Annotated in this window: 61 protein-coding genes (2 of these 61 only partly in view); 12 read left to right on the top strand and 49 right to left on the bottom strand. The window is 44.8% G+C overall.

The features are described from left to right. Both CXF70_RS12865 and CXF70_RS12860 read right to left on the bottom strand, forming a co-directional pair. Positions 1 to 320 carry the 5' portion of a YjjG family noncanonical pyrimidine nucleotidase gene (locus CXF70_RS12865; protein ID WP_101802980.1) on the bottom strand. 406 nt of this gene lie to the left of the window's left edge, so the window shows 320 of its 726 coding nt (coding positions 1–320); its start codon is at positions 318 to 320; its stop codon lies beyond the left edge, outside the window. 33 nt (positions 321 to 353) lie between these two features. Further along, entirely contained in the window at positions 354 to 1532 is a 1179-nt protein-coding gene (locus CXF70_RS12860; protein ID WP_101802979.1) for an MFS transporter, read from the bottom strand. Positions 1533 to 1619: 87 nt separating this feature from the next. Between CXF70_RS12860 and CXF70_RS12855 the strand changes: the two genes are divergently transcribed. Next, positions 1620 to 1856: a hypothetical protein gene (locus CXF70_RS12855; protein ID WP_084245705.1), complete on the top strand. Its 237-nt coding sequence runs from the start codon at positions 1620 to 1622 to the stop codon at positions 1854 to 1856. A 425-nt stretch (positions 1857 to 2281) separates the two neighbouring features. Beyond that, positions 2282 to 3889 carry an ABC-F family ATP-binding cassette domain-containing protein gene (locus tag CXF70_RS12850; protein WP_084245703.1) on the top strand — a complete coding sequence of 536 codons (1608 nt, stop codon included), beginning with the start codon at positions 2282 to 2284 and terminating at the stop codon, positions 3887 to 3889. Between the two features lie 555 nt (positions 3890 to 4444). On the opposite strand, the gene CXF70_RS12845 is transcribed toward CXF70_RS12850, so the two are convergent. From CXF70_RS12845 to CXF70_RS12830, 4 genes are all read right to left on the bottom strand, one after another. After that, entirely contained in the window at positions 4445 to 4921 is a 477-nt protein-coding gene (locus CXF70_RS12845) for a YkvA family protein (RefSeq protein WP_101802978.1), read from the bottom strand. Positions 4922 to 4999: 78 nt separating this feature from the next. Continuing rightward, positions 5000 to 5224 carry a cold shock domain-containing protein gene (locus CXF70_RS12840; protein ID WP_084245699.1) on the bottom strand — a complete coding sequence of 75 codons (225 nt, stop codon included), beginning with the start codon at positions 5222 to 5224 and terminating at the stop codon, positions 5000 to 5002. Positions 5225 to 5385: 161 nt separating this feature from the next. Continuing rightward, on the bottom strand, positions 5386 to 7047 hold the full coding sequence (locus tag CXF70_RS12835; protein WP_101802977.1) for a M4 family metallopeptidase: 1662 nt from the start codon (positions 7045 to 7047) through the stop codon (positions 5386 to 5388). A 302-nt stretch (positions 7048 to 7349) separates the two neighbouring features. Beyond that, on the bottom strand, positions 7350 to 7550 hold the full coding sequence (locus CXF70_RS12830; RefSeq protein WP_033541967.1) for a cold-shock protein: 201 nt from the start codon (positions 7548 to 7550) through the stop codon (positions 7350 to 7352). Between the two features lie 428 nt (positions 7551 to 7978). Here CXF70_RS12830 and CXF70_RS12825 point away from each other — a divergent pair, with 428 nt between their 5' ends. After that, complete coding sequence (locus CXF70_RS12825; RefSeq protein WP_101802976.1) at positions 7979 to 8677, top strand: 5-bromo-4-chloroindolyl phosphate hydrolysis family protein; 699 nt, start codon at positions 7979 to 7981, stop codon at positions 8675 to 8677. Continuing rightward, the gene (locus tag CXF70_RS12820; RefSeq protein WP_101802975.1) at positions 8649 to 9827 is read left to right on the top strand and encodes a toxic anion resistance protein; all 1179 of its coding nucleotides are present in this window, start codon (positions 8649 to 8651) and stop codon (positions 9825 to 9827) included. The genes CXF70_RS12825 and CXF70_RS12820 overlap by 29 nt, the downstream gene beginning before the upstream one ends. Positions 9828 to 10293: 466 nt before the next feature. Here the strand turns inward: CXF70_RS12820 and CXF70_RS12815 are convergent, their stop codons facing one another. From CXF70_RS12815 to CXF70_RS12775, 9 genes are all read right to left on the bottom strand, one after another. Next, positions 10294 to 12147, bottom strand: coding sequence for a vWA domain-containing protein (locus tag CXF70_RS12815; RefSeq protein ID WP_101802974.1), 1854 nt, complete (start codon positions 12145 to 12147; stop codon positions 10294 to 10296). A 9-nt stretch (positions 12148 to 12156) separates the two neighbouring features. Beyond that, complete coding sequence (locus CXF70_RS12810) at positions 12157 to 13014, bottom strand: AAA family ATPase (RefSeq protein WP_101802973.1); 858 nt, start codon at positions 13012 to 13014, stop codon at positions 12157 to 12159. A gap of 62 nt (positions 13015 to 13076) precedes the next feature. Further along, on the bottom strand, positions 13077 to 13283 hold the full coding sequence (locus CXF70_RS12805; RefSeq protein ID WP_369916945.1) for a DUF6501 family protein: 207 nt from the start codon (positions 13281 to 13283) through the stop codon (positions 13077 to 13079). Positions 13284 to 13350: 67 nt separating this feature from the next. Next, the gene (locus CXF70_RS12800; RefSeq protein WP_084245684.1) at positions 13351 to 13947 is read right to left on the bottom strand and encodes a DedA family protein; all 597 of its coding nucleotides are present in this window, start codon (positions 13945 to 13947) and stop codon (positions 13351 to 13353) included. A 542-nt stretch (positions 13948 to 14489) separates the two neighbouring features. Next, positions 14490 to 15767 carry a 2-oxoglutarate dehydrogenase complex dihydrolipoyllysine-residue succinyltransferase gene (gene odhB, locus CXF70_RS12795; protein ID WP_084245682.1) on the bottom strand — a complete coding sequence of 426 codons (1278 nt, stop codon included), beginning with the start codon at positions 15765 to 15767 and terminating at the stop codon, positions 14490 to 14492. 24 nt (positions 15768 to 15791) lie between these two features. Continuing rightward, the gene (locus tag CXF70_RS12790; protein WP_101802971.1) at positions 15792 to 18602 is read right to left on the bottom strand and encodes a 2-oxoglutarate dehydrogenase E1 component; all 2811 of its coding nucleotides are present in this window, start codon (positions 18600 to 18602) and stop codon (positions 15792 to 15794) included. Positions 18603 to 18834: 232 nt separating this feature from the next. Then, positions 18835 to 20496: a diguanylate cyclase domain-containing protein gene (locus CXF70_RS12785; protein WP_101802970.1), complete on the bottom strand. Its 1662-nt coding sequence runs from the start codon at positions 20494 to 20496 to the stop codon at positions 18835 to 18837. A 16-nt stretch (positions 20497 to 20512) separates the two neighbouring features. Further along, complete coding sequence (dapF, locus tag CXF70_RS12780) at positions 20513 to 21466, bottom strand: diaminopimelate epimerase (RefSeq protein WP_101802969.1); 954 nt, start codon at positions 21464 to 21466, stop codon at positions 20513 to 20515. A 16-nt stretch (positions 21467 to 21482) separates the two neighbouring features. Continuing rightward, the gene (locus tag CXF70_RS12775) at positions 21483 to 22565 is read right to left on the bottom strand and encodes an undecaprenyldiphospho-muramoylpentapeptide beta-N-acetylglucosaminyltransferase (RefSeq protein ID WP_101802968.1); all 1083 of its coding nucleotides are present in this window, start codon (positions 22563 to 22565) and stop codon (positions 21483 to 21485) included. A gap of 128 nt (positions 22566 to 22693) precedes the next feature. Between CXF70_RS12775 and CXF70_RS12770 the strand changes: the two genes are divergently transcribed. Then, positions 22694 to 24052 (top strand): MATE family efflux transporter, encoded by a 1359-nt coding sequence (locus CXF70_RS12770; RefSeq protein WP_101802967.1) that lies wholly within the window; start codon positions 22694 to 22696, stop codon positions 24050 to 24052. Positions 24053 to 24123: 71 nt separating this feature from the next. Here the strand turns inward: CXF70_RS12770 and CXF70_RS12765 are convergent, their stop codons facing one another. The 20 genes from CXF70_RS12765 to CXF70_RS12670 form a co-directional block, all read right to left on the bottom strand. Further along, positions 24124 to 24375, bottom strand: a complete 252-nt coding sequence (locus tag CXF70_RS12765; protein WP_233208631.1) for a hypothetical protein — start codon at positions 24373 to 24375, stop codon at positions 24124 to 24126. After that, a complete protein-coding gene (locus CXF70_RS12760) occupies positions 24372 to 25253 on the bottom strand; it encodes a CobW family GTP-binding protein (protein WP_101802966.1) in 882 nt (293 codons plus the stop codon). Before CXF70_RS12760 ends, CXF70_RS12765 begins: the two co-directional genes overlap by 4 nt. Before the next feature lie 77 nt (positions 25254 to 25330). Continuing rightward, positions 25331 to 26875: a lmo1851 family serine protease gene (locus CXF70_RS12755; protein WP_101802965.1), complete on the bottom strand. Its 1545-nt coding sequence runs from the start codon at positions 26873 to 26875 to the stop codon at positions 25331 to 25333. 110 nt (positions 26876 to 26985) lie between these two features. Further along, a complete protein-coding gene (deoD, locus tag CXF70_RS12750) occupies positions 26986 to 27690 on the bottom strand; it encodes a purine-nucleoside phosphorylase (RefSeq protein ID WP_084245666.1) in 705 nt (234 codons plus the stop codon). A gap of 69 nt (positions 27691 to 27759) precedes the next feature. Next, positions 27760 to 27975 carry a YozE family protein gene (locus CXF70_RS12745; RefSeq protein WP_101802964.1) on the bottom strand — a complete coding sequence of 72 codons (216 nt, stop codon included), beginning with the start codon at positions 27973 to 27975 and terminating at the stop codon, positions 27760 to 27762. A gap of 115 nt (positions 27976 to 28090) precedes the next feature. After that, entirely contained in the window at positions 28091 to 28522 is a 432-nt protein-coding gene (gene msrB, locus CXF70_RS12740; protein ID WP_101802963.1) for a peptide-methionine (R)-S-oxide reductase MsrB, read from the bottom strand. Then, entirely contained in the window at positions 28519 to 29049 is a 531-nt protein-coding gene (msrA, locus tag CXF70_RS12735) for a peptide-methionine (S)-S-oxide reductase MsrA (protein ID WP_084245660.1), read from the bottom strand. The genes msrB and msrA overlap by 4 nt, the downstream gene beginning before the upstream one ends. A gap of 16 nt (positions 29050 to 29065) precedes the next feature. After that, entirely contained in the window at positions 29066 to 29641 is a 576-nt protein-coding gene (locus tag CXF70_RS12730; protein ID WP_101802962.1) for a YpmS family protein, read from the bottom strand. 7 nt (positions 29642 to 29648) lie between these two features. Then, positions 29649 to 30452, bottom strand: a complete 804-nt coding sequence (locus CXF70_RS12725) for a GDSL-type esterase/lipase family protein (RefSeq protein ID WP_084245656.1) — start codon at positions 30450 to 30452, stop codon at positions 29649 to 29651. Between the two features lie 43 nt (positions 30453 to 30495). Then, on the bottom strand, positions 30496 to 31335 hold the full coding sequence (locus CXF70_RS12720; RefSeq protein WP_101802961.1) for a DegV family protein: 840 nt from the start codon (positions 31333 to 31335) through the stop codon (positions 30496 to 30498). Between the two features lie 109 nt (positions 31336 to 31444). Next, a complete protein-coding gene (locus CXF70_RS12715; protein ID WP_101802960.1) occupies positions 31445 to 32179 on the bottom strand; it encodes a lysophospholipid acyltransferase family protein in 735 nt (244 codons plus the stop codon). Further along, on the bottom strand, positions 32172 to 32669 hold the full coding sequence (locus tag CXF70_RS12710; protein ID WP_101802959.1) for a dihydrofolate reductase: 498 nt from the start codon (positions 32667 to 32669) through the stop codon (positions 32172 to 32174). The genes CXF70_RS12715 and CXF70_RS12710 overlap by 8 nt, the downstream gene beginning before the upstream one ends. Positions 32670 to 32681: 12 nt before the next feature. After that, positions 32682 to 33626: a thymidylate synthase gene (locus tag CXF70_RS12705; protein WP_084245648.1), complete on the bottom strand. Its 945-nt coding sequence runs from the start codon at positions 33624 to 33626 to the stop codon at positions 32682 to 32684. Positions 33627 to 33911: 285 nt separating this feature from the next. Then, positions 33912 to 34505: a YpjP family protein gene (locus CXF70_RS12700; RefSeq protein ID WP_101802958.1), complete on the bottom strand. Its 594-nt coding sequence runs from the start codon at positions 34503 to 34505 to the stop codon at positions 33912 to 33914. Positions 34506 to 34779: 274 nt separating this feature from the next. Next, positions 34780 to 35553 carry a class I SAM-dependent methyltransferase gene (locus CXF70_RS12695; RefSeq protein WP_101802957.1) on the bottom strand — a complete coding sequence of 258 codons (774 nt, stop codon included), beginning with the start codon at positions 35551 to 35553 and terminating at the stop codon, positions 34780 to 34782. Then, the gene (locus CXF70_RS12690) at positions 35553 to 35987 is read right to left on the bottom strand and encodes a BrxA/BrxB family bacilliredoxin (protein WP_101802956.1); all 435 of its coding nucleotides are present in this window, start codon (positions 35985 to 35987) and stop codon (positions 35553 to 35555) included. The genes CXF70_RS12695 and CXF70_RS12690 overlap by 1 nt, the downstream gene beginning before the upstream one ends. Before the next feature lie 96 nt (positions 35988 to 36083). Then, on the bottom strand, positions 36084 to 36383 hold the full coding sequence (locus CXF70_RS12685; RefSeq protein ID WP_101802955.1) for a hypothetical protein: 300 nt from the start codon (positions 36381 to 36383) through the stop codon (positions 36084 to 36086). Between the two features lie 159 nt (positions 36384 to 36542). Next, on the bottom strand, positions 36543 to 37679 hold the full coding sequence (locus CXF70_RS12680) for a conserved virulence factor C family protein (RefSeq protein ID WP_101802954.1): 1137 nt from the start codon (positions 37677 to 37679) through the stop codon (positions 36543 to 36545). A gap of 25 nt (positions 37680 to 37704) precedes the next feature. After that, on the bottom strand, positions 37705 to 39588 hold the full coding sequence (locus tag CXF70_RS12675) for an ABC-F family ATP-binding cassette domain-containing protein (RefSeq protein WP_101802953.1): 1884 nt from the start codon (positions 39586 to 39588) through the stop codon (positions 37705 to 37707). Further along, complete coding sequence (locus CXF70_RS12670; protein WP_084245632.1) at positions 39585 to 40220, bottom strand: HD domain-containing protein; 636 nt, start codon at positions 40218 to 40220, stop codon at positions 39585 to 39587. Before CXF70_RS12670 ends, CXF70_RS12675 begins: the two co-directional genes overlap by 4 nt. Positions 40221 to 40366: 146 nt before the next feature. Here CXF70_RS12670 and CXF70_RS12665 point away from each other — a divergent pair, with 146 nt between their 5' ends. Beyond that, positions 40367 to 40576 carry a cold shock domain-containing protein gene (locus CXF70_RS12665; protein ID WP_084245630.1) on the top strand — a complete coding sequence of 70 codons (210 nt, stop codon included), beginning with the start codon at positions 40367 to 40369 and terminating at the stop codon, positions 40574 to 40576. 58 nt (positions 40577 to 40634) lie between these two features. Here CXF70_RS12665 and CXF70_RS12660 read toward each other — a convergent pair whose 3' ends face one another. After that, positions 40635 to 40829 carry a zinc-finger domain-containing protein gene (locus CXF70_RS12660; RefSeq protein WP_101802952.1) on the bottom strand — a complete coding sequence of 65 codons (195 nt, stop codon included), beginning with the start codon at positions 40827 to 40829 and terminating at the stop codon, positions 40635 to 40637. Between the two features lie 144 nt (positions 40830 to 40973). Between CXF70_RS12660 and CXF70_RS12655 the strand changes: the two genes are divergently transcribed. The 4 genes from CXF70_RS12655 (at position 40974) to CXF70_RS12640 (ending at position 42694) form a co-directional block, all read left to right on the top strand. Continuing rightward, a complete protein-coding gene (locus tag CXF70_RS12655) occupies positions 40974 to 41663 on the top strand; it encodes a queuosine precursor transporter (protein ID WP_101802951.1) in 690 nt (229 codons plus the stop codon). A gap of 3 nt (positions 41664 to 41666) precedes the next feature. Beyond that, entirely contained in the window at positions 41667 to 42062 is a 396-nt protein-coding gene (locus CXF70_RS12650) for a ribonuclease HI family protein (protein ID WP_101802950.1), read from the top strand. An 87-nt stretch (positions 42063 to 42149) separates the two neighbouring features. Further along, positions 42150 to 42359 (top strand): hypothetical protein, encoded by a 210-nt coding sequence (locus CXF70_RS12645; protein WP_084245622.1) that lies wholly within the window; start codon positions 42150 to 42152, stop codon positions 42357 to 42359. Positions 42360 to 42376: 17 nt separating this feature from the next. Continuing rightward, complete coding sequence (locus CXF70_RS12640; RefSeq protein ID WP_101802949.1) at positions 42377 to 42694, top strand: hypothetical protein; 318 nt, start codon at positions 42377 to 42379, stop codon at positions 42692 to 42694. Positions 42695 to 42784: 90 nt separating this feature from the next. Here the strand turns inward: CXF70_RS12640 and CXF70_RS12635 are convergent, their stop codons facing one another. From CXF70_RS12635 to CXF70_RS12615, 5 genes are all read right to left on the bottom strand, one after another. Beyond that, complete coding sequence (locus CXF70_RS12635; protein WP_101802948.1) at positions 42785 to 42985, bottom strand: hypothetical protein; 201 nt, start codon at positions 42983 to 42985, stop codon at positions 42785 to 42787. A 37-nt stretch (positions 42986 to 43022) separates the two neighbouring features. Beyond that, positions 43023 to 43523 (bottom strand): GNAT family N-acetyltransferase, encoded by a 501-nt coding sequence (locus CXF70_RS12630; protein ID WP_101802947.1) that lies wholly within the window; start codon positions 43521 to 43523, stop codon positions 43023 to 43025. Positions 43524 to 43540: 17 nt separating this feature from the next. Next, on the bottom strand, positions 43541 to 44551 hold the full coding sequence (locus tag CXF70_RS12625; RefSeq protein WP_101802946.1) for a S66 family peptidase: 1011 nt from the start codon (positions 44549 to 44551) through the stop codon (positions 43541 to 43543). Between the two features lie 34 nt (positions 44552 to 44585). Then, complete coding sequence (locus tag CXF70_RS12620; protein WP_084245614.1) at positions 44586 to 44795, bottom strand: hypothetical protein; 210 nt, start codon at positions 44793 to 44795, stop codon at positions 44586 to 44588. A 190-nt stretch (positions 44796 to 44985) separates the two neighbouring features. Next, the gene (locus CXF70_RS12615; RefSeq protein WP_084245612.1) at positions 44986 to 45243 is read right to left on the bottom strand and encodes a hypothetical protein; all 258 of its coding nucleotides are present in this window, start codon (positions 45241 to 45243) and stop codon (positions 44986 to 44988) included. Between the two features lie 202 nt (positions 45244 to 45445). On the opposite strand from CXF70_RS12615, the gene CXF70_RS12610 reads away from it, so the two are divergent. Further along, entirely contained in the window at positions 45446 to 46246 is an 801-nt protein-coding gene (locus CXF70_RS12610) for a TIGR00266 family protein (RefSeq protein WP_101802945.1), read from the top strand. Positions 46247 to 46296: 50 nt separating this feature from the next. Here the strand turns inward: CXF70_RS12610 and CXF70_RS12605 are convergent, their stop codons facing one another. Genes CXF70_RS12605 through CXF70_RS12595 form a run of 3 tightly spaced genes read right to left on the bottom strand, consistent with a single transcriptional unit; the run spans position 46297 to position 48839 of the window. Continuing rightward, positions 46297 to 46506, bottom strand: coding sequence for a hypothetical protein (locus CXF70_RS12605; RefSeq protein ID WP_101802944.1), 210 nt, complete (start codon positions 46504 to 46506; stop codon positions 46297 to 46299). Between the two features lie 39 nt (positions 46507 to 46545). After that, on the bottom strand, positions 46546 to 47265 hold the full coding sequence (locus CXF70_RS12600; protein WP_233208630.1) for an SDR family NAD(P)-dependent oxidoreductase: 720 nt from the start codon (positions 47263 to 47265) through the stop codon (positions 46546 to 46548). A gap of 2 nt (positions 47266 to 47267) precedes the next feature. Continuing rightward, a complete protein-coding gene (locus CXF70_RS12595) occupies positions 47268 to 48839 on the bottom strand; it encodes an amidohydrolase (protein WP_101802942.1) in 1572 nt (523 codons plus the stop codon). Between the two features lie 178 nt (positions 48840 to 49017). Here CXF70_RS12595 and CXF70_RS12590 point away from each other — a divergent pair, with 178 nt between their 5' ends. Further along, entirely contained in the window at positions 49018 to 50316 is a 1299-nt protein-coding gene (locus CXF70_RS12590) for a hemolysin family protein (RefSeq protein WP_101802941.1), read from the top strand. Between the two features lie 81 nt (positions 50317 to 50397). On the opposite strand, the gene CXF70_RS12585 is transcribed toward CXF70_RS12590, so the two are convergent. From CXF70_RS12585 to CXF70_RS12565, 5 genes are all read right to left on the bottom strand, one after another. Continuing rightward, positions 50398 to 51330: a sulfurtransferase gene (locus tag CXF70_RS12585; protein WP_101802940.1), complete on the bottom strand. Its 933-nt coding sequence runs from the start codon at positions 51328 to 51330 to the stop codon at positions 50398 to 50400. 3 nt (positions 51331 to 51333) lie between these two features. Continuing rightward, positions 51334 to 54918 carry a dynamin family protein gene (locus CXF70_RS12580; protein ID WP_101802939.1) on the bottom strand — a complete coding sequence of 1195 codons (3585 nt, stop codon included), beginning with the start codon at positions 54916 to 54918 and terminating at the stop codon, positions 51334 to 51336. Between the two features lie 906 nt (positions 54919 to 55824). After that, entirely contained in the window at positions 55825 to 56583 is a 759-nt protein-coding gene (locus CXF70_RS12575; RefSeq protein WP_101802938.1) for an SDR family NAD(P)-dependent oxidoreductase, read from the bottom strand. Positions 56584 to 56692: 109 nt separating this feature from the next. Further along, on the bottom strand, positions 56693 to 57268 hold the full coding sequence (locus tag CXF70_RS12570) for a lipoprotein BA_5634 family protein (protein WP_101802937.1): 576 nt from the start codon (positions 57266 to 57268) through the stop codon (positions 56693 to 56695). Positions 57269 to 57454: 186 nt separating this feature from the next. After that, positions 57455 to 57671: the 3' portion of a carboxypeptidase M32 gene (locus CXF70_RS12565; RefSeq protein WP_101802936.1), read on the bottom strand. Its footprint extends 1286 nt past the window's final position; the window shows 217 of its 1503 coding nt (coding positions 1287–1503); its start codon lies beyond the right edge, outside the window; its stop codon occupies positions 57455 to 57457.

Below are 57671 nucleotides of genomic sequence, written 5' to 3'. Positions count from 1 at the left end.
CCCGCCATCAAATGCGCCTCCTTGCCCAGATAGCTTAAATAAGCGCTGCTGAAAGCGATTGGGTCTTTGTCTGAGCGATGTTCAAGAAACAGTCTGCGGAATCGTTCGATGCCAAGTTCCCGCAAAGCAATATTGCCCTGCTCGAGATCCTGCCAAAGAACTTTGCTGATGGCTCTGTAACTGGCATGCATATCCATGAAACCATTCGGCAGATCAAATTCCATGAACGTGTTATGTAATGCCGCTTGTTCGGATAATGCAAAATCCATTAATGTATCGTCGATGTCAAAAATAATCGTAGTGTAAATCTGCTCTTTCATAATTGGTCTTCCCCTTTTTGATTCGTATTAATTTTACTCAGCTGCAGGTTTTTCTTTCAATAAAAAAGCGAACACCATGAGAATCGCGATGAAACCCAGGAACAGGCTAAGAGATATCATATGGTTTTGAAACCGGTCATAAAATAAGCCGATTGCAAAAGGCGTAAGCGCGGAAATGATATACCCTCCCGATTGGATCATCGCAGTCCAGCTGTTGACGTCATCCGGCGTAGCGTTTTCATCCAACGGCATCATTAATGCCAATGGGAACAGACCTCCGAGTGTGATGCCCAGGCAAATCGCTGCAGGCCAGATAAAGGCACCGCCCGCAAACATCAGCAATATAACACCAACCGCTCCGAACCCAAGACTGACCATGATCCATAAATGCCGGCTTGGCCATTTTTCAAGAAGCAGCGGAATCGATAGATTGCAGGCGATCTGTACAGTCGACATGACCGTCAAAACTGCACCGGCAACGATTATTGACATGCCTTTTTCGATTGCAATCGGCGCTAGCCAGGTAATGATGGAAAAGAACAAAGCCGACTGGAAACCGAAAAACAGCAGCATATACCAGGCACGCCTGTTTTTCCAAGGCGAAACGACTGCTGCACCTTCCATCGGAATTTCAGCAACTTCAGCTGCCGGCTCCTTTACGCGAAGCCATAAGATGATCGCCGCAATCGACAGCAGCCCCCAGCTTGCCAAGGCAGTTGGCCATCCCGAAAATGAATAGAAAACACCCGTCAAACCCGCCGCCAATGTTGCCCCGAGCCCCATGCCGAATGAATAGACACCGATCAATGAAGCTGTCCGGGTCGGAAAATTCCGCTTGATCATCGCAGACAGCAACGGGCTGATGATCGCAATTGATAAACCGATAAAAAATGCGCTGGTCAGGAGAACAGGATATGTCGGCAGGAATCCGCGGAGCAAGGTGAATGCCCCGATCGAAGTCAACAGAACCGCGATGGATTTTTTCAGTCCGAGCTTTTTATTAAACACAACCGCAAGCGGAGCAAACAGCCCCATGCAGAAAACGGGAACCGAAGTCAGCAGACTCACTTTGCTGCTTGTCAGCGACAACTCTTCCCGCATCGTATCCAGCAACGGCCCGATCGATGAAATGGCCGGCCGGAGATTTACGGATACAAAAAGGATCGCCAGCACCATGATGCCGAGCGCGGATTTTTTTTGCTTGTCTGTCAAAATGGAAACACCTCTTCCTGCGCCAATCAAACTTGTGTTCGCCGCAAAATTTTATTAAAATAAGGGCAGTGAAAGGCGGTTACTTTTATGAAACTTGTAAATTGGAGTTACGCGAAACGTTATAATATAAAAGCTATATTTGATGAATTTCCTCACGTCGTTGTATGGTTCCGCCAAATCGGCGGCTATTATTTCATCTTTACCATGAAAGGCCTGACGCCCGAGCATATTCCGAACCGGCGCGATTACGTAAAAATGGAGTATTTACTCAATAAGGACCTCGGCCTCCTTGAAGCCTATAAGGCACGAAAATATAAGGTTTAGCAACATTTTTAAAAATATAATAAAGAAAATTATATAACCGATGTTTCGCAAAACAGCTTACCTTGCCAAAAACCTCGTGCTCCTGCATCGCTGCGCTAGCTTCGTCGCAAAGCGCCGGTCGAAGAGCCTTCGACCACGCTTGACTCGCGCTGAACTTATTTCCCAAGTCATCTTCGCTGTTGTGATCCACATCACTAGAGAAAATTCTAGCGACGGCGCGCTCCAGGACTGGGCGGAACAATAAGACGAGTGATCTTCTCGGCTTATTGTGTGAGCCTTGTCCAAAGCGCCGAAGCGTTATGGAAAGAATATCTCTTATCGAAACACACTCTTTTAGTTTATCGAACACTGCATTCAGATGCTATCTGTTTTTGTCCATTTCATGGTATACTAATTGCATTGTGAAATTTAGGAGGTACGTATTAATGATAGCAGTAAATGATGTAAGTTTACGTTTCGGTGACCGTAAATTATTCGAAGACGTGAACATCCAATTCAACCCGGGAAATTGCTACGGACTGATCGGAGCCAATGGTGCCGGTAAATCCACGTTCATCAAAATCCTTTCCGGAGAACTTGAAGCACAATCCGGCAATGTCTATATGGGTTCAGGTGAGCGCCTTGCCGTATTGAAGCAGGACCACTTCGAATACGAAGAAAAGCAAGTTCTTGATACAGTAATGATGGGCTATAAGAAATTATATGATGTCATGACTGAGAAAAATGCCATTTATATGAAGGAAGATTTTTCTGATGAAGATGGCATGCGTGCAGCTGAACTCGAAGGCGAGTTTGCAGAATTGAATGGCTGGGAAGCTGAATCTGAAGCCGCAATCCTTTTGCAGGGGCTTGGTATTTCGGATGATCTGCACGACAAGAAAATGGCTGAACTATCCGGTTCCGATAAAGTAAAAGTGCTTTTGGCACAGGCCCTTTTCGGCAAACCTGACGTTCTTCTTCTCGATGAGCCTACCAACCATTTGGATCTTAAAGCGATCCAATGGCTGGAAGACTTCCTCATGAACTTTGAAAACACCGTCATCGTCGTATCGCATGACCGTCACTTCTTGAATAAAGTCTGTACGCACATTGCGGATTTGGATTTCGGTAAAATCCAGCTGTATGTAGGCAACTACGACTTCTGGTATGAGTCAAGCCAATTGGCGACTCGCCTGGCTTCTGACCAAAACGCGAAAAAAGAAGAAAAAATCAAAGAATTGCAAGCCTTTATTGCCCGCTTCTCAGCTAATGCTTCCAAATCGAAGCAAGCCACGTCGCGTAAAAAAATGCTTGATAAGATTGAATTGGACGATATCCGTCCTTCATCGAGAAAATACCCATTCGTCAACTTTACGATCGGCCGCGAAATCGGCAACGACGTTTTGACGGTTAAAGACTTGAGCCAGACAGTGGACGGCAATAAACTATTGAGCGGCATCAACTTCAATATGAATAAAGATGATAAGATCGTATTGATCGGAGATCCATTAGCGAAATCCGCTTTGCTCCGCATACTTGCCGAAGAAGATGAGCCGGAAGAAGGCTTTGCGCGCTGGGGCGTTACAACGTCACGCGCATACCTTCCGATTGATAACACAGCTTACTTTGAAGGCAGCGAGCTGTCGCTCGTCGACTGGCTTCGTCAATATTCACCTGAAGATGAAAGCGAAACCTTTCTTCGCGGCTTCCTCGGAAGAATGCTGTTCTCCGGCGAAGAAGTGAAAAAGAAACCATCTGTATTGTCAGGTGGCGAAAAAGTACGCTGCATGCTTTCTAAAATGATGCTGTCACATGCCAACGTCCTATTGTTGGATGAACCTACCAACCACTTGGACCTGGAGTCAATACAGGCATTGAACAACGGCATGATCGCTTTCAAAGGCGCGATGGTCTTCACATCGCATGACCATCAGTTCATCCAGACAGTTGCCAACCGTGTGATTGAAATCCGCGAAGACGGATCCATCCTCGACAAGCAATTGACTTATGATGAATTCCTTGAATGGAAAGAATCGCAAGGCATTACTAACTAACCTAAAAAATCCCGCCACACTTTGAATGTGTGGCGGGATTTTTATTCTTGTTAAACAAAATAACCGATATTGCGCAAAACCGCTTCGAAGGCATTAGCCGTGTCTTGCACGGTGAATGCCTTTGCGACGAAGTGCGCAGCACTGCAGGAGCACGGTTTTTAAGGCTGCTCCTGCATCGCTGCGCTAGCTTCGTCGCAAAGCGCCGGCCGAAAGGTCTTCGGCCACGCTTGGCTTGCACTGAGCTAACTCGGACTCGGTCCCCTTCGTCCGAGTGGATCTCAGCACTTCGCACGAAACGGAGTTGAAAAGCCAACTCCGTTTCTAATCCCCTGGGAGTCTCGCTGGTTTGCTCCATATCTCAGAATTGCTTTCTGCAAAGAATACGTTTATTCATGTCTCGAATCCAGCGCTCCGATGCAGAGACAGTAGCATCGTTTTCGCAAGCTATCGAGGAGGCTCACGCAGCAGTGAAATGATTCAAAAAGCTAATTTTTCTCGTAGAACTGAAAATCCCGCCATACACTCCGAAGGAATGTGTGGCGGGATTTTCATATATCATTTCAGGAAACGCTTCACCATTTTGCCTGCCGGCAAACGTGATGCCCATTTATTTCCTGTGCTGGCCAGGCGGCTGACTACCATAAGCAGATCTTCATCGCCGGCCCAATGTGACGCCACGATTTCTTTCGGGTATTTATTCAATAATGAATTCACAATATAAACTGCCACCACTACGTCATCGGCAAAACCGGCAGGTCCAACCAGAACTTCCGGCAACAGATCGACCGGTGCAAAGAAATAAAGGATACCTGCCCCGATCATCGATTTGCTCTTGCTGTTGATGCGGCTGTCCAGCATCATTTTCATCAAGAGATGGAAAAAGTCTGGCGCAAATAATACATACTTCAGGAATTTGCTTCCTTTGCCGTCCTTGCTTTCCACCCAATTATGAATCTTATAACGAAGTTTCTGATAAAAGTCCCGCTGCTCTTCTTCATTTGGCAGTGGTTTCTTTAACGTATCGTTTGTCATTGGCTCTCCCCCTCTATACTTATTTATAATTACTATAACCTGAATCGAACGATCATCAAACTCACGATCAAAAATAATTTAAAATTTCATCGTCACGTTTGTAGCGATTCGCTCCCGTTCCGGGTTTCCTTCAACGATATTGAATTTAACTTCCTGTCCAGGCACCAAAACGCCAAGATCCATATTGATGGAAATCGTTTCGACGAAAAACTCTTCTCCGTCAGGAGCTGTGATATAGCCATATCCTTTATCCCCATCGAACCATTTCACTTTACCTTCACCTGACAATACTTCGTCCGACATAATAAAACCTCCTATTATCAATTCCTCTACCATTATTTTATACCCTCCAAAAGCAATGGCTTAAACTTTCTTCTATAATAAGAAGAAAGATCATACTAAAAAAGAGGCCCACATTCGTGGACCTCCAACTTGCGTCTTCTATTAGCTTTGCTTTCGCCTGTTTAATTGACTCCAACGGCAGAGAATGCGGCTTTCACACTTGCAACTTCCGCACTGGAAGCTCCATAAAGGTCAGTGGCTGCCTGAATTGTTGAAGCGCGGAAATGGCTGTAGTTCGAGTTTGGCGTCAAATACTGCGTCAATGTACGGAAGTAGATGTCCCCTGCTTTATCATTGCCGATAGCATTTACACTGACACTGTAATGCGTTCCACCATTAGCAAGCAGGTATGCGGCTTTATTGCTTATGCCTGAATTTATATGCACACCGCCGTAGTCACCCGTGCCGGTATAGCGTTTCGAATAATGGTCAGGATCCCCGCTCAAAGTCGGATCTTCCATGGAGCGAAGTGCATCACCCGCAACATTCGGGGTATAAATATCTTCGCCCACCTGCCAGTCCGGATTATTATTGAAGTGGTATTCAACTAGAGTCCCGAAAATATCGGACATGGATTCGTTGATCGCACCCGACTCGTTCTGATAGATCAGGTCTGCCGTCGTATCTGTTACGGCGTGCGTAAGCTCATGGGCGATTACATCAAGTGCACCTGACAACGGGATGAATTGGCTGCCGTCCCCGTCCCCGTAAACCATCTGCGAGCCGCTCCAGAATGCATTATTATAGCTGCGGCCATAATGGACAGTCGAAACCAATTGCGCTCCGTTGCCATCGTAGCTGTTGCGGTTATGCACATTCTGGAAATAATCGTAGGTTTGTCCTGCATATGCATGGGCATCAACAGCGGCACCGTCATAAGCGGCATTGTATACATTATCGCTGTCGAGCCATAGCGTGCCCGGTGTTCGTGTGCGATTTTTAGCATCATAAGTGAAGATTCCGTCGCCGCGTGTGCGGTCCACTAAATAGGATCCGTTATTATTGAGAAGCGTATTGAATGTTTTCGTATCGCCAAGAACGCCTTTACCGGTAGCCGTCGAATCGTTTCCTGTCAGCGTTCCACCGCCGGCAGAAGGCTTAGCTTCATGGATCTGATTATAGGAATCCAAAACTTCACCCGTTTTAGCATCGATGAAATATTGATAATTCCCCGGTTCCGGATACAGGAATTCGAATTCTGCAGTGTAGGCAAAATTAGCTTTGCCGTCTTTCACATAGACAACCAGTTCAGCGGCTGCTTCATGCTCCAGTTCCGGTGATTCCCCGATTTTTTTCGCCAGGTCAGCTGCCGCAGTTTTGAGAGCCGCATCAGCTTTTACTGTCGCTCCTTTCTTCAATGATTGCTTATCATACAGTTCTGGCGCAAGATTTCCGGAAACTGAAGTCAGAACTCCATTCTCATCTACATGCGCATTGATGACAGAACCGAATACCGGAACACCTTTGAAGACTTGCTGCAATTTCAATTTAGTAAAGCCGAGATCATCTTTTTTCTGGCTGACAATCTTGAAATTGGAAACACCGTTTTTGCCGATCTTATAAGCTTCCTCTTTTTGCTCCAAATATGTAAACACGATTTCCTTCACAGATTTATTGGATGGAGCAGTCAGTTTACCGGAAATAAAATCCGGTGTCTGAGTGTCCTTATTCACATGCACTTTTTCAGAGGCATTCTGCCCCGGTGCATTATTTGCGGAAACCGCAGTTGCTGATAACGCCAGTGATGCTGCTAAACTTAAAGTCAGTAATTTTTTCTTGTTCATCAAATCCACTCCTTCTCGTCTTACCGGCATCTTAGCTCGGTGTTAACAGCATAACTGTTTAATTATTCTGAATATATAGGCTGGATTATGTGTTTTTATTTTACTCTAAAGGAGATTATTGAACTTGGTAAAATAAAAGTTTTCAGATATTTCATAAAAATTATAGGTATATTTACATTATGTGTCTTTACACCATAGATTAAAGCAGTAGATTTCCATTACCCCTCTTAATTTAACAGAATATTATGTATTCAAAATACATAAAAAAAAAAGAGCCGCTCGCAATGAGCAGCTCTTGGAGATTACAATTTAGTTACGTTTGTAGCTTGAGGTCCGCGGTTGCCTTCCTCTACTTCAAATTCAACTCTTTGACCTTCGTCAAGCGTTTTAAAGCCTTCGCCTTGAATCGCTGAGAAGTGTACAAATACGTCATCTCCGCCTTCAACTTCGATGAAGCCGAATCCTTTTTCTGAGTTAAACCATTTTACTGTACCTTCTTGCATGTAAAAAACCTCCTGGTAATAAAAAAATTTTCAATATGTGAATTTCCATAAAAAAATTCACATATTCCAAAAAGTACCATCACGTGCTGATCACTTTTTGGAATATGTGAATAGCTGTAGCTGGTGAAGATAGTATTTATTTCCTCTATAATACCTAAATTGAGCGTAAGTGTCAAACAAATCTAAATATTTATAATTATTTTTTTGGAAATCCTCTTATGAAACACAGAATTACAAATTCTATACTTGCATTTTGCCAAATAAAACGCTGTCTGTCCAGTGATATGCATCTGCACCAGCATATGATTCCGAAGTTTGTATTGGCTATGCCTTTCCCGTAAAATGGGGATAAAGAAAGCCTGCATGAAACCTTTCACGCATTCAATCGTATGTATATTATGGAAATGCAATTAAGGAGTGACTTCCGCATGAACCGAGTCCAAAATTTTATAAGAAGACAATCGGTCAGCCTCCCGATCACAGGAGTGATGTTTCCAATCCTTTATTTGGGGGCGGAAATTGGATTGCTCGCATCTGGAGCAATTGCTGCCGGAACCTATCTTGCCAGCAATTCGACAATAAAACAAGTTCAATTCTCTTCTACTTCCAAAGAACTGGGGATGACGAGGAATGAATATAAACATGTACTGAAACAGGTACAGGAAGCTAAACTGAAAACCAAACGTCTGCAAGGCCAATATTACCGGGTGCGATCCATTTCTTCGTTCAGGCAATTGATGGAAATGACCAAGCTCTCCAATAAAATCATTGCAGTCGTGCAGCAGCATCCAAGAAAATTTTATCTCGCTGAACCCTTTTTTTATTCACATCTCGATTCTGCTTTGGAACTGACCGAAAAATATACCCTGCTTGTCGGTCAGCCCGTTAAGGACCGTGACATCAAAATCGCATTGCAGGACACACGTGAAACCCTGCAATCGATGAACCGGGTCATGCAGAATGATTTGAAGAAAGTGCTGTCGTCCGATGTGGAACAGCTTCGGATGGAACTTGATTATGCGCGATTGGCTGTCGACAAACAGCAAAATCAGAAACTATTGGTTCAATCCTTGACCGATGATGAAGGAGACGTGGAAAATGAACGAAAATCAATCGACACGAAGTGAATTGGATGATTTATTGGAGTCGCCATTCGGCATCCAGATGGAAAAAGAGCAATCCCCTGCCGAACAGCAGAGCGGACGCCCGGTATTGCTGATGGATAAGCTATCAAATGAAGACAAGAAAAAAGCCCAGGAGCTGGCGAAACAGATTCCAGCCGGCAACCATGAAGCGATTTTGACTTACGGCGCGAATGCCCAAAGCCAGCTCGGTAATTTCTCGCATAAGATGCTGGATCATGTACAGCAGAAAGATATCGGCCCTGTTGGCGACGTCCTGCATGATCTGATGAAAAAATTGCAGGAACTGAACCCCGAAGAATTGACCGAAACGAAAAAATCAGGCATCCGTAAATTATTTGCCAAAGCTAAATACTCCGTTCAGGAGATCATGACCAAATATCAGAAATTGAGCACCCAGGTTGACCGCATCAGCATCCAATTGGACCATTCCAAACGCGGACTGCTTGAAGACGTGCAAATGCTCGAAGAATTGTATGATCAGAACAAGATGTATTTCCAGGCACTGAACGTCTACATTGCAGCTGCTGAATTGAAGCGAGATGAAATCCTGAATGAAACCATCCCTGCCTTGCGTAAAAAGGCTGAGGCTTCGGATGATCAGATGGCATATCAGGAAGTAAACGATATGGTGCAATTCGTCGACCGTCTGGATAAACGTCTTTATGACCTCCAGCTGTCACGCCAGATCACGATTCAAAGCGCGCCGCAGATCCGCATGATCCAGCAGACAAACCAGACGTTAGCAGAAAAAATCCAATCATCCATCATGACGTCCATCCCACTCTGGAAAAATCAGATTGCCATCGCTTTGACGCTCAATAAACAGATGAAAGCCGTGGAAGCCCAGAAACAGGTCACTTCCACTACAAATGACCTGTTGCTGAAAAACTCGGAAATGCTGAAAATGAACTCGATTGAAACCGCAAAGGAAAATGAACGCGGCATCATCGAAATCGAGACATTGAAGAAAACACAGGAAAACCTGCTTACCACTATCGAGGAAACTTTGCAGATCCAAAGTGAAGGACGCAAGAACCGCCGCGCCGCTGAAATGGAAATCGGCAAAATGGAAGTAGAGCTTAAGCAACGCCTGCTCGCTATCCACGAAGGCGAAAACTCCAGAAATCAATAAAAAAAATCCCGTGAAGCTAAAATGCTTCGCGGGATTTTTATGTTCTAGAGATAATTTCATCATCTTCAATCATTATGCATTAGGCGGACGCTTTCCGCGGTGAGCTGCCTGAGCCTCCTCGGTCGCTATGAAAACCGATGCTCCTGTCTCTGCATCGCTACGCTAGCTTCGAGACACGAAAAACCGTTGCAGCGCAGCGATGCAGGAACACATCTTGGCCCTTCGCCGCCTGCTGCTTCATTCTGGTTCTGTTTACCGTTACAGTACCACTTCACATTATGAATTGAGAATTTAAATCCTCCCCCATTATAGAAATTGATCTGAGATATGGAGCAAAACAGCGAAGACTCCCAGGTGAGTAAGCGAAGTGCTGAGATCCAGTCGGGCGAAGTGAAACGAGCCCGAGTTAGCTCAGCGCGAGCCACCAGGAAAGCGGAGCTGTTTTGCGGAATATCGATTTTTATTTTTATCCCGACTGAATCACCAGATGCAAGGTCCTTTTCAACAAACGCAACGTCTGGTCAACGAAATTCTCCAGCGAATCAGCGCTCACCGATTTATTGCCATACATCATGCGGTAGAAAGCGGCCTGTTCTTCTGTGATCGGTTCACTGGTGAGAAATAGATGGAGCAGTTCGACCCCTTCTTTCTTCGCTTCACTTACAGCATTCGCCGTATCCACGACTCCGTTTTCTGCGTAATTATACGCCGACGGTTCACCGTCTGAGAAAACCAGAAGAAAGCGGTGTTTCTCCTTCCGGCGCTTGATCCGATCAGTCATCCAGCGGATCGCAAAACCATCCCGGTTATCTTCATGAGCCTCAAACGATACGATTTCCTGTGCATGGTCTCGCATGCCATCTTCAAATTTATGCATCCACTCAAAATAATTGGGCTGTTCACTGTCGCTTGCCTCAAATGCGTCTTCGTAAAACAGCACTATTTCATGTGCGATGCCGAGACCGCGAAGCACATCATGGAACAACAGAACGGCTTGCTTGGTTTCATCCAGCTTATCAACCATCGACGCGGACCCGTCAATCAGGAGACAGAATACGGCATCCAATTCCTTGGAAGGCGCAGATTTCCGGTAAAAAGGCTTCGGACGCTCTTCAAGTGCCAGCGGCAGCAAATTTTTGGAAAGCCTTCCCGCATTTAAATTGGTGCGGTAATCCTGATGGCGCTGAGTAATGCGTTTCTTCAATTCCTTCAGCAGGGACCGAACATAAGGAGCTTGTTGCCGGCGCCAGTCAGCAATCAGCCTGCTGTGGTCAATATGCGCCAGCAGCCGCTGTTCATGATAAACCACCTGTTCATTGGCGCGGCCGAATTTGCCGCCTGAACGTTTCGGGCCGCTTTCCATATCCCTGTCGTCTTCATCGTTATCTTCCAGATGCTCACCGCTTGAATCTCCCTTTCCGGTCTGCTGCACCTCATCCGCACCTGCTTCTTCCCTGCCGCCCGTAGCCAATTGTGAATCACCCTTTTCGAGTTCGAATTCCATGGCGGGCGAATCCGTCAATTCTGTTTCGCGGTGCCACGAATTGAACCATTCCTCGATTGTTTCAATTTCTTCCTGTTCGTCTGGTTTTCCCGCTTCAATTCCTTCATGGTAATGAAACGGAGGAGCTTTATCCGCCGCGTCACCGAAAGTGTAATAAGTATGGACCATATCGCTGCTCAGCAAAAACTCGAGCCGACCTGTCATCCGCTCCACAATTGCACTTGAATCAGCCGTCGATTTTGCGTCGAACATGCCTTTCCAAATCAGCAGCACAGGTCCCCACTGATCATCCATTTCAGTTTCAACATCCCGCAGGCTCAAGTATGCCGCATTCAGAAAAGCATCCGCCAGAAAGCCTCTTTTCAGATTTTGATTGAATTGATCCTGATGAAATTCCCGGTAAACCTCTTCGCGCACATCAAATGAAACCGCTGTTCCCGGCCGCTCTTTGACGATCTTTTCTGATAGCCTGAATTCTTCTGCACACAGCAGCAGCTGTCGCCGCAATGAAGACACAGGGGATTGTTCAGCTATAACATCCTTCCATGCCGACAAACTGAAATTCCGCCAAAAACCTGCGCTCAGCAAATAGATATCCGACAGGTATCCATGCTGTTCCACACGCTTCGATCGATGCCGCCAGAACACACTGACAGAGACGGACGATTCCGTTGGCCGAAATTCGATCAATTTACGGGTCGTGACTTTCAGATAAGGCGCATCGGCCAATGCGCCTCCCAGCATTTCCAGCCGGTGGAGCATTTTTGTATCGATCGTTTCATTATTAAATTGGATAAAGCGATTGACTGACGCCATTCCACTCACCTACTTTTTCCAGGTATTGGCCAAGTCCATGAACAGTTCCCGTTCACTTTCATCTTCCAGCTTTTGCGCAATGGCATAATCGACTGCCCGGATCGGATCCATATATCCGGCCAGCGCCGTCGCATCCAATAAACTGCGGATTGAGGCCGCTTCTTCTGACAGCAACCCATTTTCGACCTGCTTCATCAAATCCTCAGCGAGATTCAGCATAAATTTCTTCAATTTGAGTTCAGCATCCGGAAATTCCCGATTCCATAACTCTGAAAGCTGCTGACCGGAAAGGTAAGGAATCGGATAAGCAATAAAGCGGTTTTTCAAGGCTTCGTTCATCGGGGCCGTTCCAATATAGCCTTCATTGATTGCTGCGATTACGCCAAAGTCGGGATGTGCTTCGATCACTTCGCCCGTAAACGGATTTGTCATCATGCGGCGGTGGTCAAGCGCTGAATGCAGGATTGGCAAAGTTTCCGCTTTGGCCATATTGATTTCATCTATATAAAGGAGATGTCCTTTTTTCATGGCTGTCACTACTGGCCCTTCAATAAACTCAATCTGGCTCTGGCCGTCCCGCTGCACCAGCGTTTTAAAACCCAATAACGCTTCAGCGTCAAGGTCCACTGAACTGTTGATGCTTTGCATCGGCTGTCCAAATACTGCAGAAATCGATTCAGCCAAACGTGTCTTCCCTGCCCCTGTCGGCCCTTTTAAAAGAACCGGTTTTCGCAAGACGACAGCCGCTATTACATCCTGCCAAAGATTAGCATCCGGTGAGATATAGCCACCCGTACCGATCAATTTTTCATAGCCTTCATGTTTCCTGTTTTTTCGTCCGTTTATTTCCTTCTCGATAAAATCCATAAACAACCCTCTCTCCATAGAAAAAACCGATGTGCATGCATCGGCTTTTGTCATTTTTATCTTTATTCGAAATAAGTTTTATAGAAACCGCCGATTTTTCCGGTGTTGTCCACAACAAAGATAAATTCTTCGGTCTCATTTTTCACTTCATATGTCTTACCGGCTGTCAGCACATTCGATACCAAAAATTTAGCGGCATCTGTATGCTTGCAAGTCACCGTGCGAATCGTTTCTTTCTCAAGCCAATCGGTGTGAATCACAGTCCTCATCCTTTTCTGTACGTCTATGTATTCAGTATAAGGATTAAAGCGTCATATTTCAAATCAATATGTACTATCAATATCTTTTGCGGTCTTTCCGCTCCTTATATAGATAACGCGCCACCAACACTGCGATAACAGCAACGGACAAGGATATTAAAAATCCCTGCAAGTGATTCAGGATGGAATTGTAGGCATAAGGAAAAGTACGCCCCAGATTAAAATAAACCATCATCCAGACAAATCCAGCTGTATACGCATAAAAAACATATTTTAAAAACGGATACTTATTTGCTCCCACAACATATGGCATAGCCCATCGAATGCCCGGCAGGAAAAAACTGAAGGATATAGCGATTTCGCCATGTTTTTGCAAAAAGCCGGAAAACTTTTCAATCGGTTTTTCCAGCCACGTTCTGCTTAAGCGATCCAACAGCTTTTGGCCAAAGAATCGACCGATGAAATAAGCGAAAGTATTACTGGTGATCAGCCCCAGATATGCAGAAATAAAAGCATAAACCGGCTTGAAATAGCTGATTTCAGTAAGAACTCCGGAAAAAGCGGCAGCCACTTCGTTGGGAATCGGCATGCCGAATAATAACAGCCAATTGAAGATGAACATGCTGATATAGCCATACTCTTTCACTAGTTCCATAAAAAATGATAAGTCCATCACAATCGACCGCCTTTTGGCTCTTCTAACTTCATCATGACAAAATTACCGACACCCTGCAACGCAGAACTCCCATAAGCCTAAATTTACCAAAGCCTGGACAGGAAATTGTTAAGGTTTAAGTAACAGTGAGTTTAACTATCAAATTCTAAAACATAACATGAAGATGAATGAAGTATATTGTTGCTAAATGAGAACTAAGAATTTTTATAAATAATCTTTCTTATAAATTGATATCGCTTGAGAAAACCTCTAAAGATATGGAGCAAAACAGCGAAGACTCCCAGGGGATTAGAACCGGAGTTGGAAAGCCAACTCCGGTTCGAGCGAAGTGCAACGAGCTCGAGTTAGCTCAGCGCAAGCCAAGCGCGGTCGAATCTTCTTCGACCGGCGCTTTGCGACGAAGCTAGCGAAGCGATGCAGGAGCACGGGGTTTGGAAAGCGAGCTGTTTTGCGAAATATCGATTACCTGAATTATCTCGATTACCAATATTAAAAACCGCACACCAGCATCAAGCCGGTGGGCGGTTGAATTGATTTTATCAGCCTTGAAGCAATAGATCTTCCGGATTTTCGATAAGGTCTTTGACCATTTTCAGGAAGCCTACAGAATCGCTTCCGTCGATTACGCGGTGGTCATAAGAAAGTGCCACGTACATCATCGGACGGATTTCGATATTGTCTCCAACAGCAATCGGACGTTTTTGGATTGTGTGCATTCCAAGGATACCAACTTGGGTACCGTTCAGGATTGGTGTCGACATCAATGAGCCGAACACTCCACCGTTTGTGATAGTGAACGAGCCGCCTGTCATGTCAGCGATTGAAAGTTTCTTATCGCGTGCTTTTGTTGCAAGCTCGCCGATTGAAGCTTCGATTTCTGCGAAGTTTTTCTTGTCAGTATCGCGGACGATCGGAACAACAAGTCCTTCTTCTGTAGAAACGGCAATCCCTACATCATAGAATTGCTTCAGCAATACATCAGTGCCATCAAGTTCAGCATTCACGTAAGGATATTTTTTCAAAGCAGCAGTTACCGCTTTTGTGAAGAATGACATAAAGCCAAGTTTCACGTCATTGTTTTTAAGGAAATCATCTTTTTTACGGCTGCGCAGAGCCATAACATTCGTCATATCGATTTCATTGAAAGTAGTCAGCATCGCTGTAGACTGCTTAACTTCAAGCAGACGCTTAGCGATTGTCTGACGGCGTCTTGACATTTTTTCACGGACGATGCGGCCGTTTTCTTCATCAGAAGATGCTCCAGATGCCGCCGCTTTCGGCGCTTCTGTTTTAGCCGGTGCGCTTTCAGCCGGTTTAGACGAATGTGCTTCAACGTCCTGAACACGTACACGGCCCATTGGGTCTACTGGTGAAATCGATGCAAGGTCGATGCCTTTTTCGCGTGCAAGTTTGCGCGCAGCAGGGCTTGCGATTGTACGGTCAGAAGAAGATTGCTCTTCAGCAGCCGGTGCTTCTTCAACTGCTTCCTGCGTTGCCGGAGCAGATGTTTCAGCAGGTACGCCAGTCGATTTGGTTTCTTCCTCTTTTTGTTCAGCTGGCTCAGATGCCGCAGCTTCGCCGGAACCTTCTCCAACGATTGCAATAACCTGGCCGACTTCAACTGTGTCGCCTTCAGCAGCCATAAGCTCCTGAACAACGCCAGCTTCTTCGGAAATGACTTCAACGTTTACTTTATCCGTTTCAAGTTCAACGATGAATTCCCCTTTTTCAACTGTATCGCCTGGCTGTTTCAGCCACTGCGCGATCGTTCCTTCTGTAATCGATTCTGCTAATTCTGGTACTTTGATTTCTGCCACAAAAAATTCCTCCTTAGATTATGCTCAAGATTTAGCTAATGCTTCATCAATGATGCGTGCCTGTTCCACTTTATGCATTTCTCCGTCGCCTTCAGCCGGGCTTGAACGGACGACGCGGCCATAATAATTTATATCAATGCCATCTGCGATTTCACGTAGCTTCGGTTCCGCAAATGACCATGATCCCATATTTTTCGGTTCTTCCTGAACCCATGCCAATTCCTTAAGCTTCGGATAACGCTTAATGATTGCCTGGATTTTTTCGGATGGGAATGGATACAGCTGCTCGACGCGGACAATGTGCGTATCCGGATATTCAGCTCCATCTTTTACGCGGTCAGCCAGATCGATTGCCATCTTGCCGCTGGCGAATAAAAGACGCTCCACTTTTTTCGTATTTTCTCCCATACCCGGCTGCTCGATGATGGTCTGGAAGTTGCCTTCTGTCAGATCTTCAACATCCGCTCCAACCAATGGATGGCGCAACAGGGATTTAGGTGTAACGATGATCAACGGACGAATTGACTCTTCTCCAAGCATCTTCGCCTGTCTGCGAAGGATATGGAAGTAGTTTGCCGCACTTGAAAGATTGGCTACTGTCCAGTTGTTTTCACCGGCATTTTGAAGGAAGCGTTCCAGTCGCGCACTCGAATGCTCAGGTCCTTGTCCTTCATAAGCATGTGGAAGCAGCATAACCAAGCCGGATTTCTGGCCCCATTTAGCGCGGGCTGCAGAAATGAACTGATCGAACATCATTTGTGCCATATTGGCGAAGTCGCCGTATTGAGCTTCCCAAATGACAAGGGCTTTATCGTTTTCTACATTATAGCCATATTCAAAGCCGACAACCGAAGCCTCGCTCAACGGGCTGTTGTATACAACGAATGACGCTTTCGCATCGGAAATATGATGAAGCGGCACAAGCTCATTGCCGTTCTTTTCATCATGCAGCACCAGGTGGCGGTGAGCGAATGTGCCTCGCTGCGCATCCTGGCCGGAAAGGCGAATCGGATTGCCTTCCTGGAGGATCGAACCGAATGCCAGTGTTTCAGCATGTGCCCAGTCGATTTTGCCTTTGCCATTGAATGGATCTTCACGGCGTTTCAGAATTCGGGCAAGTTTGCCGAAAGCGGAAAAATCACTTGGCCATGACAAAAGGTCTTCATTCATTTTGGTTAAGACATCTTTATCGACGCCTGTCGGAACTTCAGGGAATCCTTGCATGACAGCTTCCGGAATGACAACTTCATGAGCATCGTCCGATTTGTTCTCTTTGATATGATCATAAGCTTTTTGCATTTCTGCAAGAATATCGCTGTCCAGTTTTTTCACATCTTCTTCAGAAAGGACTTTATCAGAAGACAGTTTTTCACCATAGATTTCACGCACTGTACCGTGTTCATGGATACCGTGGTACATCGTAGGGTTGGTAACGAGCGGCTCATCCATTTCGTTATGGCCGTAGCGGCGATATCCGATCAAGTCGATCAAAATATCCTTCCCGAATTTTTGGCGATATTCAAATGCCAAACGTGCTACCGCAATCACTGCTTCCGGTTCATCCGCATTGACATGGATGACGGGTACTTCAAAACCTTTTGCAGGATCAGAAGAATAATGAGTGGATCTGGAATCGTATTGTTCGGTTGTAAAACCGATCAGGTTATTAGCGATGATGTGGATTGAACCGCCAGTCTGGTATCCGCGGATCCGGCTGAAGTTCAATGTTTCCGTAACGACTCCCTGACCCGGGAACGCTGCATCACCGTGCACCATGATGGCATAGGCTTTATTGGCATCGATCGGCGCAAGGCCGCTCTGTTCTGTCAGTTCCTGTGCTGCGCGGGTCTGTCCGGCAACCACTGGGCTGACAATTTCAAGATGTGATGGATTATACGCCAATTTGATGTTAGTTCCTTGAGGCGATTTATAAGACGCGCCCATGTGATACTTCACATCGCCAAACCAGCCTTTAGTGATCTGCAATGAACCGTCTTCAGGAAGGAATGCTTCATCGCCGATGTGGGCAAATCCGGCAAACATCATTTCATACGGTTTATGCAGGATATGTGTAAGCACATTTAAACGACCGCGATGCGCCATCCCGATCATGATTTTTTCAGTGCCTGCTGTTTCGGAAAGACGGACAAGTTCATCCATCAATACAACCAATGTATCGACACCTTCTATTGAGAAACGCTTTTGGCCGACGAACGTGCGATGGACGAATTTTTCAAATCCTTCAACACGAGTCAATAGTTCAAGAACTTCTTTTTTCTTGTCTGCATCAAGCGATTTTTTCACTTCGCCTGATTCGATTTTGGACTGCAGCCAGCTGCGCTCCTGCGGCTGAACGACATGTGAGAATTCAAATGCCACTTTGTCCGTATAAAGCGATTTCAGGTATTCAATGGCGGCCAGACCATCTTTAACTTCCGAAGGTGCATTTTCCAGCAACAATGAAACTGGGACTTCTTTCAAATCCTGTTCCGTAAGTCCGTATGTCGAAGGTTCCAAGCGTTCCGTTTCGCGGGGCTGATCTTTCAACGGATAAATATCCGATGCCAGATGTCCGTGTGCACGGATCGATTCAGCCAATTGGATAGCACCGAGGACTTTACCGAATTTATCGGATTTCACTTCAGCTGATGCTGCCGGCTGCTGTTCAGCACTTGGCTCAACCGGAGGTCCGTATTGCTTGAATAGCTCAGCGAATTCCGGATCAATCGATTCCGGGGATTCCTGATAAATGTCATACATTTCCATAACATACCCAAGGTTTGGACCTGTAATGGAACTCCATGGGGATTTCGAATCTGAATAATTGCTAGACATAAAAAAACCTCCAACTATTTTGCCTTTAAGGCAGTCCTATAAATACATATGTCTTCCATATTTTATCACGCAAACCGCTATACACAAAGCAGAAGGCGTTAAACCCATTGAAGAACAATTTTCCATATCAATCTTACTACTTCCGTTAGAAAATACAATCCTTTTGAGTGAATTTATTCACATAACAAAATGTTAAGCGCTTACAAACATAATATAATGTGAAAAATGGAAATTAATGTGTGTGTTCACTATTTTTTTCATAAAACCTGACCTGATTTCTGCCTGATTTTTTTGACTCGTAAAGAGCGGAGTCCGCCATCTTGACAAGGTCCTCGAAATTATCCGCATCTTTGGGATAGAATGCTATTCCGATTGAAGCGGTCGGAGCAAAATGATGACCGTCGATATCCCAGCCCTCAGCCAGTTTTTGATGGATCCTGTTAATCAGGTTCTTAATTTGCATTCCCGCTTTTTCAGAATTTATGCCTGCCGCTGCGATAACAAACTCATCTCCGCCGATTCTGGCTGCCATATCCCCTGATCTGATGCTCTGTGTCAATGCCTGACCGAAACAAGCGATAAATTCATCCCCGATATTATGGCCGAAATTATCATTGACCGATTTGAAATCGTCGCCATCGATATAAAGCAATGCAATCAATCTGTCATCCTGATCAGCATCACTTTCGAGCAGTTCGAATTCCTCCATCATCAGCCGGCGGTTGGGCAGCCGCGTCAAACTGTCATGATAAGCCATGAAATGCAGTTTCTCTTCAAGCTTTTTCCGGTCCGTTATATCAAACATAATGGCCAGCACTTGATAGATTTTCCCTGTCTCATTTTTCAACGGAATGACCGTCGTGTCCACCCAGAAAAAATCCCCATTCTTTTTCAGGCTTTTCATCTCACCGCGCCAGATATCACCTTTGAATATAATGTCCCGGATATTGTCATAAAAAGCATCAGGTATGACCGCCCGGCCAATTGCAGCGATCTGCATCCCTAAAAGTTCCTCTTTTTCATAGCCGGTTGTTCCTTCGAAATTATCATTCGCAAAAATGATCATGCCGGACGGCTCCCATATCGTCACCATTGCGGCATAATTCAATGCATCTTTGTAACTATCCAGTATATTTTCTGTTTTCTTCAATTCTTCTTTAAGTTGAACCTCATCCGTCAATTCGCGGTACACAATCTGATAGGCCCGGATATCTTCCCCGATTTTGACAGGAGAGAAACTGACCGAGAATTTTCCGTCTGGGCCATCCTTCATCTTGGCACTCGTAATAAAGGAAGAACTGCCTTTTTCAAACTTTTCTTCCCCTAATTCGGAATGGACTTTATCCAAAAACTTTTCACTGTTGGATGGAAGCTCCATGAACGATTTTCCGATCCATTGCTGTTTGATGACTGTAAATATATTCTCGTATGCAGGGTTCATATCAATGACCATGAAATCGGAAGAAATCATGATCATCGGGTCGACTGAGTTCTGCACAAGCGATTGATAGAAAAGATAGTCTTCTTCTATCGTTTTCTGCTTGCTGACATTCTTGGAGACCGCCAGCAAAAACAACTCACCTTCATGCATGAAAGTGGTAATTTCAGTTTCGTTGGCTACATTGTTTTTACTGAATAAATTGTAGTCCCTGTAACGGTAAGTACCTGTCATCGATTCAGCAATCATGTATTGTTTTTTTATTTCTTCAGCTACGGAAGCCGGCATGCTGTCATCCACAGTCCGACCTGCCAATTCCTGCTTGAATGTACTGGTGCAAAGGGCATTTACATATTCATAAACATATCCCTTGCCCAATTTGCGCATGAAAAAAACCAGATCTTCCGCATTGCCGTATAAAAGATCCAATTGTTCTTTCGTGAAAGGGCCTTGCATAGAATCACTCTTTTCTTTAGGCAAATTGCTCAACAACCACAGAAATTTCTTTAATGAATTTTTCGTAGCGGCGTTGTTCATCAAGATTTCGGGATGCAGTAAATCCGCTTTCCGCTTTGTCTTTCGACCAATTGAATTCATGTTCCGAAAGTCTGGTCGCATTTCCTGTCAGCAGTAATTTAATGTCATCACCGTTTCGATCGACTGTGCATTTCACCATGCCGCCTGGATTGTAGACTGCCACTTCCCCGTACGGCATCAAACCGGACATACAGCTGATCAAAGCTGAAGCGGTCATAGCGGTGCCGCATGCATTAGTAAAGCCGACGCCCCGTTCGAATGTACGCACGAATATGCCTTCTTCCAGTTTCGTTACGTAACTGACATTCACACCATCAGTAAAATAATCATTCTCGCCATTGAATTTTTCCGCCCATTTCTTCTGATGTTCCGGCGATTTCTGGATATCTTTCGGGACGATGCCGATTAAATGGGGATTCGGCACCGCGACCGCAGAAAACTGGATTTCTTGTGATATTTCCGGAATCACCTGTTGTATCAAAGTCGACTGATTTCCATACTCCATCGGCAAAGCCTTCAAATCGAATAAAACCGGCGAGATTTGAACTGAGTAAGTCTCGATTCCATCCATTAAGGTCTCTTCTCTTCTGACAGTTAAATCGGCTTTCATGGTTTCAATCACTGCCTGTTCAATCCCTAGCTTTTCGCAGACATGACGCGCCACGCAGCGGAGCCCGTTGCCGCACATCGATGCTTCCGAACCGTCACGGTTAAAAACCCGCATCTTTGCGTCCGCTGACTTCGAAGGCAATATCACCAGCAGTCCGTCAACTCCTTGATCAATCTCACAGAGCTGCAGCGCCAGATCGTCATAATCGTCTCTTTCATCGCTGTCAATCATGTAAAACGTATTCATCGATCCGTGGACTTTTTCCAAAGTAATTTTCATGCCATTCACTCCAATATCAGCGTTTCTTTGTATGTGCTACGACTAATTTCGCCATTTCATATGCCGTTTTGGGTGGTTCGGCATCCGTCATTTTTTCAATCAGCAATTCTTCATCCGCTTTCAGCTGATCCAAGGCTTTCATAAAACGCTCGGGAGATGCCTCTTCTTCTTCAAGGACCAATGCGAAGCCATTTTTACGGAACAGTTCAGCATTTAAAATCTGATCGCCCCTGCTTTTTTGTCTGGACAACGGAATCAGCAGCATCGGCTTTTTCAGGGCCAGAAACTCGAATATCGAATTGGACCCTGCGCGAGATACGACAAAATCGGTCATATGCAGAAGATGAGATAATTCATGTGTTACATATTCAAATTGGCAGTATTGAGCGATGCCTTCCAGCCCTTCATCGATGTTCCCTTTACCGCAAAGATGGATGACATTGAATGTCTGCATGATTGCTTGAAGGTTTGAACGGATAGCTGTATTGATGACTTCAGATCCCTGGCTGCCGCCCATGATCATCAATACCGGGAGATCATTTTCAAAATGGCAGATTTCGCGCCCTTTCGCGGCAGATCCATCCATCAATTCACTGCGGATGACTGAGCCGGTGCACGTTGATTTCTCTTTTGGCACATGCTGCATCGTTTCTTTGAAGACGGTGAAAATATGATCTGCGAAAGGCATGGCTATTTTATTCGCCAGCCCCGGGGTTACATCGGACTCATGGATGATGACAGGAATGCCCATCAGTTTCCCTGCCATTGCAACCGGCACTGATACGAAGCCGCCTTTTGAAAATATAGCAGCCGGTTTAGTCTTCCGAATGATGTTCATCGATTGCCCTAGACCGGCAACTACTTTGAATGGATCCGTGAAATTCTTCATTGAAAAATATCTTCTTAATTTACCGCTTGAAATTGCGTGGTATTTAATATCAGGATAAGAGTCGACGATCAATTCTTGTTCGATGCCATCCTTTGACCCGATATATTCGACATTATAATCCATGCCGGTAATTTCAGGGATCAATGCCTGGTTCAATGAAACATGGCCGGCAGTTCCACCGCCAGTCAGTATAATTGTGCGTTTATGCATTCTGTAATCCTACTTTCATCATTTTATTGGTCTGATTGATTCAATTTTGTGTAAATTTATATCGATGGTTTCTATGCTATACTTGTCTTAATTTGCCTTTAAGATAGAGTATTTCAGGAGGATGGATCATGTACGAAACAAACACCAAAACAGATAAATTGAAATTATTGGTAAAAATTGTATTTCCGATATTAATCACGCAAGTCGCTATGTATCTGGTGACATTTTTCGATATTTATATGACCGCCCGTTACGGCACAGATGATCTGGCCGGAGTTTCAATAGGTTCATCATTCTGGGTTCCGGTTTATATCGGACTTGCCGGAATTTTAATGTCCATTACTCCAATTGTAGCACAATTGATGGGGGCCAAGAAAAAAGAAAGTGTTAAAGAAGCTGTGCAGCAAGGGATTTATCTGGCGATTTTACTGGCGGCCATAGTCTTTATGTTCTTCTTCCTTTTCATCGATTCATTACTCGGTTTCATGGACCTGGAACCGGCTGTAGCTGATGTGGCAAGCAGATACATATTTGCCATGAGCCTCGGCCTTATACCGTTGTTCGTATACAACGCTCTGCGTTCTTATATCGATGCGCTCGGTGCCACCCGTGTTACCATGGTGATTACCTTACTGTCAGCACCGATCAATGTTTTCTTCAATTACCTGTTCATCTTCGGAAATTTCGGTTTCCCTGAACTTGGAGGGGCAGGCGCCGGTCTTGCATCCGCTATTACATACTGGCTGGTACTGGTGATTGCCTCGGTTATCATCCATACCCAATCACCTTTCTCTTCTTATAGGATCTTCAGGAAATGGGAAAAGATCTCGTTCACACGGTGGAAAGAAATCAGCCGCATCGGTGTGCCGATAGGCATCTCCATATTTGCCGAGACCAGCATATTCTCCGCTGTGACATTCATGCTTGCCGTATATGGGACCATCACCATAGCCGCGCATCAAATCGCTTTAAACTTCACTTCCCTGCTTTATATGCTGCCGCTCAGCATCTCCATGGGCGCCACTATCCTCGTCGGATATGAAGTCGGTGCGGCGCGTTACAAAGATGCACGGCAGTACAGCTGGTTGAGTGTAGCGACAGCCATTGCAATCAGCTTTGTATCTGCAGGAATTCTGTTCTTCCTGCGGGAACCGATTGCACAACTTTATTCTTCGGATCCGGCCGTAATTGAACTCGCTGTACAATTCCTGGTTTTCGCGGCGTTATTCCAGTTGTCAGATGCAGTCCAGGCACCTGTACAAGGTGCCCTGCGTGGTTATAAAGATGTCAACATCACGTTTATCATGGCCTTGATCTCTTATTGGGTAATCGGCCTGCCAGTCGGATATCTACTGGCCAGATTCACTGATTTCGGCGCATTCGGGTACTGGATCGGATTGATCGCCGGCCTGACCGCCGGTGCCATCACGTTATCTATCAGGCTGCTTATCATACAAAAGAAATTTAAAATGATTCAGCTGTATTAAGGATTGAATCATACAAATTTATGAAATAAAAATAACCGCCCCTGATTTGGGGCGGTTATTTCTTTTGCAGCTCAGTCCAACTGGGCTGCTATTTTTTTATACTCTTCAATCAGCTGCTCTTTCTCCTGCTGCTCTAGCGGTGAGTGATTGATCCGTTCAACCGCAAGTTCCAGCTTTTGCTGTTTTGTCTTGCGGACCCGCGGGTGAGTCAGTTCATCCTTTAATTCTATGACAATGTAACGCTGCATATCCTCTTCTGATTCTATGTTGGCTGTCGCATGCCGCTGCGGCCAGATTTTTTTGAAAGCCTCCAGGATATTCATGGCAATTCAACTCCGTCAATGCCTTCTCCAATTACGACAATCTGCGGCTGCATCTTCATATACTCTGGAAGCCATTGAGCCATTCCATATGCATATTGGAATGCATGCGGATATTTATCGCCGTCAAGCGGCACATAGCCTTTTATCCGGTAAACAGTCTCAGGCAACCTTCTTAACCAGTCTTCGAATTTTTCACGATTGACCGGTTGGCTGAACAGAAGAACTTTCGTGTTTAAATTCAGTTTGCTGATTTCCGCTTTTTCTACAGTCCCTTTAGTTCTTGCGGTCAGATTCTCTAATAATGCGTAAGGTATTTTGGAATTGGCAGTTTGGACGATCCGGACTTTTGAATTCAACGATTGCATACCGAAAACCGCATCGCCTTGTTCCTTTTCATCCAGCAAATCCATTTTATTCGCCAGGATCAGATCGGCGTGGCGAATCTGTTCTAGGAACAATGAACGGATTTGGGGAGACATGCGGTCTCTGTCCAGCCACCGTTTACTGTCAGCGACTGTAACAATACCCCTGAAATTCAATTGTTCAGCGAATAGCGGGGAAAAGATTGCATCCAGCGCTTCCACCGGGTGCGCAGCCCCTGTCGTTTCAATCAAGAGAACATCAAATGTTTCTTCTGCGAGCAATGTTTGAATTTGCGCCTCAGATTTTTCAGAACCTGTGCAGCAAATGCAGCCGTCAAGCAGTTCCTTAAGGGGGACGCCGTCTTCCACTTCATCTGAGTCGACATTCAGTTCGCCCAGTTCATTCATAAAAACAGCCGGCTTTAAACCGGCATCTTTTATTTGGATCAGCATATTCTTCAAAAGAGTGGTTTTGCCGCTCCCCAAAAATCCGCTGAATAAATACACATCAATCATGAAAACCCTCCTCTATATCCTTAAATTCTAACATATTGCCTCAAAACAAAAAGGCCCGCTTCCGCGGGCCTTTTAAATCATTCTGCAGATTCTTCCTCGGCTTCTTCAGCTTCTTCATCCGTTTCCGGTTCAGATGCTTCAATACCGGCTTCTTCCATCACTAATTTCTTAGCTTCAAGAAGCATAGGATCCTCTTCTTCGATTTTGGCGCGAAGTTCATCCATCAAGGCATAAATACTGTCACCAGTGAGGATGCCAGTCACTTCAAGTTCCTGGTCTTCCTGGAACGCTTCTACTGCCTGCGTCATTTCTTCTTCAAATACGCCATCCACTTCACCGACTTCATATTCCAGTGCCTCCAGCATTTTTTCAGCTGTACGCACCTGTTCTGAAATCGTACCATCCTTCAATTCAAGAGAAGCATCGATAAACGGCAAGGAAACGTATTCCGGATAATCAACTGCCACATCCGGTTCTATTCCTTTTTCGTGGATCCAATTGCCATCAGGCGTCAGCCATTTGGCAGTCGTGAATTTCAAGTTTGATCCATCGGCAAGATCGTTTGCGGTTTGGACAGTGCCTTTACCGAAAGTTTTTTCTCCGACTAGCTTAATGTCAGCAGATTCACTCATGGCTCCTGCCAAAATTTCAGATGCGGAAGCACTTCCGCCATCAATCAACAGGGTCACGGGAATTTCGACTTTATTGCCATCAGTCGCCAAATAGATTTCAGGATCCTGACCTTTAGCTTGTACCTCGAACATTTCTTTGCCTTCTTCAATGAACAAGTTTGAAATATCAAGGGCTGACTGGAGCAGACCACCTGGATTTTGACGAACATCGATTACCATCGCTTCCATTCCTTCATCTTTCATCTCAGCGATAGCAGTTTCCAGTTCGCTGAATGTGTCCTGAGAGAAGCTGGTGATCTGAATATGCGCTACATTATCACCGATCATTTCGGAATAGACTGTCTCGATCGGAATTTCATCGCGTACGATTGTCACATCTATCGGATCCTGCATGTCTCCACGCATGATCGTCAATGTAACTTCTGTCCCTTTTTCGCCGCGGATAAGCATCACAGCCTCAGTCGTACTGAAACCTTGGATGCTTTCACCGTCGACCGCGATGACCTGGTCATTCGGCTGGATGCCCGCTTTTTCAGCAGGTGAATTTTTTATCGGTGAAACGATTGTAATATAGCCGTTCCGTTCCTGGACTTCTGCTCCGATGCCTTCAAAGCTTGAAGAGATGCCTTCAAGGAATTGAGAAGCTTCTTCTTCGTTCATGTAATCGGAGTATGGATCGCCCAATGAATCGACCATTCCATTAATGGCACCATTGATCAATTCCTCCCGGTCAACATCTTCATAATAATTATTTTGGATTTCATCGTATGCAGTGTAAAGCTTCTGGAACTCCCGTCGTTCCGGCGAGTTCACTTCCACTGCTTTTTCATCACCGAAGGTCAGTGCAAAAACTGTTAATCCCGCAGTAGCCAGTATCAGTACCACCACCAGCATGATGAAGGAGAAAGTTTTCAGGCGTATATAATGGCCCCGTGATACTTCTGCTGGAGGCAATTGCTCATTTCCCTCTTCTGGACGTTTATCATCCATCTATTTCACCACTTTCGTAATTGCCGGCAAACCTTAATGCTTCAGCCAGACTTCTATATTCGAAAAAAAGACTGCTTTGAACAGTCTCCTTTTTTATTGCGTAGTATTGGTTATTCCTGGATTGCCGCTTCGAGTGCAACAACGATCATATCGTTGAACGTCGTTTGGCGCTCTTCTGCCGAAGTCACTTCGCCAGTCAATAAATGGTCGCTTACTGTCAAAATCGACAATGCCTGCGCACCGAATTTAGCTGCCAAAGTATACAATGCAGAAGATTCCATCTCAAGAGCAAGAACTCCGTATTGCGCCCATTTTTCATGTTCAGCATGGTCGTTATAGAAAACGTCTTCAGTAAACACGTTGCCTACGCGCAAGTTCAAACCTTTTTCAACGCCTGCGTTATAAGCTTTAAGCAATAAGTTGAAATCAGCGGTCGGAGCATATGACACATTGCCAAAAATGATTGAATTCATGTTCGAGTCAGTAGAAGCACTTTGTGCAAGAATTACGTCACGGACTTTTACATCTTTATGGATTGAGCCGCAAGTGCCTACGCGGATCAGCTTTTTCACATCGTACTCGTTCATCAATTCAGTTGTATAGATAGAGATTGAAGGAACACCCATTCCTGTACCTTGTACGGAAATGCGTTTGCCTTTATAAGTACCGGTATAGCCGAACATGTTTCTGACTTCGTTGTACAAAGTTACATCTTCCAAAAACGTTTCAGCGATATATTTCGCGCGAAGCGGATCTCCCGGAAGAAGGATCGTATCGGCGATATCGCCTTTTTTAGCATTGATATGAACACTCATGATAAAACCTCACTTTATTTTAGTCGTACTAATCATACTGTTTTTTGGCATTGAGTGCAACGAAGAGCTTTAAAGACTGGTGTATTCATCCCACAAATCATCGAAAACCGATGCTTTCATGATGGGATGAGCCCGTTCTTCGAGATATCTTGAAATCTTTTCAAAATCCTTTGTTGTTTTAGGAAACGAATGATCTAAAAACATTGCATCCGCAAACCGTGAAAAATCATCGGCCTCCGTTTTCCCCCGATATGATAAAGCAAAATGATAAAACGACCGGTCCATCGGTATAGATTCCCTCCTTCATCTCAAAATGAAAGCCCCGGACAACCGGCCCGGGGCTAACAATTTCTATATTAGCTATTCTGTTATGATAATCGAATGTTGCTCTGAGCCAACATCATTCCTGCTCGAATAATGCTTTGTATTCCGAATAGCCTTCTTTCTCCAGGTCTTCCTTCGGAACAAAACGCAGGGAAGCGGAATTGATGCAGTAACGCAATCCGCCAAGTTCGGACGGGCCGTCCGGGAATAAGTGTCCAAGATGTGAATCAGCAGTAGCCGACCGCACTTCGGTACGGCGCATGCCATGGCTGGTATCGAAACTCTCTTTCACTTCTTCGTCTTCAATCGGTTTTGAAAAGCTCGGCCACCCGCAATGTGCATCGAATTTATCTTTAGAGCTGAATAACGGTTTTCCGGATACGATATCCACATAGATGCCGTCTTCGAAATGCTGATCATATTCTCCTTGGAACGGCGGTTCTGTTCCATTTTCCTGCGTGACATGATATTGCATCGGTGATAATTTTTGTTTTAATTCATCCTTCATTTTTGCTCACCCCAATTTCGTTGAATAAAAGCGGCTCTTCCGGATCCGACGGAATATCGTTCATAATGCGCCGCATTCTTCTTATAATAATCCTGATGGTACATTTCAGCCAAATAGAACGGCTTGGCTTCCAGAATAGGCGTCACAATCGGTTTATCGAATTTGCCGGAAGCTTCAAGATCAGCTTTTGATTTTTCAGCAGCAGCCCGCTGTTCCTCCGAATGATAGAAAATTGCCGGCGCGTATGAAGAACCGCGGTCAAAGAACTGACCGCCGCCATCCGTGGGATCAATCTGCGACCAAAAAACTTCCAACAGTTTTTCATAAGGGTAGATTTCAGGCTGGAATACAATTTCAACCGCCTCTTTATGGCCTGTCAGATTCGTACAGACTTGTTCGTATGTTGGATTTTCCAACTCTCCGCCTGTATAGCCGCTGACGACCGATTCGATTCCAGGCAAGCTGTCGAAAGGTTTGACCATACACCAGAAGCAGCCCCCTGCAAATGTCGCTTTTTCGGTTTTCATATTCCTGCACCTCTTCCTATTGGGTTATGGTAACACGTAATCGGATATCATCCTCTTCAAGGTTAAAGGCTTCCGCCCTCACACTGATGCCATCATCAAGGGGGATATCAGACAAACGAAGCAAAATTTCCTCAGAACCGGGATCCACTTCCATGAACTCCGGCAATGTAACCGAATCACGCAGCAGTTTCAAAGCCGATTCGGGGGGGATGTCGAGCATACCGATATTTACTGATTTCTGTTCAAGCAAAAGATTGCCATCATCCTGCACATAAGGTTCAAATTTGAGCAATATCGGCAAGGTCATGGAAAACACCTCCAATTCAGTGGATAATGCCACGTCATCGTTCACCGATAATGTCAACGGTATAGGCTGGTCTTTCATCGCATCCTGTATATAAGTGTTCGCAATCCCTTCAAAATCTGCTTTTGAAGTTCTGACTGTTAACGTATTGCCTTCTGCAAACGTGCGTTTTTCCGCTTCATAACTGATATAATCCTTAGCGGGTATCGTCACATAAAAAATAAATGCTATCAATGCCAATAAGTTAACAGCCAGCAGGATAATAAATGCCGTACGCCAAATTTTCAAAATCCCCTCACCCCCTGTCTTCAAATATCAATCCACATTCTTCCATCCGTTCCAATATGCGTTCCGTCATTAAATCGTATCCATTTCCATTGGGGTGGAAAAAGTCTGTATGATAGACGAGATTATCATTTCCTTGAAATAAGTCCTGGACCGGTACAAAACATGCCTGCGGATCGTCCGCCAAAGCTTCTTGCATGACCCCATTGTAAGCTTCCATGATTTCATCGAACTCTTCGATTTCATCAGTGATAAGCGAAAATGGATTGTAGACGCCAACCATGATCAAGGGAGCTTGAGGGTTCATTTCCCGTATAGTGGCATAAATATTCTCATATCTGTTTTCATACAGAAGCAACTCTTCCCGAAAAGCTTCAAGATTCAAATTGAATAAATCCCGCTTCACAATCCGCATGATATCATTGCCGCCTATCGTCATGACGATATAATCCGCTTCTGTGACAGGGCCTGTCAATTCACCTTTTTGAAACATTGACAATAGCTGGTCGCTTCTGCGTCCGCGTTTCGCTGTATTTTCAACAGCTGCCCCCCGGACCCCGGGCCAATCCCTGATTTCCGCAGCCAGCCGGCCTACATATCCGCCTCTATTCGCTTCATCACCGACACCTTGCGACAATGAATCACCCAAGGCCGTGATGACCAGTGCCTGCGGAACAAAGTTCGGCGGCACCTGGTAGCCGGCGAAAACCGTCTGGACTCTTGGTGCCGCTTCATCATTGCCAAAAATAAAGGAGGAACTGCATCCCGCTAACAAAACTATGGCTAATAAGACAATATACAGGATGCGTTTCACTTATTTCTCTCCTTTACCTTCCTCAAAATCTTATTAAGTCATGTCATTCGGCATAAAACATGAAACCTATGGCTCCCAATCCGGTATGAGTTGAAATAACCGGAGTAGTGAAATCAAATTTTATATCTTTGAACCCTGATTCGATGATTCGTTCACGCAGCGGTTCAGCCATCGCTAACCCACCAGCGTGCACCAATCCCACACCCTTTACCGTCTTGCCTTTTGTGCGGTTTATAAAATCCTCAAAAAGATAGTCCACCACTTTTTTATGGCTGCGGGCTTTTGCGACTGGTGTGTATTCGCCGTCATCAAGTGAAGCAATCGGTTTGATCTTGAGGAATGAGCCGACCATTGCGCGACCTTTGCCAATGCGACCGCCTTTCACAAGATTATCCAGCGTATCCACTACCACAAATAGCTTCGTGTTCCTTCTGATTTCATCGACTTTGGCCACAATTTCCTCCATCGACTTTCCTTCTTTTGCCATTTTCGAGGCTTCGATCACCTGGAAAGCAAGCGCATAGGAAATATATCTGGAATCGATCACTGTAACATCTGTATCGGTCAATTCCGCTGCAGCACGGGCAGACTCGACTGTCCCACTCATGCCCCCCGTCATATGGATGGATAATACCTGATCACCATCTTTACCGAGTTCATCGTAAAGTTCCTTGAAAACACCTGGTGCAGGCTGAGAACTCTTCGGCAATTCTTCGGATTCCGCCATCAGCTCCAGAAATGATTCCGGTTCAAGATCAACCCGGTCAAGATAGGTTTTATCACCGATCTGAATGGATAATGGCACCATATGCACACCATACTGCTTTAATACTTCAGGACGCAGTTCCGAAGTCGAATCCGTCACTATGTGAATCCTTGACATGAGTTCACTTCCTTTTTTCTTATATACCTTATTTCTTATTCTAAAAACATAAGAGAACCATAGCAAATGATATGGCTGACTCTAGCGTCCAGCAGAACTCCGTGCTGAACTATTTTTGCAGATTCCCGGCATTCTGAAGTGCCGCTTCAATTTTATCCTTCACGAATTGAATAGCTTCCTTGGAAGGCATGGATTTGAATGTTTCATGCGCAATCGGCTCCAGGATTTGTAATCTGACCTGTGCCGGCTTGATCTTGTTATTGTTTTTCTCCATGATATCAGCCGTACCTTGGATAGCCAGCGGTAATATCGGCACTCCGGCATCGGCCGCGATACGCATGAAGCCTGCTTTAAACTCCCCTAGCCCATTTCCTTTGCTTCGTGTGCCTTCAGGAAAAATCAATATCGAATGGCCTTCTATTAACTTCTCAGCTGTATCGGATATCGATTTCAAAGCACTTCTTCGGTCTGTCCTGTCGATGAATACGCAATTCATGTCTTCCATATAGACCGGAATCACCGGCAGTTTTTTCACTTCTTTCTTGGAAATGAAACCAAAAGGCTTCGGTATGCTGGAGAGTATAACCGGTATATCAAAATTACCTTCATGGTTGCTGACTATTAGAACTGGCCCCTCCGGCAATAGTTCCAGGCCGGTCACTGACACCTCACTTTTAGTGCGTTTCATGATGCCTGCCGCCCATTTCCTCGGTTCTGTATGAATCAGCTCGTCATATTCACTGATTGTCAAATGAGGCTTTTTCTTTTGGAAACTCTTCAGCTTCAACGCTGCAACCGGCAAATAACCGAACAAAAAAGAAAAAGTCCTGATCGAATTAAGCATGTGCAGATCCTCCGCTTTTGCGTTCGAATATCAAATAGCTGAAGGAAACGCCGCCTGATTCAAGGCGTTCCGACTCGGAAACAAGAGTCCAACCGGCGCCGTACTCCGGAAAATAGGTATCCCCTTCGAATTCATCGTGAACAAGCGTCACATAGAGGCGATCAGCAGTTGGCAGGACATATCTGAAAATCTGCTCTCCGCCGATCACCATAACTTCCGAATGCACTTCTTCTGCAAGTTTTACAGCTTCATCGATGGAATGGACGACATCCACTCCTTCGATCGCCAAGCCTTGCTGGCGGCTGACCACAATATTGCGCCGTTTCGGCAATGGCCTTCCGATTGATTCGTACGTATTGCGCCCCATTACAATGCCTTTATTCAATGTATGTTTTTTGAAGTAAGCAAGATCTTCCGGTATGTGCCATGGTAATTGATTGTCCCGTCCGATAATGCGATTCGGATCATGTGCTACCATCAATGAAATCATTTGTTTTTCCTCCTAAACAGCTACAGGTGCTGAAATCCTCGGATGTGGATCGTAACCTTCTATGCTGATATCGTTCATTGTCAGATCAAAAATCGATTCGACATCTTCGTTGACTTTTAAAGTCGGCAGCTCTTTCGGCGTTCGGCTGAGCTGTTCTTTCACTTGTTCCATATGGTTCAGGTAGAGATGTGTATCTCCTGTAGTATGGACAAAATCACCTACATCCAGACCGCATTCGCGCGCAATCAGGTGCGTCAGCAAGGCGTAGGAAGCGATATTGAACGGCACTCCCAAAAATACATCAGCGCTCCGCTGATATAGCTGGCAGGATAATTTTCCGTCCGCCACATAAAATTGGAACATCGTATGGCAAGGCGGCAATGCCATATCCTCAACAAATTCCGGATTCCAGGCAGTCACCAGGTGTCTCCTAGAATCCGGATTTTTCTTGATGGCTTCAATGACATTTTTCAATTGATCGATCGTGTCGCCAGTGGTCGCCTGCCATGAACGCCATTGTTTGCCATATACAGGACCCAGATCGCCGTATTTTTCTGCAAAAGCATCGTCTTCAAGTATGTTTTTCTGGAAAATGGCCATTTGTTCCTTATAAAGAACCGCAAATTCCGCATCTTTTTGTGCACGGCGACCAAAATCAGTCATATCCGGCCCGCCATATTCTTTGCTGGAAACCCACTGGGCAAAAGCCCATTCATCCCAGATATGATTATTATCTTCTAGAAGCGTTTTCACATTCGTATCTCCTTTGATGAACCAAAGAAGTTCTGAAACGATGAGGCGGAAAGCGGTTTTTTTCGTTGTCATCAATGGAAAGCCTTTTGTCAGGTCGTAGCGCATCTGATAACCGAATACACTTAAAGTCCCTGTTCCGGTGCGATCTTCTTTTTTCGTGCCGTTCTCTAAAATATGCTCACATAAATCCAAATATTGTTTCATTCATTTCGCCTCCATTATAAGATTAATCATAACAAAAAAACCGCTATAAATATAACGGTTTTAACAGGCTGTCGAAAAACATCATCTACTGCAATCATTTCGCTGCAGGCGGACGCGTTCCGCAGGGAGCTGCCTGAGCCTCCTCGATAGCTTACGCTATCTGCGGGGTCTCAGGACTCGCTCTGTTTCCTGCAGGAGTCGCCGGCTGCTGCTGCATTTTATATCTGTAGAAATATGTGTGTATCTTCTCAACAAGCTAAAAAAACCGCTATAAATATAACGGTTTTACGAGAGCCATTTTGGCGGAGTATTTTTGGACCAATAGATATCGCCCAATGTGATGTGCTGCTGGAAATCATCTTCCTCTAAATGGTAATGGAAGTTGAAATAATATCCTTCCTGCGGCTTCTTCTCTGTGCGGACGTGGAAACGGATCTTATCTTTATTCGTTTCCGTATCATAGATATGGAAAATCTTTTCGGAATGTTCACCGGAAGGCTTCTGAGAAATCGCCAGTCTGCGTAAGCTTTCCGAATCAACCTGAGCAAGATGCAAGTCGATCGCCTGTTGGATGTTCGGCAGAATAGCTGTCTTGAATTCATCTTCGATAACCGGACCGATGCGGGAGCCGAATTTCATATAGGCTTGCTCTTCAGCAGTCTGGTGGACAGTATCCAGAATCGTCGGGTTGGTGTAATAGAATTCCGATGGGTCCAGCCAGTCATATGTATTTTGAGTATTCGGACTTTTTTGCGCATGGGTTTTGAGTTCCGGCTTGTCATCGAGCAAAGATTCCCAAATAGTATGGTTTGGAGGAATCGTGCCAAGGCTAAGGACAGCTACTGCAATCACCAGCGATTTTTGCCACCAACTTTTCATCTCAATCACCTTCAATTTCGAACAATTTGTAAACACCTTTGTTTAATTATACGAATTATAATGGTAAAGGTTTCATCTTCTTGAAATTCATTGTACAATAAAATCAGCAAATACGCGCTGTTTTTTTGAAAAAGGAGGAATTTTTCATGGATGCATCGATCCTTATCGGCCTGGGTCTCCTGCTTATGCTCGGGTACTTGACTTCATTAAGCTTCACTGACTAAGATTTCACAAGCAAGAGCCCTTCCTGTTCTCAGGAAGGGCTCTTGCTATTTCAATTTAAGTTGATGACTCCATAGTGGAATTTCGTATTGGGTCGGACACGCCGTTCAAATCCGAATTTTTCAAAGTCCTGCGAACGAAAGTGCGCCTTCAGAACAACCGCTTTATTGGCGACTCTTTTTGCCTGCCTCATCCATTCATCCGTGAGCTGCCCCATATTGGCGCTGGAGCGGACGGGAGTGAAATTGGATGCTTCTTTGATTTCTTCGGTGAACATCGGATCCATGTAGACGACATCGAATACATCATCATCCAGCGTTTTGAGATAATCCACGGCTTCCGAGCTGACTACTTGTACTCTTCTCATCGCTTCTGTGAGATGCGGCATGGCATCATACCGGGACAATCCTGTTTTAAGGATGAAGGCTATATTCGGATTGCTTTCGCAGCCTACGATGTTGCCGGAAGAACCGATATATTGCGACACCGTAATGGCATCCGAAGCCATGCCAAGAGTGCAGTCAAGAAAGCTGTCTCCTGGCGCGAGCCCTGATACTTCTATAAGCGGATCCTTTTCCAATGGCCGTTTGGTGCGGAAAGCCGCTGAATTCGGGTGAAAAAAGAACGGCTCTGTTTTACCCATAGGGTAAAATTCAAGCCGTTCTTTTGAAGCCACGAGGATATCCGCTTGTTCATCTTCATGCATTTTTTCAACCGATCGTTTATTACGGATAATAAAGCGGATATCCAGCTCTTCAGCAATTCTTTCAGCTTCTGCAGCAGCAGCTGCAGTTGGGCGATATGCTGTGGTGATAATCGTTGGCATTATTCAGCGACCTGCTCCAAGGCCTGCTTCAGATTATCACGGATATATTCCACCGAATAGCCTTCGATCTGTTCACGCGGAATAAAATATGCCAATTGCCCATCTTTTAGAACCGCAACGGACGGCGATGATGGCGGCACGTCATCAAAATAGCTGCGCATCTGCGCAGTCGCTTCTTTTTCCTGCCCTGCAAAAACCGTCACCAGATGATCCGGTTTCGCTTCCGTACTGTTCAATGCTTCAATTACGCCAGGTCTTGCAAGTCCTGCTGCACAGCCGCACACCGAATTGATAACCGCCAGCGTCGTGCCTTTTGCTTCGCTGATGTGTTCGTTGACATCTTCCGGAGTCAGCAATTCCTTGAAGCCGTGATCAGTCAATTCTTTTCGCATCGGTGTTACAATGCCTCTCATATACTCATCATATGCATTCATTCCACTTACCACCTTTGTGTATATTCGCTCCCTGTTACTGAAGCTCTTACTTCCATTCTAACGGAATCATCAGGTTTTTTCATGCATTTGAGGGTATTAATATTTAGGATACTCATTATTGATGAATTCAAGAAGCTGTTCGAACTGGTCAGCCTCATACCATTCATATGGCACTTGCTGGTCGACGTTCCCATCTTCCTTGATCTTTAAGCTGGTAGCTGATAATTGCACTATTCGGCTGTCATCCACATCGTCATTTTTATCTGCAATCGCATGGTCATTGAATCGCTTCAAAATTTTATTGAAAAGCTCATCCCTGGCTTCTTCATTTTTAAATTCCCATGATTCATATTTTCCTTGGCTGATTATTTCAATTGAAAAGATATTTCCTTCCATGTTAAAAGCCCTCCTTCTGAATTAAATAAAAATAGCTGTTTCAGAAGGTAATACCTCTTTCCGGATGCATGGAAACATCTCCCTCCGAAATCGGAAAGCAGAATTACAAAAAATGACCAGCGGCTATGTAAGCCGCTGGTCATTTTCTCAATTACTCTTCTATTGGTTTTGCCCCTTCATGGCTTGGCGTGCTTCAGTCATCTGCTTCCACACTGAACCTTCCGCTTCTTCGCCTTGTTCAATACGGGCAATCGCCATTTTGATTTGAAGCTTCACTTCAAATTCCGTATCATTTTCAGCTTCCTTAAGTGCAGGAAGCGCTGCTTCTGTGCCGGTTTCATAAAGGAACATAGCGGCACGCCAGCGGACCAGCTTGTTTTTATCTTTTAAAGTTTCAATCATGATCGGTTCGAACTCTGCGAATCCTAAATCGCTGATTGTATCACCTGCAGTTCTGCGGACCGCCCAGCTTTTATCTTTCATTGCACGTTCAATATACGGCACGACCGCCTTGTCATCAATATCTCCAAGATAGATCGCAGCCTGTCTGCGGATCGACATTTTTTCGTCATTAAGCGCCTTGTCCAGCAGCGGCAGATCCTCAAGATCCGCTTCGATCATCTGGTCGAGCAACTGGAAACGCGTTTCCCATTCGGGTACATCGAATTCTGCCGCCGTCACTTTTCTTCCGCGTGAAACGGCTTCCTGTTTTTCAGCATCTTTAGGCTGAGTCAATGCATCCAGCCGCTCCTGCGGATAAGCCGCTTCGATTTCTTCCACGACATTTTTGCCGATTTCATCTTTTTCACCGTACCGTACACCGTAATCCGCCCACTTGCGCTGCAGCAGGTAGTTTTCTTCTGTCGGATCCATGACTATGCTCATTGCTGTGACAAAACGCTCGGGCATACCAAAACGTTCCTCTGAAGCGTTATCAAATACTTTTACCTGCAGCGGTATGCCTTTGAACTCCTGAACGTGTACATATACTTCCCCGTAATGCTCATCCAGTGCTATTTCCTGTTCCATATTGTCACTGTCTTCTCCAAGTGCTCTGCGGACTTCGGCAAGGATGTTTTCCCAGCTGAATTTAGCGATCCTTTCGACCGCAAGGAAATCTGCGACGTGGTACACGCCTTTTACACCTTCGATCGCCAGGATGTTTTGAATTTCCTTTGGTGCACCTTCGGGATTGTCCTGGCTATAATTATGGCTTTTGCCGAATGGCAGCTCCTGATCTATGATCACTTTCATCGTATTCGGGCTTGGTGTAGGTTCAATCGTTTTGATCTTCACAAAAATCCCTCCTGTAACTATTGGTTCATCCCTCAGCCAGCTCCTGGAGATAAGTCCAGCGGTCCAGCTTTTCATCGTATTTTTTAGTCAGATCGTCGACCTCCGCTGTGAGTTCCCGTAATTTATCGTAATCGGCTCCAGCTTCTGCCATTTCTTTCTCACGGTCTTCAATTTTTGATTCCAACGATGAAATATCTTCCAGTATGTTGCTGTATTCCTGTTGTTCCTTGTACGTCATCTTCTTTTTAGGCTCCGTTTTCGGAGCATCCGGTGTCAGGGCAGCCACCGGTATTTTATCATCTTCTGTTAAAGGTGCTTGCTTTTCTTTAATGAATTCAGAATACAAGCCCTGATATTCTTCTATTCTTCCTGTACCGGTCGTCCATAATTTACGGGCGATACGGTCAAGGAAAAACCGGTCATGCGAAATCGTCAGCACAACACCGGGGAATTTCTCAAGAAAATCTTCCAGAACACCGAGTGTCTGGATATCGAGATCATTTGTCGGCTCATCCAGCAATAAGATATTCGGCTGCTCCATCAATAATTTCAAAAGATACAGACGCTTACGTTCACCGCCTGACAGTTTCCCGATCTGCGTTCCATGGCCATTGGATGGGAACAGGAAACGCTCGAGCATCTGAGTGGCAGAAAGACGGACACCTTTTTCCGCTTCATAATCATTGGAAATTTCCTGGATGTATTCAATCATTCGCTGAGATTCATTCATCATTGGCAGATGTTGGGTGAAATGGGCAATTTTTACGGTACTTCCATATTCAAGCTTACCTTGTGTCGGCTCGTATTCTCCGGCGATAATTTTCATAAGTGTGGATTTACCTGCTCCGTTAGGACCTACAATCCCGATACGGTCACCACCCTGAAGCAGGAAGTCGAATCCGCTGAAAACTTGTTTATCGCCAAAGGCCATACCGACGTTTTCCCCTTCGATGATTTTCTTGCCCAGACGCTGGCTCTGCATCGACAACTCAAGAGAGGTATTGTCGTTTTCTTTTTGTACATTCTCTTTAATTTCATCGAAGCGCTGTATACGGGCTTTCTGCTTAGTCGAACGCGCCTTGGCTCCGCGCCGGATCCATTTCAGTTCTGAACGGAAACGGTTTTCAAGTTTTTGCTGGGAAGCTGCCGCCATTTCTTCGCGCAATGCACGATTTTCCAAATAGTCTCCATAATTCCCTTTATGCGTATACATGGTCTGGTCCGCTATTTCGAATATATGCGTAGAAACCGCATCCAGGAAGTAACGGTCATGCGTCACGAAAAGCATGGCCGAATTCATGCGCAGTAATGTTTCCTGCAGCCATTCAGTTGACAGGGCGTCCAGATGGTTTGTCGGCTCATCCAACAGGATCAGATCACAGGGCTCGATCAATGCTTTTGCAAGCGCTACACGCTTCCGCTGTCCACCCGATAATTCACCAATCGGACGATCGAACATATCGATGCCCAGTTTAGTAAGCGCAGTTTTTGCCAATGCATTGATATCCCAGGCATTTTCGCGTTCCATGCCTTCCTGTATTTTCATCAGTTCGTCCTGCAGTTCAGTTGAACTTGAGTCGGTCATCATATTGGACAAAGCCTGTTCATAAGATCGATTCAACTGAAGAATAGGCGAGTCTCCGGAGAATACAGTTTCAAGCACTGTCAATGATTCATCAAATTCAGGGTCTTGCTTTAAATACGTAATCTCGTATTTTTTAGGATGATCCATCGCAATCGAATCCGCATCCATCTCACCAGCCACAATTGACATTAATGTCGACTTGCCTGTTCCATTGACGCCGATCAATCCGGCACGGTCCCCTGGATATAATGAAAATTCAACATTCTTGAATAAAGTTTTAGCTCCGACCGTTTTGGTCAGTTTCGTAATATTTAAGTGGCTCATGCATTACCATCCGTTTCTTTTTTAAGTTGCTCTAAAAAGGATAGCATAAATTGATGCCGTTCATCAGCTATTTGCCTTCCAGTGCCAGTATTCATCATGTTTTTCAGAAGCAATAATTTTTCATAAAAATGTGTTGCGCTGCTTGTCGGCTTGTCGCGGTATTCCTGCTCACTCATTTCGTTTCTCGGCTTTTCATCCCAATCATAAAGTTTTCGCCCGCGGGCCCCTCCGTACGCAAAAGTCCTGGCGATTCCGACAGCCCCTATCGCATCAAGCCTGTCAGCGTCCTGGACGACTTTCGCTTCGATGCTTGAAGGTGCTTCCCCGTTGCCGCCTTTAAATGAAACCTGGCGGATGATGTCGGTGATCCGGCTCTTTTGCTCTACTGATAAATCAAGTGAATCCAAAATTTCCGATTCGGGATCTGAATCCCCTTCCTTATATTTGGGATCGGAAACATCATGGAGCAGGATTGCCAATTCAACGATGAATGGATCAGCTGCTTCTTTTTCCATGATACGATCCGCATTTGCAAGAACCCTTTCTATATGCTGCCAATCATGGCTGGCATCAAAAGTGTCATATACCTCTTTCACATTTACTTTGCATTTACTTAATATACTTTTCTGCATTCTCCCGCTCCTCTGTCTAAAAAACATTTTTCTTATGTCTGCAATATGAAATTGACGGTTCCATGGGCATCGTGTATAGTATAAGCCATCCATTATTACTATATTAATGGTACCACGAAAGTACTCAATACCGAGGGGGAACGTGCATGCACCAGGGAATCGTAAAATGGTTTAACACGGAAAAAGGCTATGGATTTATTGAGTATAACGATGGCGATGATGTATTCGTCCACTTTACCGGCATTAAAGGCGAAGGATTTCGCACATTGCAGGAAGGCAAACCCGTCTCGTTCGAGATAATTGATGGAAATCGTGGTCCGCAAGCCGCAAATGTAGTTCAGCTGGACTCGGAGTAATTTAAAAAATTTATGTGAGCATAGCAAAAGCAGAAACGGGGTTTCCGTTTCTGCTTTTTTATTTGTTTGATCCTGTCTTATTCAACTCATTGCCTAAAAATTGCAATTGGGTGCCGATGGTGCAATTGCTTATACAGAAACGGTGGGCAGCGGTCTTGCCTTCATCTTTACGGATTTGCGCCCTGACGAAGCAACCATCACAGTACGTATTTAACATTTCATCTATTTCGTTTATGATCGATAATTTATTCACACAGTCACCTCTTATAAAATTGCCGTTTCAACATTTTACTACTTGTTTGTTTTTTATTCCAACAATAGTTATACTGTCAAAGGATATTTTAATGTCCAAGCGGTTCGTGAACTCCCGCTTCACCAAAACTAAGGAGGAAATAATTTGTTCAATGAATTTTTGGGCCTCGGTTTTGTCGTGGCCAATTTTGCAATGCTTATAATTATGTACAAGTTCTTCGGAAAATCCGGTTTATTCGCCTGGGTGGCCATGTCGACAATATTGGCTAATATCCAAGTGACTAAAACAATCGAAATCATCGGCTTGACTGCTACCCTGGGAAACAGTTTATACGCCTCGACTTTCCTCGCTACAGATATACTGAATGAAAAGTATGGAAAAAAAGAAGCAAAAAAAGCTGTCTGGCTAGGATTTTCAGCCTTGCTGGTCATGGTCATCGCTATGCAATTCGGACTCCAATTCATTCCTGGAGAAAGTGATTTCGCCCACGGATCACTGGAGACTATTTTCGGGCTGGTTCCGCAAATCGCTTTTGCGAGTATGATCGCTTATCTGGCTAGTCAGCATATCGACGTACTGATTTTCTCTGCTCTCCGCAAGATCTTTCCGAAAGACAGCCAATTCTGGATCCGTAATAATGGATCGACATTATTGAGCCAGCTGCTGGATACTTTAATTTTCACCAGTATCGCATTTTACGGCTTATTCCCATTCGATGTGTGGATCCAAATCTTCATTTCGACATATATTCTAAAATTCATCGTGTCCATTCTTGATACTCCGTTCGGCTATCTTGCCAAAATGATCACGCCAAATGATGAAAAGCGGGTGTAGCAAATGATTGAAGTTTTTGTCGATGCCGCAACTGCCGGTTCTCCAAAGGTCAGTGCCGTTGGTGTATTCATCCGCGGCGAAGGCCATTCGATCAAGCACAAAGAGTTTGTCGGTGAAATGGACAACCATGTGGCAGAATTTACAGCTTTGATAAAAGGACTTGAAATTGCAGCGGAATTGACATCGGAAATGGTTTCGATAAAGTCCGATTCAAAAGTGGTTGTCGATGCATTCGAAAAAGAGTTCATCAAAAATACTCTTTATAAACCGCTGCTGGAAGAAGCAATGAAAATCTCCAGAACTTTCACATACTGTTTCATTAAATGGATTCCTGATTCCCAAAATCGTGCAGCCCACGAGTTGGCTGGCACAGCCCTGCGTGCCAACCGAAAAGAATGAAAGTATTCAAATATCTTACCCCAATCAATGCCCAGCTCCGGCTGTTTCTGATATGATATAGTAAGTACATGCTATTGGAGGAATTTGATGAGAACAAAATTGGGGACTGCATTGGATATATTCATACTGGTCATTGGACCATGGATTATCTATACAAGAATTATTGAAATCATGGAAAGCGGACCAGCGGTCTACCCCATCATTTCAATCGTCATCGTAACATTGGCTGTGATTTTCGCCATCTATAACCTATATATTCTGTTCAGCGGCAAACAGCAAGACAATACAAGAAAGTAGTCCGGAAAGGTGATTTTGTGAATTCTGTTCTTTTCTATATAATTCCGCTCATCATTTATGCGATCGTGAATAATACGGTGGATAATCTTTATTGGCCTCATTTTTTGCTGCTGTTGGCTTCTTTTGTCGTATTTCAGCTGGCACGCGTGAGATATCCAAAAGATAAAATTCCAGCAACCGCCAAAGTCACGCAAGGTGCCTTTTATATCTTGACTGTCGCATTCATCTTCCGCGATCAATTCCTGGAACCATTATTCATCAATGTGTTCCTCGGAATCACAATCGGTCTCGTCATCATAGAAATTATGCAAGGCAAAAAACAGGCTTCCAAGTGAAGCCTGTTTTTATAATGTTGAACAATAATCATGATATTAAAACAGCAAAAAGCGCGCAGACGTTCCCCACGCTTTTTTTGGATAATATATTCATGCTTCTTCTTCACCAGACTTTTTGGCTTGCTGGACTATAAAGAAAATCCCGAAAGTTCCAGCCAGCATGGCTGGTACGGATCCGGAGAACATAAAGATCCACTGATCGGTAAACATGGAAATAATCATAAAAATCATTGGAAATCCGATTAATAAAAATAATGATACAAACAAGGCAATCTTCGACAAATTCCTCATATAGCACCTACTTTCCGGATTACAAGCAGCAATGCATCTACTTTATGAATTTCACCATCAAATCTTCATCAATGTATCTGTCCCCTGTTTTCATGGAATGAACTTCTGTTCCATATTTCTCAAAACCGTACCGCAGATAAAAATTCTTTGCCCTCAAATTATGGCTTGCCACCATCAGATCAAGCTGTTCGAGCCCTTCCCACGTTTCAGCGTATTCCATCAATTTCTTCATAAGATCGTTGGCAGTTCCTGTACCCCGATAAGGCGGGCTGACATAAACAGCTACGATGGAAGCTCTGTGATTCATCTTGGGCACAGTATTGCGCATCAGCGTCATGTTGCCAATCAGTTTGCCATCATCATATGCACCGAAGGTTACGGAATGCTCCGAAGCCAATTGTCCACGAGTTTTCTCAATTGGTTTGTTTAAAGCATCTTCATATAAAACGGCGAATGCATCAGGGGTGTCAAGTAAGGCCTCGAGCCTCAAAATGTTATATGATTCAGCTTCATTCGGTGTGACGATTTTAATTTCCATAAACAATTACATCCTTCTCATATGAATTTCTGGCTGACTCTTCCTTTGCCTTCCTTGACTTCCACTTCTGCGAATGCACCGTTTACAAAAGTGATTTGAGGAGGCATATGTCCGCAATCCACATCATAGATGAGCGGTATCCCTGACTCTGCTTCAAAATCCATATACATTTTTTCAGCAGTGTAACCTTCTGTCGGATGATTTGCTGCGCTTCTGCCAAAGAGAATGCCTGCACAATTGTCGAACCATCCAGCATATTTCATCTGAGTCAATGACCGCTTTAAATCCGCTACCGACATTTCACAATTCTCAAGATACCAGACTACAGACTCTCCAGGAATGTGCTTTTCTCTGAAACTTTTAACATCGCCATAAGGCGTCCCGGCAAGATGATGGATTACATCGATGCATCCTCCCAGCAGCCTGCCTTCAAATTTTAACGGTTTGCCGGAAACTGTCTTCCATTCCGTTTCCTCTGTCAAATGAAAGACCATTGGGGATGGATTTTGATGATCCCAGCTTTTTTGATGGAATGCTGATGATTCCTGGATGACTTCCCCACCTTTTTCAGTTGTAAGAACTTCAATCCATTTAGCTGTGGTTTCATCTTTTTCCGGACCGCGCAAATCAATGATATTAGTGCCGTGGGCAGTGGCGATGCCCGTATTCAAAGTTATTGTAAGAAGCAGCAGGCTGGTGTCTGAATAGCCGAGGATCCATTTGGGACTTATATTACTGAAGTCGAAGTATTCAAGGATTTCGATGAGTAATTCCCCTCCCCATGGCGGGATGATGGCATCAACCGTCGAATCATTAAGCATTTCCATCAATTCATGGGCCCTTTCTTTCGCAGGGGCGGATTTAGCATTTTCCTGCGTCCAGGCAGTCTTGCCGATTTTCACTTCAAAACCATTCTCCTGCTGACGGCTGATCGTCTGCTCAAGAAGTGGATGAAGCTCTTTGTCCACCCCTGATGATGGAGCGGTTATTGCAAGAGTCCTTATATCAGTTGATGGATATTGGATCATGTGAAAACCCCATTTCCTGGTTGCTCTTCAAGTTTTACGTCATTGTCAACAATGCCAGAAGCATGCCGCATAAGATGACTCCTCCGAGCAGAAATAAAAAAACATGCACTAAAAATTCGAGAAATTTATTGCCTTCACGGTCAAGCGGTTTGGCATCCAGATTGGCTACACCATAAGACAGTCCTGTTTCCTTATAATGCTGCTTTGTTTTCCGAAATTCCTTCCTGCTTCTCCTCGGCTCCATAAAACCCCTCCTCAATCAGTTTATGTATATTCATTATGTGATATTAATCATTATACTAAACTTACAATGATATGAAAGACCTACTTTCTAATAATTCCGAAAAATTTATCAGAAAAATAATAATTGTATCCAAAAAATTTCAGAAAGCGCATTTTTCCATTAAAAAAGAATCCCACTAAGGGATTCTCGCTTATGCCTGGACTTGTTGAATAGCTTTATAACTTTTAATTCCGAGAACCGCCTGGAAAATTCCGGCGATTGTGCAAATAATAATAGCCGCATAGCCTAAGCCTGTAATCGGCTGCAGCATCAATGTTCTGATTACGATCAGCAATAACATTGCAGCAAGTGCAAAATTCACGATATACGGCCTGTCATAAAATTTCTTCAATGCATAAGCTGCAAATATGGCTGCAGCTATAATTGCCAAAGATAGAATAGTTCCCATCAGTACCCCTCATTCACTATAAGATTTTCTTAAATCTTACCATGTTTTCGGAACATTCGATATAGTCGTGGAAAAGCTTTCAGCGAATAAATTCCGGGAGGATTATCTGAAGCTTCTGTAAATTTTACAGGAAGCCATTCATTTATTCCTTAATTACTTATATAGTAGATAGTGACAGTCAGAGAACAAAGGAGAGGATAAGATGAATAACCACGAAATTGATTTTAAACTGTACGGAGATGACATGCAATTTGTGGAGGTGGAATTGGATCCGAATGAGACAGTGGTTGCAGAAGCAGGCGCATTGATGATGATGGAAGATGGCATCGCAATGGAAACGATTTTTGGGGATGGCTCCGGCAATGATGCAGGCAGCGGCGTCATGGGCAAGCTTCTTGGCGCAGGAAGACGGATCATTACGGGTGAAAGCTTGTTCATGACTGCTTTCACCAATAAAGGGAACGGCAAACGGACCGTTTCTTTTGCATCCCCTTATCCCGGTAAAATTGTGCCACTCGATCTTAGCAGACTCGGCGGTAAAGTCATCTGCCAAAAAGACGCGTTTCTGGCTGCAGCGAAAGGTGTCTCCATCGGCATTGAATTTCAACGGAAACTGGGTACAGGATTTTTCGGTGGCGAAGGGTTCATCATGCAAAAACTGGAAGGCGATGGAATGGCCTTCATCCATGCAGGTGGAACGCTTTACCGAAAAAACCTTCAAAAAGGTGAAGTGTTGAAAGTAGATACGGGCTGCCTGGTCGCTATGACGGCAGACGTGGAATATAATATCGAAATGGTGCCTGGCGTGAAAACTGCGCTGTTCGGCGGAGAAGGCTTATTTTTTGCCACTCTTCGTGGACCAGGAAGCGTATGGGTTCAATCCCTGCCCTTCAGCCGCCTTGCAAGCAAAGTATTTGCAGCAGCTCCTCAAAATCCTGCTGGCCGATCCAAAGGCGAAGGCAGTGCAGCCGGCGGTCTATTCGATTTACTGGGTGGCAGATAATAGAGAAAAGGTCACACTCGCCAAAAGTCCGGCAAGTGTGACCTTTTGTTTTAATTTCTTTGCTTTCTCATGACTTCGACGGCTTCATTGTATTTATCAAAATCGAATTCGAGACTATTGGGCTTGTAGAAAAACAGGATCGATTCCTTTTCGCCATGTGCCAGTAAATGAGTGACAACGGCTTTAGGGCTTTTCATATTTACTCCTGCCTGATCTGCATCCGTTAGAAGCTCCAGAATGTTCGGAGGTATATTAGTCATTGATTGGCTCCTTTCAAGATTAATGTCACTGTAGCCTTATTAAACATAATCGCGGATATCCGTTATGGTTTCCAGAACTTTAAAATCTTCCCTCTCCAAAAGACGGATCAATTGTTCAGCCGTTTGATCAGGGGTGCTGAGCATCCCCTGATTCTTATACATTTTGAAATTCTCAATCATAGGAAAATCAGTTTCTGAGCTTTCACGGATTTTCTCCTGCATCCCCGTATCGATGATGCCAGGGGCGATTGACATGGTTTTGATGTCTTTGTATTCTTTTGCGAGGCATAAACTGAAATGGTCGAGTCCCGCTTTACCTGCGCAATAAGAACTCCACCCTTCGTAAGCCTTCCTGCCGGCGCCTGAGGAAATGTTGATGATTCTTTTTTGTGCCGCAAAATTTGCGGCCAATGAAATGAACGCGCCACTGGTGATCATTGGTGCAGTCAGATTCAAAGTGACGCTATTGCTTACTTCGGCTGCCTGGTTGTTTTCTGCAAAGCCGATGGGTGAAATTGTTCCCGCATTATTAATGAGGGTCAGACTGGTGACATCCCCAGAAATTAAATCGAAAATCCTGCCCATCAATTCTGGGATGTCAGATGTATTTAATAAATCGAATTCAAAAGGCTTGGTTCCTGGCCAATCTTCTGAAAAAGAACGCGCTATGCCGTATACCTGATGGCCTTTGTCTGTCAATTGTCTGCTGAGGGCATTGCCGATGCCTTTGGAAGCCCCGGTAATTATGTAAGCTTCCATCGTCATTCCCCTTTCTCGAACATGATTTCGCCGTCTACCACCGTCATTTCAACTTGAGCCTCGAGAATCTGCTCCTCGTTCCCTTGAAACAGGTCACGATCAAAGATGCTGAAATCAGCATCATAATTTACAGCGAGGATGCCTCTCGAATGTTCTTTGCAAATGGCAGCCGCGCTGCCGCTCGTATAAAGCTGTACGGCTTCAAAGCGGCTGAGCTTTTCTTCCGGCATAAATCCATCATGGGTTTCATAAGGTCTGCGTCTCGTTACAGCCGCATAGATTCCCTGCTTCGGATCCACTTCTTCGATCGGAGCATCCGATCCTCCGGCACAAATCAAACCGCGGTCGAGCAATTTTTTCCATGCATAAGACCATTCAAGGCGCTCTTCTCCAAGCCGTTCAATGACCCACGGAAAATCCGACGTCACAAAACTTGGCTGAAGATCAAGAATCGCATCGATCTTTTCCATGCGCTCCACTAGATCTTCCCGCAGGACCATGCTGTGGATCAACCGATCCCGCTTCCCTTTTGGCACCGGGTGAGCTTCAATCGCATCGAGTGCTTTTTCCATTCCCAAATCACCTATGACATGGATAGCCACAGCTTCACCATGTTTTCGCGCTACAGACACCAGACGTTTTAATTCTTCATCTGAATGGATTGCAACACCGCTGGTGGAAGGATCGTCATTATAAGGCTTGCTTAATAGCGCAGTCCGTCCGCCAATGGAGCCGTCAGCGAAAATCTTCATCGGTCCCGGATCTACAAAAGGCTCCACATATGAGGCATTTTCCATCATTTCCTCAAATGCACTATGAGCCCGAAGCAAGTGGGCGCGGAATTTGGTTTTTCCTCCCAATACATTCTTGAATGCCTGCAATGGTTTTGAGTAATGGCCATAATAGCCCATATCTTCTGTGTGTGCACCGGTCAGTCCCAAAGCCAGTAAGTCATCCACAGATGTCTGCAATGCTTTCGTCAGATATTCCACACTCACTTCCGGCACAACGTCCGCTACAAGATCCTGAGCTGCGTCCAATAAGTAGCCGGTGGGCTCCCCATCAGCGTCACGCACAATCAGTCCGCCTTCCGGATCGGGCGTATCTTTAGTTATGCCTGCTAATACAAGCGCGCTGGAGTTTGCCAGTATGGCATGCCTGCAGACACGCTTCAGCAGCATCGGAGATGTTGAGATTTCATCCAGTTCAACTCTGTGGAAGATTTTCCTGTCCGGAAAATTATTCTCATTCCAGCCTTCCCCGATAAACCATTCATCGGACGCCAAACCTTCGGTGGATTCGATGAGCTGCTGTTTCATGTCTTCAGAAGAATCGATTTTTGAAAGGTCCACGCGGAGCAATTTTTCACCGTGTCCTATCATATGCATATGACTGTCAACAAAGCCTGGATATAATACTTTTCCTGTCAGATCGATTTGAAGATCAGCTTCATCCTTCAGTTCCTTCAATGAACCCATTGCTTCTATTTTACCGTCAGCGACCAAAACAGCATCCACTGTCTCCCCTTCTGCCGCCATCGTATAAATAATTCCTCCATGCCATAACGTCTTCATCGACTCACTCCTTTTCTCTCATTCATCATAAGTTGAATTCACAGGATATTCAATAATTCCCACATCTATTATTGAAATTTTCCTTCTGACCCGCCAGACACTTATGGACTGGCACGATATGTTATAATGGATCCATATTTGGAAAGCAGAGGTGAACCTCCTGTCTCGGGAGGATTAATTGGACAGTTTACTTATCTTGAATTTATTCATTATGTTGCTTTTGATAGCGATGACGGCATTATTTGTGGCAGCGGAATTCGCCATTATCAAAGTTCGTGTTTCACGCATCGATCAATTGATTTCAGAAGGCAATGGCAGCGCGGCCATTACCAAAAGAATTATTGATAACCTGGATTACTATCTTTCAGCCTGCCAGCTTGGAATCACGGTTTCTGCCCTGGGTCTGGGCTGGCTCGGTGAACCGGTGATTGAACAGTTGCTGCGTCCGCTGTTCGAAACGCTGAATGCCAATGAACCTGTTACCACTATATTTTCATTCGGAGTGGCTTTTGCCATCATCACTTTCTTCCACGTCGTGATTGGTGAAATGGCACCTAAAACGATGGCGATTCAAAATGCAGAGCATATCGCTTTAAGAGTGGCATGGCCTCTTTATTTCTTTGGAAGATTCATGGAACCCGCCATCCGCATTATGCACGGCACTTCCAAAGGATTGCTTAGGATTGCTGGCATCAAAACAGTAGGATATGAACAGGCGCACTCCGAAGAAGATTTGAAAATCATCATGACCCAAAGTTATAACAGCGGTGAAATCAATCAGACCGAGCTGTCGTATATGCAGAATATCTTTTCTTTCGATGAAAGAATGGCAAAAGATATAATGATCCCCCGCACCCAAATGGAGACCATCTCTATGGAAATGGATCATGGCGATTTGATGGAAATAGTACGGGAGCATCAGTACACCCGCTATCCGGTTACGGAGCAGGGAGATAAAGATGATATTATCGGCTTTATCAACGTCAAGGAAATGCTGACGAACTATACAAAGGAAATGGATCTGAAAAAAAGTATTGCGATGCACGATATCCCTTTTGTACATGATATGGCTCCTATTCAAGACGTATTGGTCAAAATGCAGAAAGAGCATGTCCACATGGCGATAGTGGTTGATGAATACGGCGGCACAGCCGGGGTCATCACAATGGAAGATATTCTTGAAGAAATCGTCGGGGAAATCCGGGACGAATTCGATGAAGATGAACGGGATGAAATCAAAGTCCTCGATGCTAACCGTTATCTGTTGAACGGCCGAGTCCTATTGTCAGATCTTGAGGAACGCTTTGCGCTGAATTTTTATGACAGTGAAGATGTGGACACCATCGGCGGTTGGGTACAAATGATGAATACAGAAATCAGCGAAGGCGGAAAAGTGGAACTTCCCGGCCATACCATTACCGTACGTGAAATGGAAAATCATCAGATAATCAGGTTGCTGCTTGTTAAGCATGAGTAAAGTGATCATATGAATATTCTTCAAATATAAAAGGGTGCCGGATTTTTTCCGGCACCCCTTTTTAATATGATCCTGCGCGCATCATTTCTTGTCCTGCAGCAGCGATTTTTCATATTCGAATTTCTTCATCAGCATTTCACCGCTGTAACCTTCTTCAATCAATTTTGCGAGTATAGCGCGTGTATCTTCATCCGAAGCTTCCGGCTGGTGCTCCCGGTCAATCTCCACTTCATTTTCAGGATCCGTTATCCAGTCGGAATAACCGCCTGTATACAGACGCAGCGAGTCATAACCTTTTTCAGCCAGCATAGCGTATAAAGGAGCTGCCGTAACGCCACTGCCACAATAAACAACTACCGGTTCATTTTGCTGAATTACAGAAGAAAAGTCCACTTCGGTATCCAGTTTCCCGTGGCTGACCAACTGGCTCCAGTCAAAATTATGCGCACCTGGGATCCGTCCTGCTACACGGTCCAGCGGTTCTTCGATTCCCGCATAGCGTTCTGGAGACCTTGCATCAAGCAGAATGCCAAGTTCATCACCTTTAATCACAGTTTTAACATACTCACGGTCCGCGTATATTTCATTTTTAAATTCAGGCTCATAATTCGAAGGAGTGTACTCGGGAATTTCTTCTGATACTGCCGCTCCATTTTCCTTCATTTCCGTAAAGCCCATTTTGCTGATGTAGACATTCTCGAATCCACAATATTTCAATAACCACCAGGCTCTTGCGGCAAAAGGCGCTCCTCCCTGGTCATATACAATAATATGATCGTCAGCAGACAATCCGCTTTTCCGGATCAATCCGACCAATTTCTCGTTTGAAGGCATCGGGTGCCGGCCGGCTTCAGATGCCATATCACTCAAATCCTTTTCGAGGTCCCAGTAAATCGCACCTTCGATATGTTCCTGTCTATAAAGAGATTCCCCCGTCTCCGGCTTGCCCAGTTCATACCGGGTATCGATCCAGCGATACTGATCCGTTTCCAGCGTTTCTATGAATACTTTCATTTCCTACACCCTTTCGCTTATCAGATTTGTATATATTTCTTTCCATTGCGCCAATTTTTCTTCCTGCTGCAATAACGTCCGCTCAGAATCGATCTGGTCAGTGCCTTGTCTGATAATATGCTGCCTTAACCCTTCCGCTTCCTGTTCAATCCAGAATTCTGCCCATTCAGCCAGTTTCCGTTTCTCTTTTTCGAGATAAACTTGGGCATCAGGCTCCATCAGAGCTTGAAGAGCGTCACGAAGTTTTTCTTTTTCATTTTTCTCGAAAAAGCTTTTATTGTTTCGATAATAGGATTTTACCGAAGAATAATCCGTACCTGTAAAGGCCTTATCAGGTTCAAGCATCGATGCTTCTGCCACTTCATAAGGAGTGAATGAGAAATCAGGATTTTGCGCCCGCAGTTTTTCAGTTTCGTCCCGGAAGCGGCTTTCAATGTTTTTCGCTATCCGCTGCGAAAGGCGGAAATTAGTGACTCTGATTTCCTGTTCAAAATCAAATGCCGTCATTTCCACCAGTTCGTGTAAAGCCGCGTTTAAAGCTTGCTGTGCCGATTTGCCGGCAAATAAGGAAGGGTTGAATGATTCCTTGAAAAAATCATTGAATCGGTAAAACACACGCTGATTCACATAATATAACAATTCACTCAGTTCCTGCATCGCATCCTTGATCATTACCGGAGCAGGCGAATCCGCAAATTGCTTACGCAGCTGCTGTTCCAGAATCTTCAGTTCCGCCAATCGTTCATCTTTGCGGGACATATTGGAATCGGTATGCTCAATCAAAGATCGGAAGCGTGCAACCGCTTTTTGTTCTTCTTCTGCCAGTGATTGAACTGCCATCCCTTTTAACTCATCTTTTAAAAAGTGCTGGAAAGCTTCTTCGAATTCCGGCATTCCTGATTGCTCACGATTTTTCAGCGCCTGAAGGCTTGAAACTCCGAACAGCCGTGGGAATCTGATGCCGAAACGCTGCAATTCCTCTTTCACGTAATTCTCGACCGATTCCTGCTCTTCTTTGTTTTGCGCCAAATCGATGGCATTGACAACAAAGAACATCTTATCCATTTCAAAAGCATCTTTCACGCGCCCGAGCTGAATCAAAAATTCCCGGTCTGCCCTTGCAAAGGCATGATTATAGTAAGTGATGAACAATATGGCGTCTGCATTCCGGATGTATTCAAAAGCTACATTCGTATGGCGGGCATTGATCGAGTCTGCACCTGGTGTATCGACTAAAGTAACACCGCTGCGCGTTAACTCGCAATCGTAATAAAAATCGATTTCATCCACAAAGCAGCTGCGTTCTTCCTTGGCGACATATAAACCGAATTCTTCCCGGTCTGTTCGGATGGTTTCTCCCAAACGGTCTTTAAAATCACGATAGCCGGCTTTGAAAGCTTCAATAAAGGATTTATGCACTTGCTGCTCAGTACCGCCGGCTTCCGGCAAATCCCCGGCTTTTCGGTAAGCATCGTCCAATGTCTGAACTTTAACACCGAATACTTCAAAGGAATTGCGCACATCTTCCATCATTTCCTGTACTGTCTTCAAGCGTACATCGGCCGTTTCATGAGGATGATTTTCACTGACCGGGCGGATGCGGTTAATCGTCGCAGTAGTCGGATTAGGAGAGACCGGCAAGACAGTTTCTCCCATCAGCGCATTTGAAAATGAGGATTTTCCTGCGCTGAAAGCACCGAATAATGTAATTGTGAATTCCTGTCCTTCAAGTCGTGAAGCTTTTCTTTTCAAATAATCTGCTGTTTCCTCAAAGCCTCTGATCGGACTGAGCGCGGATGACGTATTCAGAGCACGACTCAGCACCGCTTTCTCATCATGCTGATCGGTGCCGACAGTTTTTGCATATTGCTCAACCTTTTCTTCGACTGCATTATCATCAGCTGCCAGCATTGAGGAATCAAACTCGACCATTTCATCTGTCGAAGCATGGAACTCGCTGCGCCATTCTTCCAGAAGCGTTTCCGCAGCCGCCTTTTGTTTCGGCAGCATTGCGGAGAAAGCACGCTCAACTTGCTCAATTCTTTCATTCATTTCTTCCAGCGTACTGATGGCAAGCAGCTTCTGATTCAGCGTCTCAGCCTTCATGCCAATTTCTGTACCAGCATCTTCAGGGAGTGATTCGAATTTCTCTTTCTGCGCATTTTTCCAGCCTTCGGTTTCTTTTATGAACCAGCGCTGTATGCCGACACTTAAACTATTCGCGAAATTAAGGACTGTGTCACCAGTTATCAGAACACCTTTTGGCATTTGGTCTTCAACTACTGAAAACGGTACTTCCAGTTCCATGTCATCGATTGCCAAGGAATCCCGGTCAGTCAATATCGCCGCATCCTTCAAAGCGGACTTCATCAATCTTTTCAGATGCACAGTGATTTGAGACGGAATAACAGTACCAAGTTTTTCTTTGACATCATTCCGGCGGGCATCACGTTCAGTCTCCGTCTTTTTGCCGCTGAAAAGCATGCCAACTTTAAAATCGGGTTGCATGGCTTCCAGATAAAGCGTTAAGGAATTTCTCAATTCGTATGGCATGATATTGGCATTTTCGAGCAATTCTTTGCGGTTCTTTTCGAAATCGCCTTTCCAGCTCTCAAAATCCTGTACCGATAATCGCCGTTCCACTTTAGTGGTCTCTGCTTTAACATCTTCACGCATTTCCCATTCTTCCGGACTCAACACGTTTGAAAAAGCCTCCAGCCTCTCCATCTTTTCATCTTCCAAAAAGTTCAGATGTTCATCTTTCAATTGGGAAAGCGTGGATTCCGCAGCTTTTCCGACATTTCCTTCCCAGCCTTCCATTGATGTAGAAACAAGTGCTTTAACTGATTCAAAGTCATTGCCTTCCATTTCGAAATCCCGCAGTGACGTAAAGAATATGCCTTTCGGTTCGACTCCCCAAGCAGAAAAAGAATCCGCTACAGATTTTTTGAAAGCTGGAAAATCCAGTTCACTGTCCTGATGCTTGTCGATTTGATTGACAATCAGGTAAAGGTCCGTATATTTTTGCAATTCTTTTGTAAAATTGAAGTTCAATTCGGATTGGACGTGGTTATAATCCATGACATAAAAAACCATATCTGCAATATGCAGTGCAGATTCAGTGGAGATCCTGTGTGCATCATCTGTCGAATCCACTCCCGGAGTATCCATGACACTAACACCATCCGGTAAAACTGAGTCTTTGTGGCCGATATCGATCTGTGTCACATCGCCACTTTTACAATACTGCTTAACGGCATCAAAATCATAATTCTCAGGAAAATAAACCGGCTTCCCTTCCGTCTTATTGACGATGGCAAAATCAGAATCCGCTTTGTGCACATTCACGATATTGGCACTGGTCGGTATCGGACTTGATGGCAATAAAGTTTCGCCAGTCAATGCGTTGATCATGGATGATTTTCCCGAAGAAAAATGTCCCGCAAAACCGATGATGAACTGATTTTTCAATATTTTCTTTCCGAACAATTTCGCTTTCGCTGCACGGTCAGTGTCGTCATTCTCTTCAAAGATGCGGTGCAGCCGCGCAGTTTCTAATAATTCATTATGATGGTCCAAAGCTGTCATATTCCGGTATCCCCTTCATTTCATACTCCTTTTATCATACCATTTATCGCGATAAACGAAAAACATCCCCTCCATTTAAGGAGAGGATGTGGTTGAATTTCCATTTACTGAAAGTCATTTCACTCTGAGCGGGCGCCTCCGCTGCTACGTCGCAATGAGATGGTCTAAGTTACGTTTGGCTAATTCAAGCTGTCGAGAAACCGGAAACTTCTATAATCATTCCGTTTTAGACGGATGCTTTCCGCGGGGAGCGGCCTAAGCCTCCTCATCGCTTCGCTCTTGCGGGGTCTTAGGACACGCTCTTGCTCCCGCAGGAAGCGATTTGCAAAGAGCAAATCGTTTGCGACGAAGCAGCGAAGCGATGCAGGAGCATATCTTTGCTCTTCACCGTCTGTCACTTCATTCTAATGATGTATCGGAATAAAGCATCCACTTCCATACTAGAAACAAGTTGATGCGAATACCTTATATAGAAAGTGATCTAAAGATATGGAGCAAAACAGCGAAGACTCCCAGGTGACCAAGCGAAGTGCTGAGATCCACTCGGGCGAAGTGGAACAAGACCGAGTTAGCTCAGCGCGAGCCACCAGGAAAGCGGAGCTGTTTTGCGGAATATCGGTTTCTAATCTTTCTCTCTCGATAGCAATAGATATCTCATTTTACCTTTGAACTATCTATTGCTTGTCGGGGCAGAACGGGCGCTTCCGCTTTTCTCTGTCCAGTCTCCAACAGCCAACTCTTCGGTCATAAGTCAGCCCAGCTGCGTGGCATAAAGCGCCACCTCACCAAATCATCTAAAATCTTATTGCTCCTGCATCGCTGCGCTGCTTCGTCGCAAAGAGATGGCTCAAATTCCATTTGATCCATCTCTTGCCTGTCAGAGCTGAACGGCTGTTTCCGCTTTTCTTAAGAAAACCCATGTATCGACATGCCTCCGTCTACAAACAGCGTCTGGCCCGTTATATAGCTGGATGCTTCTGATGCCAGGAACACGACCGGCGTGGCAACTTCCGGAAGTTCACCGACGCGCTTCATCGGGGTCACAGCCAAAATCGAATCCAGATATTCTTTGTCGTTCAACAGTTTTTCCGTCAAAGGCGTCCGGAAATACCAAGGACCGATGGCATTGACACGAATATTCTTCTCGCCCCATTCCATTGCCATTACACGAGTCATCTGGATGATGGCTGCTTTTGATGCGGCATATACGACACCTGTTTTTAATGCCCGCTCACCGCCCACTGAACTGATATTGATGATCGAGCCGCCACTCTGCATTTTCTTTGCTGCTTCCTGTGAAAACATGAAAACGCTTTGGGCGTTAGTATCCATAATCTTATGCCATTCATCATCCGTCGCATCCATCAGCTTTGAACGGATGTTCATGCCTGCATTATTTACAAGAACGTCTATTGCGCCAAACCGTTCCATCGTATTTTCAACCACCCGGCGAATTTGGCTCCGGTCGGTTATATCAGCAACTGCATATTCTGTCCGGTCATTGCCGATCAGTTCCTTTACATTCTGCAAATCTGATTCCGTCCGTGCAACAAGCATAACGTTGGCGCCTGCTTCCGCTATTGCCAGCGCAATAGCCTGGCCGATCCCTTTACCCGCACCTGTCACAATTGCTGTTTTTCCTTCTAAACTGAATGACTTCAACATTTTATCGCCTCCGGCTCCTATTATAATCGAAAATTCCGGTAATTGTCCCGCCACGATTCAATTAGATGGGCAGAGGAAAAGATTCTTTCAGGAAAATAAAACGATTCTGTCACCCTTCAATCTTTACCAGCTGTTCTTTTTCGACATCAAAGCCGCCGATGCCATCCGGGTCTTTATTATATTGAATAATACCCATCGTTTTCTCTTCGGCTTCAAATTCCTGAAATTCCTCATCAGCTAGAACTAAAAAAAAGTCTGCATACACACGGCCGTCACCAATAATGACATTCCCCTCATAGTTCACCTGAACTGCCAAGCTGTCTAAATGGATGTTACTGTCTGCTTTTTTGGCAAAAAGAATCGCTTCGCCTTCTGCTATTTCGGGAAGTGATGGAACAGCTTCACTATCTTTGCCATCCTCCACTTCTCTCAGCAACTCCTTGTCGATCAGATATTGCGCAGAAGTTACATCCATGATCAGCAGCCGTTCTCCGTCAGCCTCCATAAGTTTTACCAAAAGTGAATCTTTTTCAATTTGGCCTTTATGCTCTTCTTTAAGCGAGGCCAAAACTTTTTCTTCATCCCCGTAAAGAATGATTCCATTTGCTTTGTCTAAAATATTGCAGCCTGACAAAATTATCGCCCCCGCACATAATGCCGTTATCCATAATGTGATTTTTTTCATGATCTTCTCTCCTCAAATCTTATTTTTTTACATCCACAGTTAATTATCAAGATCAGTCTGGGATGTCTTCAGTATAGGACGGATATAAAAAGCCAGCATTTACTGAAGATGACGCTAATCTTACAGTTTCGTCATAAATAAAAAAAAGCCGTCCCGATTGCAGCCGGGACGGCTTTAGCATACATATTAAGCTAATTGATAGACTTTTGAATATTTCTCTTCCAGGTATTTCGCCAGATGCTCTGCATTCAGCCCTTCACCGGTCGCTTCCTCCAAAATTTCGAGAGGTTTTTTCATCGAACCATGTTTGTGCACATTCTCTGTCAGCCAGTTCCGGATTGGTGCAATATCTCCTGCAGCCAAAAGTTCATCATAATTCGGCAGGTCCTTCAGCATGGCATTT

The sequence above is a fragment of the Planomicrobium sp. MB-3u-38 genome (genome assembly GCF_002836425.1).
In the GTDB taxonomy this organism is placed as follows: domain Bacteria; phylum Bacillota; class Bacilli; order Bacillales_A; family Planococcaceae; genus Planococcus; species Planococcus okeanokoites.
The sequence above is the reverse complement of the archived record's forward strand: the minus strand, read 5'-3'. Positions and strand labels throughout refer to the sequence as shown.

What these genes read in the sequence shown, in the direction of transcription:
- CXF70_RS12770 (WP_101802967.1), top strand. Translation starts at nt 22,694, where the DNA reads ATGTACGAAACAAACACCAAAACAGATAAATTGAAATTATTGGTAAAA.
- CXF70_RS12630 (WP_101802947.1), bottom strand. Translation starts at nt 43,523, where the DNA reads ATGGAAATTAAAATCGTCACACCGAATGAAGCTGAATCATATAACATT.
- CXF70_RS12650 (WP_101802950.1), top strand. Translation starts at nt 41,667, where the DNA reads ATGATTGAAGTTTTTGTCGATGCCGCAACTGCCGGTTCTCCAAAGGTC.
- CXF70_RS12700 (WP_101802958.1), bottom strand. Translation starts at nt 34,505, where the DNA reads ATGAAAAGTTGGTGGCAAAAATCGCTGGTGATTGCAGTAGCTGTCCTT.
- CXF70_RS12820 (WP_101802975.1), top strand. Translation starts at nt 8,649, where the DNA reads ATGAACGAAAATCAATCGACACGAAGTGAATTGGATGATTTATTGGAG.
- CXF70_RS12835 (WP_101802977.1), bottom strand. Translation starts at nt 7,047, where the DNA reads ATGAACAAGAAAAAATTACTGACTTTAAGTTTAGCAGCATCACTGGCG.
- CXF70_RS12605 (WP_101802944.1), bottom strand. Translation starts at nt 46,506, where the DNA reads ATGACTAATATACCTCCGAACATTCTGGAGCTTCTAACGGATGCAGAT.
- CXF70_RS12585 (WP_101802940.1), bottom strand. Translation starts at nt 51,330, where the DNA reads ATGAAAGTATTCATAGAAACGCTGGAAACGGATCAGTATCGCTGGATC.
- CXF70_RS12670 (WP_084245632.1), bottom strand. Translation starts at nt 40,220, where the DNA reads ATGCAGAAAAGTATATTAAGTAAATGCAAAGTAAATGTGAAAGAGGTA.
- CXF70_RS12705 (WP_084245648.1), bottom strand. Translation starts at nt 33,626, where the DNA reads ATGAAACAATATTTGGATTTATGTGAGCATATTTTAGAGAACGGCACG.
- CXF70_RS12570 (WP_101802937.1), bottom strand. Translation starts at nt 57,268, where the DNA reads ATGAAAAAAATCACATTATGGATAACGGCATTATGTGCGGGGGCGATA.
- dapF (WP_101802969.1), bottom strand. Translation starts at nt 21,466, where the DNA reads ATGAAAATTACTTTGGAAAAAGTCCACGGATCGATGAATACGTTTTAC.
- CXF70_RS12815 (WP_101802974.1), bottom strand. Translation starts at nt 12,147, where the DNA reads ATGGCGTCAGTCAATCGCTTTATCCAATTTAATAATGAAACGATCGAT.
- CXF70_RS12845 (WP_101802978.1), bottom strand. Translation starts at nt 4,921, where the DNA reads ATGACAAACGATACGTTAAAGAAACCACTGCCAAATGAAGAAGAGCAG.
- CXF70_RS12715 (WP_101802960.1), bottom strand. Translation starts at nt 32,179, where the DNA reads ATGCTTAATTCGATCAGGACTTTTTCTTTTTTGTTCGGTTATTTGCCG.
- CXF70_RS12720 (WP_101802961.1), bottom strand. Translation starts at nt 31,335, where the DNA reads ATGTCAAGGATTCACATAGTGACGGATTCGACTTCGGAACTGCGTCCT.
- CXF70_RS12765 (WP_233208631.1), bottom strand. Translation starts at nt 24,375, where the DNA reads ATGAATATCCTGGAGGCTTTCAAAAAAATCTGGCCGCAGCGGCATGCG.
- CXF70_RS12850 (WP_084245703.1), top strand. Translation starts at nt 2,282, where the DNA reads ATGATAGCAGTAAATGATGTAAGTTTACGTTTCGGTGACCGTAAATTA.
- CXF70_RS12785 (WP_101802970.1), bottom strand. Translation starts at nt 20,496, where the DNA reads ATGCAAGGCCCTTTCACGAAAGAACAATTGGATCTTTTATACGGCAAT.
- CXF70_RS12695 (WP_101802957.1), bottom strand. Translation starts at nt 35,553, where the DNA reads ATGCCAACGATTATCACCACAGCATATCGCCCAACTGCAGCTGCTGCT.
- CXF70_RS12580 (WP_101802939.1), bottom strand. Translation starts at nt 54,918, where the DNA reads ATGACAGCTTTGGACCATCATAATGAATTATTAGAAACTGCGCGGCTG.
- CXF70_RS12755 (WP_101802965.1), bottom strand. Translation starts at nt 26,875, where the DNA reads ATGGATGATAAACGTCCAGAAGAGGGAAATGAGCAATTGCCTCCAGCA.
- CXF70_RS12675 (WP_101802953.1), bottom strand. Translation starts at nt 39,588, where the DNA reads ATGAGCCACTTAAATATTACGAAACTGACCAAAACGGTCGGAGCTAAA.
- CXF70_RS12610 (WP_101802945.1), top strand. Translation starts at nt 45,446, where the DNA reads ATGAATAACCACGAAATTGATTTTAAACTGTACGGAGATGACATGCAA.
- CXF70_RS12800 (WP_084245684.1), bottom strand. Translation starts at nt 13,947, where the DNA reads ATGGACTTATCATTTTTTATGGAACTAGTGAAAGAGTATGGCTATATC.
- CXF70_RS12855 (WP_084245705.1), top strand. Translation starts at nt 1,620, where the DNA reads ATGAAACTTGTAAATTGGAGTTACGCGAAACGTTATAATATAAAAGCT.
- CXF70_RS12575 (WP_101802938.1), bottom strand. Translation starts at nt 56,583, where the DNA reads ATGTTGAAGTCATTCAGTTTAGAAGGAAAAACAGCAATTGTGACAGGT.
- CXF70_RS12745 (WP_101802964.1), bottom strand. Translation starts at nt 27,975, where the DNA reads ATGGACCGGTCGTTTTATCATTTTGCTTTATCATATCGGGGGAAAACG.
- msrB (WP_101802963.1), bottom strand. Translation starts at nt 28,522, where the DNA reads ATGAAGGATGAATTAAAACAAAAATTATCACCGATGCAATATCATGTC.
- CXF70_RS12840 (WP_084245699.1), bottom strand. Translation starts at nt 5,224, where the DNA reads ATGTCGGACGAAGTATTGTCAGGTGAAGGTAAAGTGAAATGGTTCGAT.
- CXF70_RS12625 (WP_101802946.1), bottom strand. Translation starts at nt 44,551, where the DNA reads ATGATCCAATATCCATCAACTGATATAAGGACTCTTGCAATAACCGCT.
- CXF70_RS12790 (WP_101802971.1), bottom strand. Translation starts at nt 18,602, where the DNA reads ATGTCTAGCAATTATTCAGATTCGAAATCCCCATGGAGTTCCATTACA.
- CXF70_RS12665 (WP_084245630.1), top strand. Translation starts at nt 40,367, where the DNA reads ATGCACCAGGGAATCGTAAAATGGTTTAACACGGAAAAAGGCTATGGA.
- CXF70_RS12595 (WP_101802942.1), bottom strand. Translation starts at nt 48,839, where the DNA reads ATGAAGACGTTATGGCATGGAGGAATTATTTATACGATGGCGGCAGAA.
- CXF70_RS12805 (WP_369916945.1), bottom strand. Translation starts at nt 13,283, where the DNA reads ATGAGGACTGTGATTCACACCGATTGGCTTGAGAAAGAAACGATTCGC.
- CXF70_RS12600 (WP_233208630.1), bottom strand. Translation starts at nt 47,265, where the DNA reads ATGGAAGCTTACATAATTACCGGGGCTTCCAAAGGCATCGGCAATGCC.
- CXF70_RS12775 (WP_101802968.1), bottom strand. Translation starts at nt 22,565, where the DNA reads ATGCATAAACGCACAATTATACTGACTGGCGGTGGAACTGCCGGCCAT.
- msrA (WP_084245660.1), bottom strand. Translation starts at nt 29,049, where the DNA reads ATGAAAACCGAAAAAGCGACATTTGCAGGGGGCTGCTTCTGGTGTATG.
- CXF70_RS12760 (WP_101802966.1), bottom strand. Translation starts at nt 25,253, where the DNA reads ATGATTGATGTGTATTTATTCAGCGGATTTTTGGGGAGCGGCAAAACC.
- CXF70_RS12635 (WP_101802948.1), bottom strand. Translation starts at nt 42,985, where the DNA reads ATGAGGAATTTGTCGAAGATTGCCTTGTTTGTATCATTATTTTTATTA.
- CXF70_RS12685 (WP_101802955.1), bottom strand. Translation starts at nt 36,383, where the DNA reads ATGGAAGGAAATATCTTTTCAATTGAAATAATCAGCCAAGGAAAATAT.
- CXF70_RS12620 (WP_084245614.1), bottom strand. Translation starts at nt 44,795, where the DNA reads ATGGAGCCGAGGAGAAGCAGGAAGGAATTTCGGAAAACAAAGCAGCAT.
- deoD (WP_084245666.1), bottom strand. Translation starts at nt 27,690, where the DNA reads ATGAGTGTTCATATCAATGCTAAAAAAGGCGATATCGCCGATACGATC.
- CXF70_RS12710 (WP_101802959.1), bottom strand. Translation starts at nt 32,669, where the DNA reads ATGATTTCATTGATGGTAGCACATGATCCGAATCGCATTATCGGACGG.
- CXF70_RS12825 (WP_101802976.1), top strand. Translation starts at nt 7,979, where the DNA reads ATGAACCGAGTCCAAAATTTTATAAGAAGACAATCGGTCAGCCTCCCG.
- CXF70_RS12830 (WP_033541967.1), bottom strand. Translation starts at nt 7,550, where the DNA reads ATGCAAGAAGGTACAGTAAAATGGTTTAACTCAGAAAAAGGATTCGGC.
- CXF70_RS12615 (WP_084245612.1), bottom strand. Translation starts at nt 45,243, where the DNA reads ATGGGAACTATTCTATCTTTGGCAATTATAGCTGCAGCCATATTTGCA.
- CXF70_RS12690 (WP_101802956.1), bottom strand. Translation starts at nt 35,987, where the DNA reads ATGAATGCATATGATGAGTATATGAGAGGCATTGTAACACCGATGCGA.
- CXF70_RS12810 (WP_101802973.1), bottom strand. Translation starts at nt 13,014, where the DNA reads ATGGATTTTATCGAGAAGGAAATAAACGGACGAAAAAACAGGAAACAT.
- CXF70_RS12645 (WP_084245622.1), top strand. Translation starts at nt 42,150, where the DNA reads ATGAGAACAAAATTGGGGACTGCATTGGATATATTCATACTGGTCATT.